We start from the raw sequence: 56,728 nt of genomic DNA, 5'->3' as shown, positions 1-56,728 counted from the left end.
CCAAAGGTCTCGAACTCGGTGCCCAGCAGAATGATGAAGGCAGTAATCGTACACACCACCAGGGTGTCGAAGTACACGCCGAGGGTCTGCACAAGGCCCTGCTTCACGGGGTGGGAGACCGTCGCCGTTGCTGCCGCGTTCGGCGCCGAACCTTCGCCGGCCTCGTTGGAGAACAGGCCGCGCTGGATGCCCTTCAGCATGGCCATGCCCAGTGTCGCGCCAGCAGCCTCACGGAAGCCGAAGGCAGAGCCGACGATGGAGACAAACATGTCCGGCACCTTGTCAAAGTTAAGGACCACCACGATGAAGCCCATGATGAGGTAGGCACCGGCCATAAACGGCACGATGAACTGAGTCATCGAGGCGATGCGCTGAACACCACCGATAATGATGAGGCCAGCTACGGCAACGACGGCAATACCCACGCCCGCCTTGAAGGCACCGGAATCCTGTCCGAAGGAGGCCGCCAAGGAATCAGAGATAGCGTTGGTCTGGAAAGCGTTGTAGAACCAACCAAAAGTAATGGCGATGGCGACGGAGAAAATGGTTGCCAAGGGCTTCCAGCCCAGACCGCGGGACATGTAGTAGGCCGGGCCGCCGCGGTAGGTATCCCCCTCGCGGACCTTCCACAACTGGGCCAGCGTGGACTCCACGAACGCAGTTGCGCCACCCAGGATGGCGATGAGCCACATCCAGAACACAGCGCCGGGCCCGCCCACAGAAATTGCTACGGCCACACCCGCGACGTTGCCGGTGCCCACACGCGACGCCGCCGAGATGGTGAACGCCTTGAAGGCAGAAATACCGCCGTAATCGGCGTCCTCATCGACGCCGACCCCCTTGGGCTTTTCGACGACCGCTTTGAACATATCCGGCACCATGCGGACCTGCACCAAAGCGGTGCGGATACCGAAGTAAAGGCCAGCAGCGATAAGCAGCCATGGCAGGACATAGGACCACAGGCTGTCGTTAATGACACCGATCACGGTGCTGAAGATTTCTTGCATACGTTACACACTAGTGACAACCCCCGCCATCGGCCTAGTTGGAGCCTAACTACTTCCCCACCCCACGGCGCTGACAGGACGGGCAATAGTGGGTACCGCGCCCGCCCAACACGGTTTTCACGATGTCCTCGCCGCAGCGATCACAGGGCTGCCCGCCACGCCCATAGGCATGCAAGGAACGGTCAAAATACCCGGATTCGCCGTTGACGTTGACGTACAGCGCGTCAAAGCTGGTCCCGCCAACCTCAAGGGCGGAGCGCATAACGTCGGTGGCCGCGGAAATCACCGCGACGGCATCGCGCTGCCGCAGGGCGCTGGCCTTCTTCAACGGAGAAATCTGAGCCGCCCACAGCGCCTCATCCGCATAGATATTGCCCACTCCGCTGAGCACAGTTTGATCCAGCAGGGCAACTTTCACCGCCGTACGTTTTGCGCGCAGGCGCCTCCCCGCCGCGGTGAGGTCAAAGTCTGCTTCGAGGGGATCGGGCGCGATATGCGCCATGGTGAGCCACGGGCCGAGATGCCAATAGCCAAAAGTACGCTGGTCGACGAAGCTGATGCGGGTGGCGTCGTCAAGCACGGCGGCGATGCGCACGTGGGGTGAATCCACCTCACCGATCCGCACCTGCCCCGACATTCCGAGGTGGATAAAGAGCACATCGCGGGCAGGATCAGTGCGGTCCTCATCGGCAAACTCCAGCCACATGAACTTGCCGCGGCGCGCCACCGCGGCGATCCTCCTGCCCACGAGCAGCGCGGACAGCGGTGCCTCCTGCTTGCGATTGGCGCGCGGGTGGAGGACATCGACCGCCGCGAAGGAACGCCCCACGACGTAGGGCTCGAGCCCGCGGCGGACGGACTCAACCTCAGGCAGCTCTGGCATCGAGTCCTCGTGGGCTAGTTCTCTTTGCCGGCGGTGCCCTGCACCAGCAACGGAGTCTCACGCAGCGCCTGGCAAGCTTCTTCCGCCGCCTGCTGCTCCGCAAGCTTCTTGTTGTGTCCCGTTCCCCTACCCACGGTCAGACCGGCCACCGTGGCAACGGCATTAAAGGTCTGATCGTGCTCGGGGCCAGTCGAGGTGGCCGAATACACCGGCATGGCGGCCTTCAGCTCGGCGCACAGCTCCTGCAAGGTCGTCTTCCAGTCCATGTGGCGGCCGGATACCACGGCGTTCTCAACCTTGGCGGCAAACAGCCGCAGCACCACCCCGCGGGCGACCTCGAAACCATGCTGGCGGTAGATGGCCCCCAAGATGGCCTCGGTGGTATCGGCCAAGATGGAGTCCTTGTCACGGCCGCCGGTAGATTGCTCACCCTTGCCCAACAGGACGTGTTGACCCACCCCGATTTCACGGGCTACGTCAGACAAGCCGTAGCGCGAAACAATGGATGCGCGCATCTTAGAGATGTCGGATTCGGGGCGCGATGGGAACTTTTCGTAGAGCTTGGCCGCGATGGACAAGCCTAAGACCGCGTCCCCGAGGAACTCCAGACGCTCATTGTTGGGCAGGTGACCGTTCTCGTTGGCAAAGGAACGGTGCGTCAGCGCCAAACACAGCAGCTCATCGTTGAGCTCCACGCCGAGCGCCTTGAGCAGCGGACCGTGGTCCACCTCCGCGAATGCTGCGGCAAGTGCCTGCTCGCCGGTGAGTTTCTTCTTCTTGCTCATAGGAATTTCTCCAGTCCGGACCAGCGCGGATCGACGCGCTCTTCTTCCCCGGAGACCCCCGTGGTCACGCCTTCGGGAACATCTACTTCGCAACCATCCTCACACGTCGGCGCGAAAGGAAGCACCAAACCTGCCTCATCAATCACGGTCTGCAGGAGGTCAAGGACACCGTCCTCAATTTCGGGGATTTCATCGCCGGAACCGCGATCCTCTTCCTCTGTTTCATCCCCGCTGATGAAGGACTCATCCGCGGAGAAAACCTGGGATACGTGGAGATCTAGTGCTGGATGTAGCTCAGCTAAGCAGCGTGCGCATTCGCCGCTGAGGGTGCCGGTGATATCAGCGTCCACCAACACGCCGGAGCCCAACGGCGTCAAGGTGGCGTCCACCTTAACCTCAGCACCTTCCGGGATGCCGATCATTTCCACGCCGATGCGCTCGGGGGCGGGTCCGGTTTGCACGCGGTGCTCAGGCAGCGCTTCAGCCCCTTGGCTGCGGAGCAATTCCGTCACGTCGAACTTCAATGGTGATTTCATAACGCCCACCAGCTTACCCTGTGCTGACCCACGCGCCCTAGACTGGCAAGCGCCTGAATGTTGGGTCATAGCCGCTTAAGCGCTTGCCCACAAGGCTCGATTCTTTCGCCTGTGGCTTTTAGCCTAAAACTCCATGAGCTACACCGCGACCGACACGGCGTCTCTGGGCGCCACGGCACGTGAACTCGCGCTCAGCTTTCCCTTGCAGTGCCTTGTCCCCGCCGTAGTCCTGGCCGTCGTGGGAGTGACCTGCCGCCGCCTCATCACGCGAGTCCGCCCTAGCATTTTCGGCGATGCCGGCCTCTCCCTGCACCGCGCGGCCCTCGCCAGTGCCCTTGCGGGATTGGCCGTGGGCGCGGTGTCCTTTCTTCCCCTGCATTTTGGGCCTATCGTCATACTCTCATCGGCGCTGTTCTCGCTGTGTGCCGCGCTCATCGCGTGGAGCGCGCGCGAGTCTTTTTCTGCCGCCGGCATGGGAATTGGTGTGATGATGCTGACCGTCGGTGCGGTCGATGTGGTGCTGTTGCTTGTCGACGCCGCCTGGGGCCCTATCTCCGAGCCCCACACCACGGGCACGGACTTCGGCATTATGTGGGTGCTTTATGCACTGCCGGGCCTCGTCGCCGCGGGATTGGCCGCAGCCTTAAGCACCATGCCGGCCAAGGAAGCCGCCCGAATTCGGCGCGCGGAACAGGCGCGCGCTGCGGCACAGGACTCTTCCTCGCTTCGGCAGAGCCGAAGCGTCACCGCTAGATAGTTGCCCGCGCCTTAATTCAACAATTCGACTTAGTAATCACGGGGCGCACGCGGCGCACGGCGCACAGGCTCCCGGGTCTCGCGCACAGCGCTTCGTCCCTCACCATGTGATTCACCGCGGGAACGCACGCCGGCGCCCCGCCGCAGCGCGGAGCGATCGTTGTTGACGGTACGCAAGAGGTCAGACAAGGTGGTCTCGAACTCCCCGAGCTTGGCGTCAACGAATTCATCGCACTCGGTGCGCAGGCGGTTGGACTCAGAGTGCGCGGTCTCCACAATGCGGTGTGCCTCATCGTCGGCGCGGCGCACAACCTCGGATTCGGAGACCAAGCGGTCCTGCTCGGCTTGGCCTGCTGCGACGGCGCGCTGGTACTCCTCATCCGCCTGGGCGCGGGTGCGCTCGGCGTCGGAACGCGCGTTATCCACGAGGTTGGCGGCCTCGTCTTCCGCCTGGGCTACCAAGGTGGTGGCGCGGTGTTGGGCGTCGGCAAGCATGGCGTCTGAGTCCTCACGCGCACGGGCAACGGTGTCATCGGCCTCGGCGTTGGCCTCAGAAATAATCTGCTCCGCGCGCTCCTCGGCACCCTGGAGGATCTCGTCCTGCTTGTCTAGGACGTCCTGGGCGTCATCCATTTCAACGGGGAGGGCGTTACGGAGATCGTCGAGAAGCGCCAGCATTTCGTGGCGCGGAACCATGCAGTTGGAGGTCATGGGAACGGCATAGGCCTGTTCCAGATTGCGAACAAGTTCATCGAGGGACTCAAATACGCGGTACATGGCACCAGCCTATCCAAGCGCACGCGCACTGCGACGTATCCCACGCGGGAAGAAATGGCGAAAACCTCCCCGGCAAGCGAGGAGGTTAAGCGCGGATACAGAGATAAGGAAACGGCTAGATTACGCCTTGGGCCAGCATGGCGTCGGCCACCTTCTTGAAGCCGGCAATGTTGGCGCCCGCCACGTAGTCACCTTCCAGGCCGTATTCCTTGGAGGTCTTGTCGATGTTGCGGAAGATATTGGACATGATCTCATGCAGGCGTTGGTCGGTGTACTCGAAGGACCAGGAGTCACGGGATGCGTTCTGCTGCATCTCCAGCGCGGAGGTTGCCACACCGCCCGCATTCGCGGCCTTGCCCGGCGCGAAGGCGATTCCGCTCTCCCCGAAGTAGTGCGCGGCTTCCGGGGTACACGGCATGTTTGCACCCTCAGCAACGTAGCGGATGTGGTTCTTTACCAGGAGCTTGGCGTCATCGCCGTCGAGCTCGTTCTGGGTCGCACACGGCAGGGCAACGTCGGCGCTGACCTCCCATACGTTGCCGCCCTCGTGGTACTCCACGCCCGCGCCAGCCTCGCCGGCGTAGGTAGAGATGCGCTCGCGGCGTACTTCCTTGATGTCTTTGAGCAGCTCCAAGTCCACGCCGTTCGGCGTCGTGATGTAGCCGGAGGAATCGGACATCGCCACGACGGTTCCGCCGAGCTGCTGAACCTTCTCGGCGGCGTAGATAGCAACGTTGCCGGAGCCGGAAACAATGACCTTGGCGCCGTCGAAGGACTCGCCGTGGGTCTTCATCATCTCCGAAGTCAGATACACCAGGCCGTAACCGGTGGCCTCAGTGCGCACGAGGGAGCCACCCCAGGTCAGCCCCTTGCCCGTGAGGACCCCGGACTCGTGCTTGTTTTCTAAGCGGCGGTACTGGCCAAACAGGAATCCAATTTCGCGGCCACCCACGCCGATATCGCCGGCCGGCACATCGCGGTACTCGCCGATGTGGTTGTGTAGCTCCGTCATGAAGGACTGGCAAAAGCGCATGACCTCGGCTTCGGACTTGCCCTTCGGGTCGAAGTCAGAACCGCCTTTGCCGCCGCCGATGGGCAGGCCGGTCAGCGAGTTCTTAAAAATCTGCTCGAAGCCAAGGAACTTGATGATGCCCAGGTTCACGCTCGGGTGGAAGCGCAGGCCGCCCTTGTACGGGCCGAGGGCCGAGTTGAATTGCACGCGGAAGCCGCGGTTGACCTGAATCTGGCCGTTGTCATCCACCCACGGGACACGGAAGATGAGCTGGCGCTCGGGTTCGCACAGCCGCTCGACCAAGCCATAATCAGCGTAGTGAGGGTCCTTGTTGAGGACGATCTTGAGGGAATCCAGGACCTCAGCGAGCGCCTGGTGGAATTCCGGTTCACCAGCATTGCGCTTGAGAAGCTTGCTGTAATAGTCGGAGATTTGCTGGTCGATGGACATGGCAATCCTTTCATTCGGCACCGTGTTTAGCTGCTGGTGCGTCCTCCGTTGAACAACCGCTAGTTTTCTATCAATCGACCTAAATTGCAAGACGAGCGTACGGGGAAATTTATTAAAGGCAGGTCAGAGGGCGAAAATTTTTTCCCGTTTCCGCTTCCATATACTCATGCGCATGCGCATACTTGTTGCCCCCGACTCTTTTAAAGGCACCGCCACTGCCACCGAAGCCGCTGCCGCCATTGCTTTGGGCGCGCGCCGCGCCCTCGGGTCCTCCCCGCACGCCGCTACGGCACAGGTAACCACTCTCCCTATGGCCGATGGTGGCGAGGGCACCGCGGAGGTACTCGCCAGCGCTGCCGTTCACCGCGACGGTACGGCGGGCCAGACCATTACGCTGCCCACCACCGATGCCATCGGGCGCCTCACCGAGGCCAGCTACCAGCTCGTGGGTGACACGGCCTTCATCGACGTCGCGGCGGCCACCGGCCTGCCCGCTGTCTCCGACGCCCTCGATCCGCTCCACGCGGATTCCTATGGCACGGGAGTGCTGCTTGCCGACGCCGAATCGCGCGGCGCCAAGCACATCGTCTTGGGGCTTGGCGGCAGCGCCAGCATCGACGGCGGGCTCGGCATCCTCGCCGCGCTCGGCGCCGCCGCCCACGATTCCCGCGGCTACGCCCTGCCCAAAGGCGGCGCCCCGCTGGTCAACCTCGATCACATTGACACCGCACAGCTCAACATGAAGGCGGCCATGCTGGACTACACCTTGGTCACCGACACGCGCGCCGTTCCCATCCAGGCCGCGACGATGTACGGCCCTCAAAAGGGCGCCGAGGGCGAACAGGTGGCGCTGCTCGCCGGCGCGATGCTGAAGCTATGCGAGGTCACGGATACCGACCTGCAAGCGGAGTTCTTGGGTGCCGCCGGCGGCATCCCCATCGCCTTAAGCTGGCTCTCACGCACACTGTGGGGCACGGCGGAGCACTGCCGCATCGTTCCCGGCGGGCGCTATGTGGCCGAGGCGCTCGACCTGCCCGCGCGCATCGCCGAGGCTGATCTCGTCCTCACCGGTGAGGGGCGCTTCGACGATCAATCGCTCACCGGAAAAGTCGTGGGCACGCTGGCGGAGATGACCGGGCCGCCGACGCTGGGCATCATCGCTGGCTCCGCTACGGCACCGGCGCCGCAAGGCGCACTCCTAGAGGAGCTCGGCGGGGAGGGACGCGGGGAGGGACGCGGGGACGTCGCCCAGCGCTTGAGCGCCGCAGCCGAACGCCTCGTCCACAGCTTTCTGCAGAACTAAAACTCTCTACAGCCCTCTGCAGGGGCTAAGGGGTTACCTGCACCGCCCACGGGAAGATGGCCGGGCGCTCGTGGGCGAGCTCATCCTCCAGCAACACATGATCCTTCGGCAGGACCGAATGCGGAGTTAACAGGCGCGCGAGGACCATGGTCAGCTGGTTAACAGACCCCTTCACGCCATCGACGTCGATGGCGTAGCGGTAAACATTTGCGTCTTCGAGGTCACGTTCTTCGTGCTCCTCCCGGTAGGTCTGGCGCAGCTGCTCTTCCAGCCCCTCCGGGAGTGCGGGCTCGTGCACGCGAGTAACCTCAGCAGAGGCCAGTGAGTTATTGTCCACCAGCTTGTGGGTGGCAGTACTAAAGATTTCGGCCACACGCTCGGCTTGGGCATCCGGCACCAGAACATCAAAGTGAATCAATGGCATGTAGGTAACCCTACCCAAACTTGGAGGACAGTAACTATGGCAGATCCCACACTTTCTCGTCTGACCGAGCTCTTAGTGAACGATTCCGTCGATCTCAGCTGGCAACGGGCCTTCTACGAGGATCTGCATGCCCATCCTGAGCTCTCCCATGAAGAGGAACGCACCGCCGGGCGGATTCTGGAACAACTAGAAAACTACGATTGTGAACTCGTCACCGGCATCGGCGGACACGGTATCGTCGCTATCTTCCGCAATGGGGATGGCCCCACCGCGCTGATGCGGGCGGATTTCGATGCTCTCCCTGTAGCCGAGGAAACCGGCGTCCTCTTCGCCTCCACCAACGGCGCGATGCATGCCTGCGGGCACGATGTGCACGCCACTGCGTTGCTCGGCGCGTGCGCGATTCTCGACGCCCACCGCAACGCCTGGCGCGGCACCTTCCTAGCACTGTTCCAGCCCGCCGAAGAATCGTCCATGGGTGCCAAATACATGATCGCCGACGGGCTCACCGAGCGCGTTCCCGCACCGGATGTGTGCTTCGGCCAGCACGTCATGCCGGGCCCCGCTGGGCAAATCCAATCCACCGCCGGCCCCATCCTGGCCGGCTGCGACTCCCTTCGCATTCGCATCACGGGGCGCTCGGCGCACGCCTCCATGCCGCACGAGGCCATCGACCCCTCCTATGTGGCCGCCATGGTGGTCACGCGTCTGCAGGCCATCGTCGGCCGCGAAGTTCCTCCCCATGACTTCTTCGTCATCTCGGTGGGCGAGCTACATTCGGGTGATAAGAACAACATCATTCCAGGCGGCGCCGAGCTAGTGCTCAACACGCGTTATTACAAACCGGAATTGGCCGAGCGCGTCTACGCCTCCCTCGAGCGCATGGTGCGCGCCGAATGCGAGGCGTCCGGGTGCCCGGCAGCACCGACCTTCGAATACTTCGCTCACGGCGAGGTCACCGATAACGACGCTGCCACCCACCAGGCTGTTCGCGCCTCCTTCGATGAGGTCTTCGGCGAGCTCTCCGTCACCGCCGCGCCCTCCACCGTCTCCGAGGACTTTTGCTATCTCCCGCAGGCCTGGGGCGTGCCTTATTACTTCTGGTTCATCGGCTCCACACCGGAAAACCTCCTCGACAACCCGCCCGTTAACCACCAGGCCACCTTCCTACCGGACTATGAGCCCACGATGCGCTCGGCCACTCGCGCCGGGGCCGCCGCCGTTCTGTCTTTCCTTGGACGCTAAGCCTCTGTGCCCAACGCCACTCGGCATCACGGTCTGCGTGAAACGTTGGTCAGTGTCCTGGTCTGCAGGCGCATACAGAACTGGTTAAGCTTGGGAGTTGGTATTTTTCCGCATTTATATGCCTCAAGTGAAGGGATTCTCATGAGCCAACCCCAGCACTCCGATTTCCAATCCGCAGTTCCTGGACACGTTCGCGCCGCAGCCGGCGTCTCCCCCTCTCGTGCGACCGACCGCAAGTTTTGGTCCGGTCTGTCCTCCTCGGTGATGGAGCAGATTGCAGACAATTGGGAGGCCACCCGCAGCGCCTACGCCGCCACTCGTCAGCAGCACTACTTCTCCGCTGAGTTCCTGCAGGGTCGTGCCCTGCTCAACAACCTCACCAACGTCGGTCTCGTCGATGAGGCCCGCGCCGCTACTAAGGCTGCGGGCCACGAGTTGGCTGATGTCCTCGAAGCCGAGCACGATGCCGCACTCGGCAACGGCGGCTTGGGCCGCCTCGCCGCCTGCTTCCTCGACTCCGCTGTCACCCAGGACTACCCGGTGACCGGCTATGGCCTCTTGTACCGCTATGGCTTGTTCCGCCAGTCCTTCGACAACGGGTTCCAACGCGAGGAGCCGGATGCATGGATGGAAAACGGCTACGACTTCATCATTCGCCGCGCTTCCGAACAGCGCTTGGTCCACTTCGACGACATGGACGTGCGCGCCATCCCCTATGACATGCCGATTACCGGCTATGGCACCGATAACGTGGGCACCCTGCGCCTGTGGAAGTCCGAACCCATCGATGAATTCGATTACGATGCCTTCAACTCGCAGCGCTTCACCGAGGCCATCGTCGAGCGCGAGCGCGTCATGGATATCTGCCGCGTGCTCTACCCCAACGACACCACCTACGAGGGCAAGGTCCTGCGCGTTCGCCAGCAGTACTTCTTCGTATCGGCTTCGCTGCAGCAGATGATCGATAACTACATCGAGCACCACGGCGAAGACCTCACCGGCTTCGCTGAGTACAACTGCATCCAGCTCAATGACACCCACCCGGTGCTGGCCATCCCGGAATTGCTCCGCCTGCTTCTCGACGAACACGGGATGGGCTGGGATGAAGCCTGGAAGGTCGTCACCGAGACCTTCGCCTACACCAACCACACGGTGCTAGCTGAGGCCCTGGAGAGCTGGGAAGTGTCCATCTTCCAGAAGCTGTTCTGGCGCATCTGGGAACTGGTGGAGGAGATCGACCGCCGCTTCCGCGAGGACATGGCCCAACGCGGCCTGGATCAGGGCCGCATCGACTACATGGCCCCGGTATCCGACGGCCACGTGCACATGGCGTGGATCGCCTGCTATGCCGCGTACTCCATCAACGGCGTCGCCGCCCTACACACCGAAATCATCAAGGCGGACACGCTCTCCGAGTGGCACGAGCTGTGGCCGGAGAAGTTCAACAACAAGACCAACGGTGTGACCCCGCGCCGCTGGCTGCGCATGTGCAACCCGCGCCTGTCCGACCTGCTCACAGAACAAGCTGGCTCCGATGCCTGGGTCACCGATCTGACCGAGCTGGCGAAGCTGGCTCCTTTGGCTGAGGATGAGAAGGTACTGCGCCAACTCATCAATATCAAGCGCGCCAACAAGCAGGATTTCGCCGCCTGGATTGACGCGCACCAAGGCGCATCCGTAGACCCGGATTCCATCTTCGACGTCCAGATTAAGCGCCTGCACGAGTACAAGCGCCAGCTGATGAACGCACTCTACATCCTGGACCTGTACTTCCGCATCAAGGTCGACGGAGAGACCGTCCCGAAGCGCACCTTCATCTTCGGTGCGAAGGCCGCCCCGGGCTATGTCCGCGCCAAGGCCATCATCAAGCTCATCAACGCCATCGGTGACGTGGTCAACAACGACCCAGCCACCAAGGACGTACTCAACGTGGTCTTCGTTGAGAACTACAACGTCTCCCCCGCCGAGCACATCATCCCGGCCGCTGACGTCTCCGAGCAGATTTCCGTCGCTGGCAAGGAAGCCTCCGGTACCTCCAACATGAAGTTCATGATGAACGGTGCCCTGACCTTGGGCACCATGGACGGCGCCAACGTGGAGATCGTCGAGGCAGTGGGCGAAGAAAACGCCTACATCTTCGGTGCCCGCAACGAGGAGATCCCGCAGCTGCGCGCCGAGTACAACCCGGGTGAGCTCTACAACACGGTTCCGGGCTTGGCACGCGTCCTCGACGCCTTCACCGATGGCACGCTGGGCTCTGAAAATGCGGGCATGTTTGGAGATCTTCGCTCCTCCTTGCTCGATGGATTTGGCGAGCACGCCCAGGACACCTACTACGTTCTTGGGGACTTTGCCGACTACCGCGAGACCCGCGACCGCATGGCAGCCGACTATGACGCTGATGAGCTGGCATGGGCCAAGAAGGCATGGCTTAATATCTGCTACTCCGGCCGCTTCTCCTCCGACCGCACAATCGCCGACTACGCCAACGAGGTGTGGAAGCTGGCCCCGACTCCCATCGCCAACGTCTAGGTAGACGGGGTTAATAGGCGCGCTAGTGCCTATTAACCCTTAGATGGGTAGTCCTTCAAGACAAAACGCCGCCTCACTCAATCACCCCCTTCCGCCCTTGCGGGGAAGGAGGCCGAGTGAGGCGGCGTTGCCTTACTGCGCGAGAGCCCTACTTATCGCGCAGCGTCTGACCCAGCTCGTGGACCTGAATCATGTTGGTGTTACCAGAGATTCCAGGAGGCGTACCGGCGATGACGACGATCATGTCGCCTTCCTTGTACTTATCCATCCCCAGCAGCGCCTCATCGATGGCTTCCATCATGTTATCGGTGGACTCCACCGATTCACTCAGGAAGGTCTCGGCGCCCCAGGTCAAGGCCAGCTGCGAGCGCACAGCCGGGTGCGGGGTAAAGGCAAGCAGCGGCAGCGGCGAGTGCAAACGAGCCACGCGCTTTGCGGTATCACCGGAGGTGGTGAACGCTACGATTGCCTTCGCGTTAAGGCGCTCAGCGATATCACGTGCGGAGTAGGACACGACACCGCGCTTGGTGCGCGGAACGTGCGTCAGCGGAGGAACACGGCCACCCTGCTCGGCATTCGCGACGATCTTGGACATGGTGCGCACGACATTCTGCGGGTCGATGCCCACGGACGTCTCACCGGAGAGCATGACTGCATCGGCGCCGTCGAGCACCGCGTTGGCAACGTCGGACGCCTCCGCGCGGGTCGGCCGCAGATTGGAAATCATGGAATCGAGCATCTGCGTTGCCACGATTACCGGCTTGGCGTTCTCACGCGCAATCTGGATGGCGCGCTTCTGGAACAGCGGAACCTGCTCCAGCGGCACCTCGACGCCGAGGTCACCGCGGGCAATCATGATAGCATCGAATGCCAGCACGATGGACTCGAGGGCATCGACAGCTTCCGGCTTCTCCAGCTTGGCGATGACCGGAACGCGGCGGCCTTCCTCATCCATAATCTCGTGGACCTTGTCCACGTCGGCCGGGGAACGCACGAAGGACAGAGCAATCAAGTCCACGCCAAGCTTCAAGGCGAAGCGGAGATCTGCGATGTCTTTTTCCGACAGAGCCGGGACGGAAATGTCCATACCCGGCAGGGACACGCCCTTGTTGTTCGAGACCGGTCCGCCTTCGGTGACCTCACAGACGACGTCGTTGCCGTCGACTTCCTTGCACACGACGGCGACCTTGCCATCGTCGATAAGCAGGCGGTCACCCGGCTTCGCGTCCTTCGCCAGGTTCTTGTACGTGGTGGACACGCGGTCGTGCGTGCCTTCCACGTCCTCAACAGTGATGCGGACGATCTCTCCGTCCTTCCACATCTCTTCACCGTTGATGAAGCGACCCAGACGGATCTTCGGACCCTGCAAGTCCGCCAACACACCGACGGCGTGGCCGGTCTCATCGGTAGCCTCGCGGACCCAGCGATAGTTCGCTTCATGATCCGCGTGCTCGCCGTGAGACATGTTCAGACGCGCCACGTCCATGCCCGCTTCAACGAGGCCAAGGATTCCTTCCTTGCTTGCTACCGCGGGACCCAACGTACAAACGATTTTGGTTCTTCTATCCAACATGGAATGCCTTACTCACATCGGGAGCTTCTAACGGTTCCCAAACTACCCCGGTTTACTGGTCTCGGCCACTACGAATGACGCTCGTAGCGCGTTTTCAAGCCTCATCCCGAGTGCTCTCCAGGGCTGAGCAAAGCCCCAAATATTCGGCAACAAACGGGAATAACCGGGCACATCTGGGCATTTCGTACTCATCATTCGGAACCACAGGCTTCCGAATAAGAGCTCAAAACACCGTGTGTGATCCCGGCTACTTTTTCTGTTTTCAGCGCCTAAAACAGGCAGACGCTACGAAAGCTGTACCTAATTAAAGCCTGCGGAGCCACCATTCTTCTCAACTTCCGCGGCACGAGCGGGATCCACTTCCTCCGGTGACTCCTGCCCACGTGGCAACCGGAAGTACACGATGAGCGCAACAACGAAGCAGACCACCGAAACGATGACGTTGACACGCAACCCGAAGATGTGTGTGGCCTCATCAGCGCGCATGTTTTCTACAACGAAGCGCCCCGCCGTGTATCCGGCAACGTACAGCGCGAACACACGCCCATGGCCGAGTTTGAACGCCTTGTGCGCCCACAGCAGGAACACACACACCGCCACATTCCACAACAGTTCATAGAGGAAGGTCGGATGCACTGAGGTCACTACTTCCCCGGTCGAGCGTCCGCTGATTGGTGCGTACGCGCCGCTGTCATTTACTCGGTAGTAGATGTCCAAGGCCCACGGAACCGTGGTTTCACGGCCGTAGAGCTCCTGATTGAACCAATTACCCAAGCGCCCGATAGCTTGGGCCAAGACAAGTCCGGGCGCGACGGCGTCCGCAAATGGCCCCAATGGGATGCCTTTAACCTTGAACATGATCCACACTGCTATTGTGCCTAGCGCCACTGCGCCCCAAATGCCGAGGCCGCCGTTGGTAATCTTCAGCGCATCAACTGGATTGCACGTGGAACAGAAGTACTTTTCGTTATCCGTAATCACGTGGTAGAGGCGCCCACCAATAATTCCGGCCGGTATCACCACCAAGGCCGCATCCCACACCACATCCGGGTTTCCACCGCGGGCGGTATAGCGGCGCAGCGTCATCCACATCGCAACGAGGATGCCGACGATGATGCACATGGCATAAGCGCGAATTGGGACCGGACCTAGATGCCACACGCCTTGCGGCGGAGAGGGAATGTTGGCGAGATTGTAAATTTGCACGGGAAACAGTGTGCCTGAAAATGACGCCCGCTACAACGCGTCTAGCTCCTGCGCGAAGGGCACGCCGGATGCTGGCCGGTAGCCACCAAAGAACGCGCCAAGGCCATGGGGTCTTGGGCAGCCATGATGGACTCACCAACCAAGATTGCATCAGCGCCCTGAGAAGCATAGGACAACACGTTTCGTGGGCTGTTGACCCCGCCCACCGCGATGCGCGTCATGCTCTCAGGAAGACCCGGCGAAATAGTAGAAAAGGCCTCCCGATTAATAGCATCGGAGGCCAAAGACCACGCGTTGATCGCCACGACAGTTCCCCCTGCCTTAATGACGCGATCCACCTCAGCGCACGTACGAACCTCCAGGATGGCGGTCATGCCGAGGGATTCCACGCGGTCTAGGAGAGACTCGAGGCGAGCCTGGTCGAGCAGCTCCACTTGCAGGGGAATCGCATCCGCCCCATAGCACCGCGCCTCATGGATCTGATAGGGGTCGACGATGGTGTCGCGGCATAGCATCGGTATGTCAACGGCGGACCGGGCCGCCCGCATGTCTTCGAGGGAACCGTGGAAGCGGCGGCGATCCGTTTGGCACGCCATCACATGCACTCCGGCTTCCTCCAGGCTATGCGCCAACGCTGCCACGGACTGCGGGCTCTCCAAGTGCGCAATTTCACCGCCATAAGGTACGGCGCGCTTGATTTCGGTAATGATAGAGCATCCCGGACGCAGCAAAGCCTGTGCAGCATCGCGCGGGGCATCCATGTCTCGGGAACGCGCCTTTACTTCCTTGAAGGGAACGCGGGCCTCCCGCGCGGCGACATCAGCTAGTACGCCGGCCACGAGGTGATCGACGGCAATCGGGGTAGGCATGGAGCACCTCCCTTCCCCGAAGGAAACTCAATGAAAGAAACAGGATGGAGTTCGAGATCACACTTAGGCTAGCGCGCTCTTACCTCCAACCAGAAATCCGGGGTCCCCTTCTATCAGCGCAACACCCCGTGGTGGAGATGAGACGAGCCGGTGGCTCGTGCCGCCGCCTCCCCTAGGTGGTGCGAGGATCCGTGGGGTCGATATCGGCGTCCAAAGCGTCCCACATCACGCGGCCAGAATCCTGGGAGGTTTCTAGATCTTCCTGCAGGCGCTCCTGCCGTACAGCTGGTGTCTCATATTTGGCGGAGCGGGGCTTATCGCCTCCCGGATTGCTGGCCACCATGACCGCACCAAAGAGCGCGAGTGCAGCGCCGACGAGGGCGAGGACAGGGCCGGCAGTCGAGGCATCCGCGGAGAGCACCGTGGCCCAGTCAGAAATGGTTGTGGACTCCACGGAGGTATCATTCGTGCCTCCCTGCAGCAGTTCCTCGGCGCGCTGCGCCTCCGGGCCGGCGGTCAGCAACGCAACAGGGCGCCATCCCGCAGCCGCCGCGGCAAGTGCTGTGAGGCCAGATACGATTCGGCGGCCGGTGCGCCGTAGCGCGAAGGCCGCAACACCGCCAGCGAGGACCACAACGCTCAACGCGATGAGCTCGAGGGACCACAAGGAACCCGATAGCTCCGCAACGCTGGAGCCGGCCTTATCATCCTCAACCGCAGCCTTTACCCACGTCATGCGGGAAGACAACCACAATAGGATGGCACCGACAAACATCAACAAGGGCCCAATGCGCTTAGCCATCATTCTCCTCCCCTATGAGATCACGTGCATCGAAACAGGTCCGGTCACCGGTATGGCATGCCCCGCCGCGCTGACGAACGGTGAGCAGGATGGTGTCACCATCGCAATCCAAGCGCGCGCCGACCACTTCTTGGGTGTTGCCGGATGTTAGGCCTTTGATCCAATACTCGCGGCGGGAACGTGAATAGTAGGTTCCGCGGCGCGTCGCCAACGTGTAGGCCAAGGCATGGTCATCCATCCACGCCAACATGAGCACCTCACCGCGCTCAGACTGCACAATGGCTGGAACAAGCCCCGCCTCGTTGCGCTTAAGTTGCTGAGCAATCTCATCACTCAGCTCATAAGCCCCGACAGCCGTTGGGTCGGTGGTGGGGTTGTCACTGTTCCTCGTCACTGTCGCACCTCCTTGCCTGCCGCGGCTAGCGCCTGCTTGACCTCAGAGATCTCTACTTCTCCGAAGTGGAAAATGCTGGCGGCCAGCACCGCATCTGCCCCAGCGTCGACAGCCGGTGGGAAGTGCTCGGCCTTTCCCGCACCGCCGGAGGCGATGATCGGAACGGAAACTTTCTCGCGCACTGCCTCGATCAATTCGATATCGAAGCCCGCCTTGGTTCCGTCGCCGTCCATGGAGTTCAGCAAGATTTCGCCGACGCCCAATTCCTCACCGCGCTTGGCCCATTCCACGGCATCGAGACCCGCAGAACGCGTTCCGCCATGCGTGGTGACCTCGAATCCGCTGGGGAAATCTGCAGCACGGCGCGCATCCACCGACAACACAATGCACTGCGAGCCAAACACATCCGCGAGCTCGCGCAGCAGCTCCGGGCGCGCGATGGCAGAGGAGTTGACGGAGACCTTATCGGCGCCGGCACGCAGCAGTTCGCGGACGTCGTCGACAGACCGCACCCCACCGCCAACGGTCAGCGGGATAAAGACCTGATCGGCGGTGCGGCGTACGACGTCAAGCATGGTACCGCGGCCGTCCTTCGACGCTGACACGTCGAGAAAAGTCAGCTCATCAGCACCCACGCGGTCGTAATGGGCGGCCAACTCGACTGGGTCGCCGGCATCACGCAGGTTTTCAAAGTTAATGCCTTTGACCACGCGGCCATTATCAACGTCAAGGCACGGGATCACTCGCACGGCAAGAGCCATGGTGACAATCCTCCTAAAGCTCAAAGCGAAATGAAAGGCAGCTCGAATCGAACTGCCGATTGGTGAAATTCAAGTCCGGTATGCGGCGCCAGCGACCAGCGCTAGCGTCCTAGGCAAGCCAAACGCGTATCAACGGCTTCCGCGGGGGTTTCGGGCGATGGCATCCAAGATCGTGGCATGCACCTGCGGGGTACCGCCCACGAATCCCTGTGAATGCGCGGTCCACTCGTTGCCTTCTGGATCACTCACGCGGCCACCGGCAGCCTTGATCATGAGAGCACCCGCCGCGTTATCCCACGGGTGCGGCGAGAAATTCACCGCGCCGTCAAACACGCCTTGAGCCACAAATGCATTATCCAGACCCACGGACCCGGTCATGCGGGGACGCAGCCCGGTCTCCCGGAGATCATTGAACAGGCCCGTCGGCAGGTGCGAGGAGCAGCCCACGTGGCCACGAGCCTCGTCGAATCCCTGGGCTTCTTCGCCACCACCGAAACCAGTGGAGGGGCCGCCGCTGGTTCGCAGCTGCATGCCCTGCGCCGCAACGACGCGGCGGTGTAGCAGGGGGAAATCCGCTACTGCAACAACCGGCTTTGCTTCGTGGATAAGCGTGACAAGAATGCCGCAGCATGGATTCCCGGCTGAGTAGTTCGCGGTTCCATCCACGGGATCCACAACCCACACCGTATCTTCAAGGCTGCCGCCTGATTCTTCACCGAGTACCGGGATACCGGTGAGCTGGTTCAGCGTCAGTCGCAGCTGCTGTTCAATCAGCAAATCCACCTCGGTGGCAAAGTCCCCTTCGCCCTTGAAACGCGCGGGCGCTGCACCGAGGCCCCGGCGGAAGAGATCATCAACCTGGTCCACCGCTGCTTCTGCAAAGGCCACGAGTTCGCGCGGATCCGACGCGGAGGTTCCTGACATCGGGGCCATTGGCCTACCTCTCCTCGATCGGGTCAATGTATTCTTCGCCCGGCAACGGAGTAACTTCCGCAACCGCCGCGAGCGCCTCCTCCAGTGTGAAGCGCTCCTCATAGAGAGCCTTGCCGATGATGGCGGAATCAATTCCCTCATTTTCGTAGAGGGCCAATTCACGCAGATCATCAAGGGTGGAAATCCCACCGGAGGCTGTTACCTTTGCCTCCGTGGCGGCCGCAACCTCACGCAGCAGTTCGATATTGGGACCTTGCAGCGTCCCGTCCTTGGACACGTCCGTCACCACGAAGCGAGTGCAACCAACGGCGTCAAGGCGCTCGAGGACCTCCCAGAGGTCGCCACCATCGGAAACCCAGCCGTTACCGCGCGTGCGCCACTCGCCGTCCACCATCCGCACTGCGAGATCGACCGCGATGCGGTCACCATGCTCTGCCAAGACCTTGGCAATCCATTCGGGGTTCTCCAAAGCCGCGGTACCAATATTGACGCGGCGGGCTCCGGTGGCGAGTGCACGGGCCAAGGAGTCATCATCCCGGATACCTCCGGTCAACTCCACGTTAAGGTCCACGCTCGTGGTGATCTCAGCGAGCAGCTCGTGGTTGGAGCCGCGGCCAAAGGCTGCGTCCAGATCTACTGCGTGCAGCCACTGCGCGCCTTGGGCCTGCCACTTAAGGGCGGCCTCACGCGGCGAGCCATAGGGCTTTTCAGTTCCGGCCTCTCCCTGATCAAGGCGAACCGCCTGACCGTCGACGACATCAACCGCGGGCAACAGTGTAAAGCTCATGGTGGGTAGTCTACCTTTCGAGTGGGCTCTTTAAAGCGTTCCAATCCAGTTCTTTAGCAGCTGCGAGCCGACGTCACCCGACTTCTCCGGATGAAATTGCGTGGCCCATAGCGCACCGTTTTCTACCGCGGCGACAAAACGGTCACCGCCATATTCGGACCACGCTACCTTCGGCGGCTCAGTGATTTCAGTCTCGAGCTCCCAGCTCCGCGCGGCATAGGAGTGCACGAAGTAGAAGCGATCCTGCGCGCTCACGCCATGGAACATAAGGCTATCGTCGGGAAGCTCGACGGTGTTCCAGCCCATATGGGGCAGAACCGGCGACTGCAAGCGGGTCACCTCCCCCGGCCACTCACCACAGCCTTCCGTAAAAACGCCGTGTTCTGTACCGGACTCAAAGAGAATCTGCATACCTACGCAGATACCGAGAACCGGGCGGCCGCCAGCTAGGCGTTGGCCAATGATCCGTGGGCCCTGGGCCGCACGCAGGCCTTCCATACAGGCAGCGAAGGCGCCTACGCCGGGCACCAACAAGCCATCGGCTTCCACCGCCAGCTTCGGGTCTGCGGTTACCGTCACGGTGGCACCGACCCGTTCCAGTGCGCGCACAGCCGAGCGGACGTTGCCGGCACCATAATCAAGGACAACTACGTCGTGTGAGCTCATCGTGGCTCCTTTCCGGGCCTCCTCGGCCTTCTAATCCTGCGCAAGCGCGTTTGGATGTCATTGAGTTCGCTCACGCGGGTCTTACCCAAAGCTAGATCAGCAGCAGTCATGAGCAAGCCCACCGCAATGATGGCGGCACCTGCGGCAAAAGCGCCTTTGTATCCTGACATCGCCACGACGGCGCCAAGAACCGTCGAACCAAGGCCAGTACCACCGTCGTAGAAGATGTTCCACACCGCAGAACCCTCGGAGAGCCGCTCGCGTGGGAGGCGGTCAAACATCGACAACAGCGCCTCGTTTTGAACGATGCCGAAGCCAGCACCGTAAATGACCGTACCGAACACGAGCAGCCATACCGACCACTCTTGCCACAGCACGGCGGCGATGAGTCCCACACCCACAACCGAGGAAGCCTGGGCCGGAATCATGAGTGTGCCAGGCTTGCCCACTCGGTCCGCCACGACACCGGCGACGTAGCGCGCAATCATGCCCGCGCCACCAATCACGGATAGCATGAAGCCGCCCAAAACCGCGCCGCGTTCAGGATCCAATTCGCGCACGGCCGGCGAAATGAAATTCGAGGCCACGCCGTAGCTCACGGAGAAGCTCATCAACGCCAGTGCCGGCACGAGCACAAGCTTCCACATTGGAGCACGCGGAGTGGTATCCGATGGGTCCGGCACTCCCACCGGGGCAGCCTTGATCTGCGGTACCAGGATGCAGGTAAAGAAACCCAGAAGGCCGAGGCCGGCGGCCAAGAGGTACACCACGTTATAGTTGTACGCTGCGGCGACGGCAAGGCCGACGGGCAGGAAGGCCATCTGTGCCGCGCCGATAAAAAGGCCGAAGATTCCAGTGGCCTTGCCCAACAAGCGCCGCGGCGTGATTTCCGCGATGAGCGCGTTTTCTGACACCGTCAGGGCACCAAAGCCAATACCGCGCAGTGCGGAAAAGCCTAGGGCGATTGGGGCGGCGTCGCCCAGCATGTGGCCCAACGCCGGCACGCCCAAGAGCAGCGCCGACGCCGCCATGATCGGCCGGTAGCCAAAGATGCGCAGCAGCATCGGAGTCGCCATTTGGGTGAGCACGGTGGCCAGCATGAATACGCCGGTTGTGGCGCCAGCCAGCGTGGCCGATCCGCCGGAATCCAACACAGCCAACGGCACCACGGGTAGCAAGACTGACCACGCACCGAAGGCGGAAACCACCGCGATCATGGTTTCCTTGAAGCCGGCAACCTTCCACACACTCTGAGGGGCGTTATCTGTCACTTTGCCGCCAATCCTGCCGAAAAGATGTCGAGGAACCAGACCAACGCGGCGGCCACGGCGACCGCCGCGAGCGCGCCCGCGACCACAGTCAGCAATACTGAACCGTTCTGATACGCCGCCCACGCGCCACCGACGAGCAGACCGGCGACAAGAAAGAGAATGAGAACCATGACATTCATAGCGTCTTAGAGTGCTCCCTTCGTCGAAGGAACTCCGGTTACTCGCGGATCCCGCTCGGTAGCCTGGCGCAGGGCGCGGGCCACTGCCTTGTACTCGGCTTCCGTGATGTGGTGCGGATCGCGCCCATAGCGCACGTTGACGTGCAGAGTCGTCGCCGAGTGTGTGGCAAAGGTTTCGAAGAAGTGCCGGTTGATCACCGTGGCGTAGTGCCCGCCAATAACCTGCCACTCCAAGTTCTCCGGCTCGCCATTCATGACAAAGTAGGGCCGCCCAGAGATGTCAACGACGGCCTCCACCAGCGTTTCATCCATGGGCAGAAGCTGGGAACCGAAACGGCGGATGCCGGACTTATCCCCCAGTGCTTCGAGGAAAGCGCGGCCAAGAACAATCGCGGTGTCCTCCACCGTGTGGTGGGCATCGATATCGATATCGCCCTCGGCATGGACCTTAAGATCGAAGGAGCCGTGGGTACACACAGCGTTGAGCATGTGGTCAAAGAACGGCAGCCCCGTCGAAATATCCGCCTGGCCGGTGCCATCGAGGTTGATTTCAACGGAGATCTTTGTCTCCCCAGTCACGCGCTCTGCGCGGCCAATGCGGTCGCCTAAGTCGTGGCGTGTAGCTTCACCAGCGCTCATTGTCCCACGCTCCTTCTTTTCATCATGAGCCTTTTCCTGGGCTCAAGTTTCAGTTCTCAGTTAGTCATCTCTACTGTATCTGCCAAGTCCGCCGCGGCCGAAAGGAAGGCGTCATTCTCTTCGGGCAGCCCAATCGTGGCGCGCAGGAGACCCGGCACGCCGTTGTCTCGGATCAGCACATCGCGGTCGAGGAATCCCTGCCACACCGCGTGTTGGTCGGCAAAGCGTCCAAAGGAGACGAAGTTGGATTCGCTCGGCACCACGTAATAGCCAAGCTCCTGAAGGCGGGCGACAACCCGATCCCGCTCCGCCGAAAGCTTCGCCACGGTACCCAAGGTCTCCTCCTTGTGAGCAAGAGCCACGATGGCCGCGATCTGGGATAGCACGGAGAGGTGGTACGGCAAGCGGACGAGCATCACGGCTTCCACGAAAGCGGGATCCGCCACGAAGTAGCCCAAGCGCCCGCCGGCGAAATCGAATGCCTTGGACATCGTGCGCGAGACCACGAGCTTGGTCGGGTACTTCGCCAGCAGTGTTGTAGCTGACGGCGAGGGCGAGAATTCCATGTAGGCCTCGTCCACGATGACGATGCCCGGCGCGGCCTGCACGATCTTCTCCACCAGTTCGATCGGGGTGACGTCACCGGTGGGGTTGTTCGGGGTGGTGATGAAGACGACGTCGGGGCTGTGCTTGGCGACGGCCCCCAGAGCCGCCTCCTCATCGATGCGGAAGTCCTCATCGCGCGGGCAGGAAATGAATTCGGTCTGCGTACCTGCGCACAGGATCGGATGCATGGAGTAGCTCGGCGTAAATCCCAGCGCGCTGCGGCCCGGCCCACCGAAGGCCTGCAGCAGCTGCTGGAGCACCTCGTTGGAGCCGTTGGCTGCCCACACGTTCTCCACGCCCACGGTGACACCGGTCTGCTCGCTGACGTATTCCGCCAGCGCCGTGCGCAGCTCGACGGCATCACGCTCTGGGTAGCGGTTGAGTTGGCGTGCGTGCTTCTCGACGGCCTCCATCATGTCCTTCACCAGCGCCTCCGACGGCGGATAAGGATTCTCGTTGGTATTGAGTTGGTTGGTTACCGTCAGCTGCGGGGCACCATAAGCGCTGGAACCACGCAATTCTTCACGCAGGGGAAGATCCTTCAGCTCAGCCATGGTTTAAGCCTCTCCTTTCTGGGCATCTGTGTCTTCGGCGAATCGTGCGGCGATTGCTTCACCGTGGGCGGGCAGCGCCTCCGCGGTGGCGAAGGCGATAACGTTCTCCGCTACCTCGCCGAGTGCCGCGCGGTCATACTCGATGAGGTTTACTGGGCGAAGGAAGGTGTGCGTCGACAAGCCTGCGCTAAACCGCGCGGTTCCAGAGGTTGGCAAAACGTGGTTGGAACCCGCGGTGTAATCACCAAGAGGTACGGGCGAATAGTCGCCAACGAAGATGGCACCGGCGTGGCGAATGCGCTCCGCAACTGCCCGGGCGTTTATCGTGTGCACCTCCAAGTGCTCGGCGGCATAGGCATCCGCGACGGCGATTCCCGCCTCAAGGTCCTCAACCACGACAATGCCCGACTGCTCACCGCGCAGCGCCTCGGCGGCGCGTTCGGCATTGGCGGTGGCGGTATAACGCTGCGCTACCTCCGCGTTCACGGCGGCGGCGAACTCCTCTGAATCAGTAATGAGCACGGAAGCAGCCATGGGATCATGCTCTGCCTGGGAGATGAGGTCATAGGCCACGTAGACGGGGTTAGCGCTATCGTCTGCCAAAATGGCGATCTCCGTTGGCCCTGCCTCCGCATCAATGCCCACCACGCCCTGCACTGCGCGTTTAGCGGCGGCAACAAACACGTTGCCTGGGCCGGTAATGATATCGACAGGCTCCAGTGCTTTTTCACCGGTAACCGGTTCATCATCGCCATAGGCCAGAAGGGCAATGGCTTGCCCGCCGCCTACTGCCCACACCTCGTCCACGCCGAGCATGTGGCACGTGGCCAGCACCGTCGGGTGCGGCAATCCGCCAAATTCCTTTTGTGGCGGGGAGGCCACGACCATCGCCTCAGCGCCTGCTTCCTGGGCGGGGACGGCGTTCATAATGACGGAAGATGGATACACCGCCTTGCCGCCTGGGACATACAGCCCCACCCGCTCGATGGCGTGAAAGACCTCGGTGACCGTTGCCCCCGGCGCCAGGGTGGTCGTGTGCGAATCCGGCCTCTGGTCAGCATGGACAGCACGCACGCGCGCGATGGATTCCTCGATGGCTGCCCGCACTTTCGGGTCCAGCTCATCGGCTGCTTTCTTCAGCTCCTCCTGAGGAACACGCACCGCGGCCGGGCGAATGCCGTCAAATTTTTCGCCGAAGTCGAGGGCGGCCGCCGCTCCGCCGTCACGGACCTTCTCCACCATGGGGATAACAGTGCCCATCACCGAGGACACGTCCGTGCCCCCTCGCGGCAATACTCGGCGCAAACGGGAGGTAGTAAGTTCCTCTCCTCGCAGGTCGATGGTTCGTAGCATGCTGGGACCTCTTTTTATAATATGCAGTGGTTTCTATACCTTCCCATTACTATACCCGGACCGAAAAGCCAGCGAACCGGCAGGTGCGGGTTATAGAATGTGCCACTAGTAACACATTCCGGCATCCCGAATCGGTAGAGGGAGGTGACGAAATGAGCAACGGCGCCGACGGCCTGGACCGCCAGACCCCGTCAGACTTGCTTGCCCGCGTCGAACGCCTCACGCACCGGGAAAGCCTTGACTGCATCCGGGTGTCCGCACACGAACTCCTCTTCCCGCACTCGCCGCTCGGGGAAACCCGCGCTTTCATGGACACTGAGGGCGAGCCGATCCTACGCTTCTACACCACCCACCATGGCATTCTTGGTTTCGGCGATATCCCCAGTCTCAGCGAGTTCGTCAACGACTGGAACCACGACTGCCTCTCGCCGCACCTCGTGCTCAACTATTCCTCCCCTACCGAAGTCGAAGTGTGGGGCCACTCCTTCCTCGTGGTGCACCAGAAACCCACGACAGCCCAACTCTCCGCTTCGGTAGTGCCAGCGCTCCACAACGCCGCGGCCTGCCTCGAAGAACTGGCTAAACACTTCCCCGTTCTCACGCTTCCCCGCCCGGCAGTCCCGGAAGAACAGACAGAACTCGACGGCCCCGTCGCCAGCGTAGATACGGCCCGCCTCGAAGCCCTCTTACCCGCCCTGGGAATTTCGCGCTTCCAATCAGATGGCGATGAAGCAGTTTATGCCTGGATCAATGACGTCCTCTTTGCCTTCGCCATTGACTCCGGCCCGAGCCTCATCATCAAAGGCCATTGGGACCCGAACCTACAGGGCAGCGAGTTCTCCAAGATCTTCCTCATTTGCAATGATTGGAACCGGAACAATCACTCGGCCTCGGCCTTCTGCCACTCCAACGTTGACGGGCTGCAGGTGCGCATTGATTACGCGGTCATGACGGGCGCTGGGCTTTCCGACGCCCAACTGATAACCGCCCTCGGCCGCGGCATCAAGCACGTCCTCCACGGCATCGATGACATTTCACGCGATGCCGTGGGCTCCTCCCCCGTCGCCTGGCCCTAGCGCACGTCGACCGCTGCCTCGTTTTCTTCCGTTTCACTTTCGAGCGCCACGCTGGGCGGCTCAAAGAACAGCGCGGACCAGTAGACAAACATGGCCATAAATGGTCCCACAAGCCACGCGATGCCGGGCGAAAACTTCGGCACGAACTCCACGAATTCCCCAGGGTTCTCCGGAACATCAGTGGCCGTCGCCCCGCCGAAGACATAGAAGGACGCCGCACCGGCCAAAGCCGCCAGCGCCACCCACAGCAGCACACCGACGCCACGGTAGCGCTCTCCCCAACGGTGGGCGATTGCCCCCAAGGCCATACCGAGGACTCCGGTGATCAGCACGAAGGTGATATAAGAATCGAATTGCACGTCGGCAACGTTGCGCAGGACATAGCCGCCATCCTCCATGCGATGGCCCTCCAGAGTAGGCCGCCACAGCCCCCAGACAGCGCCAACAGCGGAGAAACCAAGGAGCGCTAACGCGAGCAACCCCGCGCCGAATCCAATGGCGCGGGGTATATGAAAGCTAGGTGCACGCAGTGCAGGCACGATAATCTCTAGCCGCAGAAGGTCCAGTTACCGTTCTCGCGCTTGAAGCGCATGGTGGAGCTATCCATGCCCTGGCTGGTATTGACGTTCACGGTCGCAGAGGCGTCATCGCCGTTAACCACGACATCGTTGATGGACTCAACGCCGGTCTTGGACCAGTCGAAGCCCTCCATCTGGGAGGTGTCCTGGCCGGCTGCGGCCATCATGTCCTTGAGCTGGTTCATCGGCACATCCGGGACCTGGTTGTAGTCCACCTGGTCGAGGCCGGAGTTCGGATCATTACGCACGGCCGCGCAGGTGTGCTCCGGAAGGTACTTCACAAAGGAGCGCATGGTCTGCTGCTCATACATGCCACGTACCAGGGTGTTGATACCGTCGATATCCTCCTGGCTTGCGGCCTCGCCCTGAACCGGTTCAACCTTTGGCATGTTCTGGAACGGGTCAGCGCCCTCTTCGAAGGGGTTGGCCACGGCTTGGTCGCCGCCCTCAGGATTCTCTCCCTCCGGCTTCGGAGCAGCACTCTCACCGTCCTTATTCTCTTCCCCCTCCTTCTTATCCTCAGAAGTCTTCTCTTCCGTCTTCTTCTCAGACGTCTTTTCCTTGGACTTCGTCGTCGTGGTGGTCTTTGCCGCAGAGGAAGCGGTGTCGCCTGCGTTCTCATCATCGGAACCACAAGCAGCCAAGGAAAGCGGTGCAACGAGTGCAACAGCGATGAGGGACTTCTTGGCAGGTGTCAAAAAGGACAAGGGATAACTCCTCAAATTAAATAGAGAGCGATAGGTGAATCCACGCTAGGCGTGGTGGTTGCCCTTGGGCATCTCCGACAACCCTAACAAGGGCTGTTTGAAGAAATCATATTTTACACCTTGAAGCTTCCTGTGAGCCCCACTAGGGGTTTCTTGCGCCGCGTAGAGTTGGTCGTGTGCATCTATCTCGCGACGCTATCGTTTCCACCGCCCTCGAACTCTTGACCCGCTACGGGCTTGCCGACGTCACCATGCGCCGCGTCGCCACCAACCTCGACGTGGCTCCCGGCGCCTTGTACTGGCATGTAGCTAACAAGCAATCGCTCATCGCCGCCATGACCGCTGAGATCCTCTCCCCCGTCGCGGGTGAAACCACGGCGGAGTTGGTCAGCTCGCTGCACCGGGAGCTGCGCCGCTGGCGCGATGGAGCTGAGGTAGCCATCGCTGGCGCCGCTTTCCCAGAGTCTTCAGCCAGCACTGACTTAGAAGAGCTATTCACAACTACGCTGCAGAAAGAAGCCCCCGATGCGTCACCGGAGGATATCGCCGTCGCCGCTCGTACGCTGATCCACTACACACTCGGGGCTACGTTCATGGAGCAATCCCGCGAGCAGCTCAGTGGGGCGTCGCCCAGCGGGACGTCGCCAAGCACGGCCTCTCCCTCTCCGGGCACCGCGCCCGTGGACGCCACCTCTGTGCGCGCCGCGGAACTCATGGTTGCCGGTTTAAAGTCACTGCGAACCGATCGCCGCGAATAGAATTGACTAAGCTGAGCCTCATGACTGAGACCCGTGCTGATCTAACGCCATCTCGCCAGGTGTGGCCTGGTTCCCCCTCCCCGCTCGGCTCCACCTTCGATGGAGCCGGAACTAATTTTGCTATCTTTTCCGAAATCGCGGAAAAGGTTGAGCTCTGCCTCATCGACCACGATGGCAGCGAAGAGCGCATTGAGTTGACTGAAGTCACTGCACATGTCTGGCACGCCTACCTCCCCAACGTCAGCCCCGGACAGCGCTACGGTTACCGCATCCACGGCCCTTATGAACCGGAGCACGGCCTGCGCTGCGATCCCTCGAAGCTGCTTGTCGATCCTTATGCCCGCGCCTTCGACGGTGATTTTGACGGCGATGCCTCGCTGTACTCCTACGATATCTTCGCTGAAGAGCCTGGCACCGGGCGCAACGAGGATGATTCCTTGGGCCACACGATGCTGTCGGTGGTCATCAACCCCTTCTTCGAGTGGCACGGCGACAACCGGCCGCATACCCCGGATAACGAGACCATCATCTACGAAGCCCACGTCAAGGGCATGACGATGACGCACCCGGATGTGCCAGAGGAGCTGCGCGGCACCTACGCCGGCATGGCGCACCCGGCGATCATCAACTACTTCAAGGACTTGGGTGTGACGGCCGTCGAGCTGCTGCCGGTCCACCAGTTCCTCCAGGATGACCGTCTGCGCCAGCTGGACCTGCGCAACTACTGGGGCTATAACACCTTCGGCTTCTTCGCTCCGCATGCGGACTACGCCTACGCCAAGAAGCCTGGTGAGGCGGTGGCTGAGTTCAAGGCTATGGTTCGCGCTTACCACGAGGCAGGGATTGAGATCATCCTCGATGTGGTCTACAACCACACCGCCGAAGGCAACCACATGGGGCCAACCATTGCCTTCCGCGGTATTGATAACCATGCCTACTACCGCTTGGTCGATGACAATCCCGAGCACTACATGGACTACACCGGCACCGGTAACTCCCTCAATGTCCGCCACCCGCACTCCCTCCAGCTGATTATGGATTCGCTGCGTTATTGGGTGACGGAGATGCGCGTGGATGGCTTCCGTTTCGATCTCGCGTCTACTCTGGCGCGCGAGCTGGATGACGTCGACAAGCTCGCCACCTTCTTCGATCTGGTGCAGCAGGACCCGGTGGTCTCCAAGGTCAAGCTCATCGCCGAGCCCTGGGACGTGGGCCATAACGGCTACCAGGTTGGTAACTTCCCGCCCATTTGGAGCGAATGGAACGGTAAGTACCGCGATACCGTCCGTGATTTCTGGCGCGGGGAACCGTCGAAGATGGGTGAGTTTGCCTCACGCTTGACCGGCTCTTCCGACTTGTATGCCAACAACGGCCGCCGCCCCACCGCATCCATTAACTTCATCACCGCTCACGACGGCTTCACGCTGCGTGATTTGGTGTCCTACAACGAAAAGCACAACGCGGACAACGGGGAGGACAACCGCGACGGTGAATCCCACAACCGCTCGTGGAACCACGGCGTGGAGGGCCCGACTGACGACGAAGAAATTAAGAAGCTCCGCCGCCGCCAGGTCCGCAACTTCCTCACCACTCTTCTGCTCTCCCAGGGCACCCCGATGCTGTGCCACGGCGATGAACTAGGCCGCACCCAGGGCGGCAACAACAACGTGTACTGCCAGGACAACGAGATTTCCTGGATCGATTGGTCGATGTTGGAGCAGGAAAAGAACATCGCCATGCACGGTTTTACTAAGCGCCTGATTAACATCCGCAAGAACCATCCGGTGTTCCGTCGCCAGCGTTTCTTGGCCGGTGGCCCCTTTGGTTCTGAGGTGAAAGACCGCGATATTGCATGGCTCGTGCCCTCCGGCAAGCTGATGACTCCGGAGGACTGGGATTTTGAATTCGGCAAGGCCCTCATGGTCTACCTCAATGGCAACGCCATCACGGAAACGACGGCCCGCGGCGAACGCATCACGGATGATTCCTTCATCATGATTTTCAACGCCCACCACGAGGACATTGAGTTCACCCTGCCGAAGAAGGACTTGGGCGCTAGCTGGCGGCTCATCGTCGATACTTCTGATTCCGGCGGATACCCGGACGAGGAAAAGCTGATCGCTGCCGAAGGAACCATCATGGTGCAGCCGCGCTCCACGCTGATTTTGCGCCAGACCGAGCCCCCGGTCTTCGACGACAACGACGAACCTGCATAATCGGTTGCTTCGGCAAGAAGCAGCTGAAGCTTTGGCTGCTTCTTCACCGCTTGCTCTCCACCACCAACACCATGCTTTGAAAGGAATCCGTGTCCTACACTGCCCACGGTGCCGTCATTGATGTCACCGCCGAAGCCATTGTTTTCCGCCGCTCTTTGCTTGCTTCTTCCCTCGGCGCACCAGCCCACGAGAGTCTCTCCCTCGCTGGAGCCACGAGCGTGGAATGCACGGAGCCGACGGCAACGGGTTTTGGGCAGGTCATCGTTCACGGCACTAGCGGTGCCGAAGGTGGTGCCGGTGACACGGTCATCCGTTTTGCACCCGGCCAGGATGCCGCGGCTTTCGCGCAGGCGGTCGAGGCCGCCCTGCGCGGCGAAGCACCGGCCGCCAGCACTCGTGTTCAGGGATTGAACTTCACCGCCGTCGATGTGGAAACGGCAAATGGCAACTGGGGTTCGGTGTGCCAGATCGGCGCGGTCCGCTTCCGCGATGGCGAAGAGACCGAGTCCCGTACGTGGTTGTGCACTCCCCCGCCGGGCCTAGAGCACTTCGACGACGTCAACATCAGTATCCACGGCATCACGCCAGATGACGTCGCTGATGCTTCGCCCTTTGCGGATGCTGCTGCCGAGCTCTTCGACTTCCTCGGCTCTGACACGATGGTGGCCCACAACGCACAGTTCGATTCCACGGCCTTGCGCAGCGGCCTTATGAAATCTGCGGCGCCGGTTCCGGAGATTCGCTTGGCGTGCTCGCTGGCCCTGGCTCGCGATGCCTCCCGCGCCGGTGTCATCGACGTGGCCAACCATAAGCTTCCGACCGTCGCATCCTGCATCGGGGCCGAGGACTTCCACCACCACGAAGCCACAGCGGATGCCCGGGCAGCCGGCGAAATTGTTAGCGCTCTGGCCCAGCGCTTTGGTCACTCTGGTTCCATCGAGGACTTGTTCACCACCCGGGACTTTGCCCTGGGCACCTTGAGCGAGGAGTCCGTCATCCCAGTTCTGCGCGCCAACACTGCTCCGTTGTCTGCAGCGGACTTAGGCGCCGGCACGGATTTCCGCGACAAGACGCGCATGGCGGGGACGACCTCGGGTGCGAAAAAGAAGAGCTCCGGGTCCGCACAGCGCCGCGGGCCGGCCCCATGGCAGTCCGTATCCACGCCAGACACCATCCCGGATCCGAACCCCGACGCCGATCCAGAAGGCGCATTGTTTGGCCAGAATGTCACCCTCACTGGTGACTTCGAACCTTTTGATAAAGGTCTGTTGTGGTCCAAGATTGCTGAGCGCGGTGGAAAGGTGGGCAAGAACGTCACGAAGAAAACCACCATCCTCGTCGTGGGCCAGTGGGCCACCAAGACGTCGAAGGAAAAGCGCGCCGAAGAGCTACAAGGCAAGGGCCAGAATATTGAGATCTGGCAGACAGACAAGCTCCTCGAGGAGCTTCAACTCGATGAAGCACCTCCGTTTTAACCCGCGATTGGCCTCAAGGCACCCGCGATAAGCCCCATTACAAAGGAATTCTCCTCTTCGCTGGGAACCGGTGGGCGTGGAGCGCAGTCCAATAAGCATAAGGAATCTGCACCTGCCCAACCGTTACGGAGATAAATCCTTATGACCATCGCGCTGTCCACTTCCCTCCACGTCGATCGCCTTCTCCCCTCGCTCTGCCCGAGCGAAGAGCTGACCGGAATTAAGCTGTGTGATGATGGTTTTGGGGACTCACCTGCTAGCCTCCAGCTATCGCGCACGCTATCGATGTCCATAGTGCGCGGCACGGGTACGGAGGCCAAGCGTGTGAGCCAGCGCGCTCTGGATGATATGGGCTTGACCGTACGCCAGGCATGGGATTCCGCAGCGCTGAATCTGCAGCGGCGAGCGTTGACGGAGCAGGGACTGCGATTCTTCACCCGCCCTGCCGAACTCGGCTTCATGGGGTCCGAGGCAGGCCTCGAGGTGCGTGCTCATCGCTGCACGATCTCGTCCTGGTTGGCCCATCCGCAGGCTTTCGTTATCCTAGACAATCATCTTCAGAGGCTCAGCCAGGCTCGAAGCATCACGTACCTCGTGCCTGATGCGCACACTCTTTATGCGTTGTTCAACGTATCCCCGCATCGCGCCACGGAGTTAGCGTGGCGCGCTGCTGAATTGCGTCCGCGCCATCGAGCCCCGCTCAGCATGCAACCGCTAGTATTAGCTAACGGCTTCCCGTTGGAGGTGTAGACGCACCCCCGCACTTTTCCGCCGTGGCCGAAAGGAGTCACGTTTCACGATGGCTGAATCATCCATGTCCCGCTTGAGCAACCAGTATCATTCCTGGGTGCACGCGCATCCCACTGCGGCGCAGGACTTCCGCGATGCCATCGAGGACTTGCTTAACGACGCCGGAATTATCTTCGACCGCGTAGCTACCCGCGTGAAGCAATGGCCGTCCCTGAAGGCCAAGGCAAAGAAGCGTCGCGGCAACGGCGAGCTGATGTACCCCACTCCGTGGGAGGATATCCACGATGTCTTGGGCGTGCGGATTACCGTCTTCCACTCCACAGTTATTCCGGAGGCCCTCGAAGTTCTGGGGGAAACCTTCACAGTGCTTCGCTCGGTGGACAAGGCAGCAGAAACGCGGATTTCCGGCGGCTTTGGCTATGGCTCACACCACCTAGTGCTCAAGGTTTCTGAAGATAGTGCCGCTGCCCTTGAGGAACTTGAAGCCTATGTTGGCTGGACCTTTGAGATTCAAATCCGCACTGTGCTGCAGCACGCCTGGGCGGAATTTGAGCACGATATCCGGTACAAGCAGGGACCAAACCCGCCATCCCCACAGGTGGATCGCCTTTTCACGCTCGCTGCGGGCCTCATTGAGTTGGCGGACCAGCAGTTCGATGAGATCGCAGCGCTCAAGGCCCCCAGCTCCGAGGCGGACGATGACGTGGAAATCACGGCAGAGACCCTCCCCGGCGTCCTCGCCATCATTCTGGGTAACCGCTTTCCGCGTTCACGCTCGGAGCACTATCGCTTCCTAGCGGAGCTTTTAGAAAACAACGGCATCAATCGTCTAAGCCAGCTCAAGCAGCTCCTCGATGAAGACGCCATCGCCCACGTGCATGACGCCATGCGCTACCGCTTCCGCCCGGGCCAGGTCAGGCTTATCGACGATTTGCTGCTCAACAAGTTCGGTGCCCAGCACATCGAGGCCACCGCCCAAGCCGGCGACCGCAAGGATCGCAAGCGTCGCCTGAACGCGCGCCTGAAGGCCTTAAAAAACTTCCGGAATAATTAGCGGAATCCGCCGCGGAACTTGTCGATCTGCCGGCGCTCCTTCTTCGTGGGGCGGCCGGCACCGCGCGGGCGAACCGGAACCGAGGGTAAAAACTCCTTCGGCGGTGGCGGCGGTGCGTGGTCGATGTAGCAGGTCCGCGCGATGGGAGCGCCCACGCGCTTGGACACGGTGGCGAGCACCTCGAGATCATGTTCGTGGTGGTTGCGCCACACGCGCACGCGGTCGCCGGGGACAACCTGCTGTGCGGGCTTGGTGGCGTTGCCGTTGAGCTTGACGTGCCCGGCGCGCACCGCTGCGGCAGCTTCTGACCGGGTCTTGAACATGCGCACGGACCAGACCCAGGCGTCAATGCGGACGGGCCGCCCGTCGGGCTGATTCACCATAGGCGCTTAAAGGTTGTGGTTTTCGTTGACGATCTTCTGGATCTTTATCCAGTTGTAGGCGCCGCCGACCACGGCGACGATGAGGCCAATGGCCATACAGGTCCAGAAACCAGTCAATGCCCAACCCAGGAGGATGCCGCCGGCGACGCCTCCCACGACACACACTGCGCCGTTGCGTGCGTGGGTACGTACGGCTTGTTTGCGTTGCTCAATGGGATTGTTGGGGCGTCGCTGCATAGTCATGGGGCTTATTTTACATAGCCAGAAGCCCGCAACATTAAAGCTCCACCCAGGCTGTTCCGGCTTCCTTCGGCTCTACCCCACCCTGAGTCAGTGCCGCGAGCGTTGCAGCGAGTTTCTCCTCACCGCCGGGCTCAACGGACACGGTGAAAGTCACCGCCTGGCCATAAGCGGTATCCACCATGTCGACGCCGCGGTTGCGCAACTCCGCTTCCAGCCGGCCGGCCTCCGCGTGGGAAACCTCGACGGTATAGAGCTCGCGCAAGGCGCGCGTGACATGCTCAACCTGCTCCATCGTCTCGCTCACGGCGCCGCCATAAGCGTGAACGAGCCCGCCCGCGCCCAGCTTGATGCCGCCAAAGTAGCGCACGACCACTGCACAGATATCAAGCAGCCCCGAGCCTTTCAAAACATCAAGCATCGGTTTACCGGCGGTGCCGGAAGGCTCGCCATCATCGGAGGAGCGCTCCACCGGATTCGAGCCATCGACGTGATAGATATACGCCGAGCAGTGGTGGCGGGCGTCGGGAAAGCGGTCGCGGGCGGCGTCGATAAGCGCGCGTGCTTCCGCCTCGTTCGTGGCGCGGCCGATGAGGGTGATAAACCGCGAGCGTTTGATCTCAATCTCGTGCTCGACGACGTCTCCTGCGACCGGGCGCTGATAGCTCTCCAGCATTATGCGACGAGGAAATCGTACTCAGGGGTGCCCGGCTGAAGCTGCTGGCAATTCAGCTTCGACTTCTCCATGCGCTCCAGCAGGCCATCGATGCCCGCTGCGCTGCCCAGTTCGATGCCTACCAGTGCCGCGCCGGTCTCGCGGTTATTGCGCTTGAGGTACTCGAACAACGTGATGTCATCCTCAGGGCCGAGAACATCCTGCAGGAAGTGGCGCAACTGGCCTGGCTCCTGTGGGAAGTTCACCAAGAAGTAGTGCTTGAGGCCGCGGTGCACTAGGGAACGCTCCATGATTTCGGCGTAGCGCAGCACGTCATTGTTGCCGCCGGAAATAACGCAGACGACTGTCGAACCCGGCTGCAGGTTAAGCGTGCGCAGACCGGTCACGCTCAGCGCGCCGGCGGGCTCGGCGATGATGCCTTCGTTCTGGTACAGCGCCAACTGCTCAGTGCACACGGCGCCTTCGGAGACGACATCCCAGTGCAAGCGTCCTTGATTGGCCTCCAGGATTTTGAAGGGCAGCTCACCGATGCGCTTGACTGCAGCTCCATCGACGAAAGGATCGACGGTGTCGAGCGTTACCGGCTCGCCGGCAGCGAACGCAGCGCTGAGCGACGCCGCCCCGGCCGGCTCAATGCCAACTACCGCGGTGCGGGGGGCCATGTCAGCGAGGTAGGAGGTGATGCCGGAGATCAGGCCGCCGCCGCCCACGGGGACAACCACGGTGTCGAGGGATTTACCAATGGACGAGAGTTGGGACACGATTTCCGCGGCGACGGTTCCCTGGCCGGTAACGGTATCGCGTGCGTCGAAAGGCTCGATAAAGAAGGCACCGCGCTCCGCAGCATCCGCGTGTGCGGCGGCTGCTGCTTCATCGAAATTGGCGCCGGTGACCACGAGTTCCACGACGTCACCGCCATGGACCAGGATGCGGTCGCGCTTTTGCTTCGGGGTCGGCTCCGGCACGAAGATCTTGCCGTGGATCCCCATGGTGCGGCAGGCATAAGCCACGCCTTGGGCGTGATTGCCGGCAGAGGCGGTGACAATCCCCTGCTTCCGCTGCTCTTGGCTTAAGTTCGACATGCCGTACAGAGCGCCGCGAATCTTGTAGGAGCGCACGTCCTGCAGATCTTCGCGCTTTAAGTACACCTCATAGCTGGTTTCTTGGGACAGGCGCGGGCAATACTGCAGCGGAGTCGGGGCAATCTCCGAGCTAATTCGCGATTGTGCCAGTTGGATATCAGAGGCGTGGATTGGCTCGAAGTCTTGCGGGGTGCTTGTCATGGTGGCTCATTTTAGCGCCCCAGCTTTCTCCCGTCGCACATTACCTAGCATTCGACCGATTCACCCAACGTTTACCTAGATATCGATTGTTTGCAACGCTGCGTTCCCCAAAAGCACCATGGACGCAACGTACGGTGGTTCGGAAACTTTTTCGTTCCGCTTCAAGGAGTCTTTCTCAATGTCTCGCTCTTTCTCCCGCCGCGCTCTCGCGGTGTGTGCTGCGACCGCGACTAGCCTTAGCCTTGCCGTTCCGGCATCCTCGGCCGCGATTGTGGACAACGTCATCGAGCACTCCGCCGCAGACGCCAACCTCAAGGTGACGCCGATCGGCACCTATGAGTCCGGCGTGTACGCAGAATCAGCCGCGGAAATCGTGGCCTTCCACCCAGCCTCCAAGCGCATCCTTACGGTTAACGCGCACGCGGGCCAGATCGACGTCCTCGACGCCGCCGACCCGGCCAAGCCCACCTTGATCGGCTCCATTTCTGCCGGTGAAGGCAAAGAGATCAACTCCGTAGCCGTACGCCCTGATGGCCTGGCTGTGGCCGCCGTCCAGCAGGCGGACAAGACCGAGAACGGCGAGGCGCTCTTCTTCAACGCTGCGGCCGAGGACCTGGCCGCCGCCGAGCTGGGGCGCGTGGCGGTGGGGGCTTTGCCGGATAACGTCCACCTCACCGCGGACGGAAGCTACGCTCTCGTGGCCAACGAGGGCGAGCCGTCGAACGAGCTCAACGCCGAGGGCACCGATTACGTCGCCGACCCAGAAGGTTCCGTCTCCGTTATCAAGCTGCCGGCGGGAGTTGCGGCGCCGGCTCAGGCGGATGCCCGCATCGCTGATTTCACGGCTTTCGACGGCAAGCCACTGCCTGAGGGGGTGCGCGTCTTTGGTCCCTCCGGGCACGAGGCGAAGCCCTCCATTGACTTCGAACCGGAGTACATCTCCTCCCAGGCGGGCAAGGCATACGTGACACTGCAGGAGGCCAATGCCATTGGGGTCATCGATATTGAATCCGCCACCGTGGAGAAGATCCTGCCGGCTCACATTGCGGATCACTCGCAGGTGCCGCTCGACTCCTCCAACAAGGATGATTCGGCTGAGCTGCGCACCATCCCGGTCAAGGGGCTGTCCATGCCGGATTCCATCGGCGCTTTCACCGCCGGTGGCCAGACCTACTTTGCTACCGCGAACGAAGGCGATGCCCGCGAGTGGGGTGTCAAGGAAAAGGACGGTGGTTCCGGCGTCTACACCGATGAAGTCGAGCTCAAGGACCTCATCGAGGACGGCAAGGTGTGCGAGGGCGCGCTGGGCGACGTCTCTGCGGAAGACCTCGCCGATAAGAAACAGGCCGGCAACCTGAAGCTGAGTACTGCTTCCGGCTGGAATGAAGAGAAGGGCTGCTTCGATGAACTCTATGCCTACGGCTCCCGGTCTTTTAGCATCTACGATGCCAACGGCACGGTCGTCTTCGACTCCGGTAGCGATTTTGAAAAGATCACCGCTGAGCTGAATGAACCGGGAGTGTTCCACCACAACGCCGACAACGAAGCGGCCGAGTTTGATGACCGATCTGACAACAAGGGCCCTGAACCGGAGGCCCTGACAATCGGCAAGGTTGGGGATCGCACCTATGCTTTCGTTGGCGCCGAGCGCGTCGGCGGCGTTTTCGTCTATGACGTCACCGACCCGGCCAATGCCTCCTTCGTCACCTACGTCAACAACCGCGACTTCTCCACCGATGAGTTCGCCGCTGCCGGTGACTTGGGCCCGGAGGGCTTCGCCTTCGTCGATAAAGCCGACTCCCCCAACGGCGAGCACCTGCTCATCGTGGGCAACGAAGTCTCCGGAACCACCACTGTCTACTCTGTTGAAGATTTGCTTGACGACGAGGACTCTACCGGTGACAAGGACGACGAGGACAAGAATACCCACAGCTCTCACTCATCCACCGCGGGCATCATCGCCGGTTCTGTCATCGGTGTCATCGCTGCGGTGGCTGCCGCAGTCGGCCTGCTGAACGCTCCGGGTGTCCGCGAAACAGTCCTCAGCCTTGCCCCGGCACCGCTGCGCGAGCATCTGGAGAAGTTCCTGTAATCCCTACTTTCCCTCGGGGCGGACTGCTACATTGAAGTGGGCTTAGGACAAGCTAGCCCCTTTTTTCTCGCACCCCCTTCGCACCTTCTTTCAAGGAGAATTCCTGATTATGCGCCTTTCCACCTCCCTTATCGCAGTGTGCGCGACGACGATGGCCCTGGTCACTCCGTTGGCCACAGCCGCAGAATCCGCTGAGAGCAGCCAGTCCTCCGCTTCCTCCCAGAGCCAAAGCTCTAGTGGCGGAAGCTCTCAGGGCCCCAACGGTGGAAGCTCGATGAACGTCGGTCACATCGACACCTCCGATCTCTCCAAGGAATGTGCGGACGCTGTGCACAAGGCGCGTGAGGAGCACGAGCAGGCGGTGGCTGATGGCACCGCAGGTTCTTCCTTCATGGGGCCGCAGGAGCTGGGGCTCGGCATCCTTAACGGTTATGGTTCCTCTGGCATGCCAGCAGAGCCAGACTGCGTCCAAGCGGAAAAGGACGCCGAGTTGGAGAAGGAATGGGACGAGATGCCCGAATGGGTACAGTCCGCCCGCCCCAATGACACAGCCGAAGAGGTCTTTGCGTGGGTCGGCGGCATTATCGCTCTGGTCGCCGTCGCTATTAATGCGCTGACCGTGGTCGCACAATTCGACCCATCCGTTCTCGATGGTCTGCGCGCCTTCCTCAAGAGCCACGGCTTCTACTGGGATAACTCCCAGAAGAAGGAAGGCGAGAAAGCTGCTGCGAAGTAACCGCCTCCCCACCAAAAATTAAACGCGCGAACCTGCTCGGTTCGCGCGTTTATTTAGTTTGCTCGCTGGTTCAAGGCCGCTCGCTGCTTAGAACAGCTCCTCGGTGGCAATCTGCGCACCCTCCACGAGGGATTCCAGCTTGGCCCACGCGATCTGGTGGTGCAGACGGCCGCCGAGACCACAGTCCGTCGATGCAATCACGTTTTCTGGGCCGACCAGTTCAGCGAACTGGATGATACGGTCTGCTACCAAGCGTGGGTGCTCCACAGCATTGGTGGAGTGAGAAACCACACCCGGGTAAATGACGGTGCCCTCCGGCAACTTGTGGTCCTTCCACAAGCGCCACTCGTGGGCGTGACGCGGCGAGGCACCCTCGAAGGAGAATCCGCCGACCTTGGCCTGCAGGATCTCCTCAATGATGTCCTCGAACGGAATATCCGTCACGTGCGGGCCATGCCAGGAACCCCAGCAGATGTGCAGACGAGTCTGCTCACGCGGGATGTCCTTGATGGACTCGTTGAGCACATCGATTCGCTCACGTAGGAAGGCCTGGAAGTCCTCAACCGTCGGCTCCGGGACCACGGAGTCCCAGGCTTCAGCCAGGTCCGGGGCGTCGAACTGCACGGTCAAGCCAGCATCCGTGATGGCCTTGTACTCCACCTTGAGCGCTTCACCGCAGGCACGCACGAGATCGGTCTCATCCTCGTAGTACTTGTTAGGCAAGCGCGCCGCAGCACCCGGGGACAGGGCGGCGACGAAACCTTCGGTGCCCTCTGGCAGGGCGTCGGCAAGCAGCTTCACGTCTGCCTCGACTTGTTCCTGGCCAATGTAGGTAACCGGGCCGGTGAACTCCGGGTTGGCCACCTTCTTGCGGCCGGTAAAGATTCCCGAATCCGGGTCGTTGTAGGCCTCGGCGAAAAGGGCGCGGTCGCGGCGATCCTTCATCGACGAAAGGCGAATCTTGCCCGGCTCGGAACGAATCTTGTCACCGATTTCCCAGCGGTCCTTGTCCGTCATGGTCAGACCACCCAGGCGGGTAAAGGAATAGTTCCACCACGCGCCGTAGTCCACGGCGCCGGAGGTGATGTGGCCGTACTCGCCCTCGTTAATGATGTCGATGCCGAGATCGACTTGGCGCTTAACGACGTCTGCGACCGAGCGTTCCAGAATCACGTGGAACTTCTCATCGGAGATGGTGCCTGCGGAGCGCTCGAGGTTTGCCTCCAGCAGCTCCTTGGTGCGCGGCAGCGAGCCAACGTGGGTGGTGCGAATCTTATTGACCATGGGAAACGGGGTTCCTTTCTTCTAGACTGTGCTGTCTAGCCTAGCTGTCAAGGCCCGTCTACCCATAGCGAAAGCGAAGATAAATTCACCCGAGGATGCCGGCGCCCATCGTCGCCTTGAGATCACCCATGAGATTACTGGAGCGCTCCACACGCAAATGCTCACCAAGGACCATCATGGTGGACTCTTCGCCGTCGACAAGCGTGAGGTACACATCCGACTCGCCCTTGTTGTTGACCAGGACCTGCTTGAGGCGCGCAATGTTGTCCATCGTGCACTGATCCGTGCGCATGGTCAGGCGCAGCGGCAGGCCGGCACCGTTGCCGGGGCCAAGATCGGGGATGCGGATATCAGAGCAGAACAGGGACATGCGCTCATCGCGGATCTTCACCTGCACCTTGGCCAGGATGATGTTATCTTCCGCGATCTGCGCGGCCACCAACGAATACACCTGGTTAAACACGAGGATGTCTACCTGTGCACCATTGTGATCCTCCATGCTGACGATAGCCCAGGGCGAGCCATCACGCTTGGAAAAGCGCCTGTCAACACCCGAGATGATTCCGCCAATCACCAGCTCTTGGCCATTGCCCACCTCACCGTTGAGGATCTTCGTAATCGGGGTATCGGTCTGCGCGTTGAGGGCTTCTTCGAATCCGTCGAGCGGGTGGCCGGAGACATACAGGCCCAGCATTTCCCTCTCCAGTGCCAACTCGTGCTTGCGGTCCCAGTTCTCGTCCGGAATATCGATGGCGAAGGCGGAGACGGACTCGCCTTGTCCTTCCTCCCCGCCAAAGCCGGCGAAGAGATCGAATTGGCCCTTGTCGGCCGCCTTCTTCGTCGTCTGCACCGAATCCACGGCATCTTCGTGGATGAGCATGAGTCCCTTGCGCGGATGCCCCAAAGAATCGAAGGCACCGGCCTTGATGAGGGATTCGGTGACGCGCTTCGAACAGGCCGCCAGCTCAATCTTGTCCAGGTAATCGGAGAAGGACGTATAGGCACCTTTCTCCCGCCTGGTCTTCACGATGGAATCCACCACGTCCCCACCGACGTTGCGGATAGCGCCCATGCCAAAGCGGATATCATCGCCCACGGCCTGGAAAGTCTCCACCGATTCATTGACATCCGGGGAGAGCACGCGGATGCCCAGGTGGCGGCAGTCGGCCAGGTAGATGGCGGACTTATCCTTTTTGTCACCCACCGAGGTCAACAGCGCAGCCATGTACTCCGGCGCATAATAGGCCTTGAGGTAGGCCGTCCAGAAGGACACCAAGCCGTAGCCTGCGGCGTGCGACTTGTTAAACGCGTAGGAGGCGAAGGGCTCGATGGTGCCCCACAAAGCGTCCATCGCTTCCTTGGAGTAGCCGTTGTCCTTCATGCCGCCCCAGAACTTGTCGTACTGCTGCGCCAAGACTTCGGGCTTCTTCTTACCCATGGCCTTGCGGAAGCCGTCTGCCTCGCCGGCGGTGTAGTTCGCCACCTTCTGCGAGATACGCATGATCTGCTCCTGGTACACGATGAGACCGTACGTCTCATCGAGGATTTCCTTGAGCGGCTCCTCCAGTTCAGGGTGGATCGGAGTAATTTCCTTGCGCCCATTCTTGCGGTCCGCGTAATCCCAGTGCGCGTTCACGCCCATCGGGCCCGGGCGATAGAGCGCCAGCGAGGCCACAATATCTTTGAAGCCCGTCGGTTTCATGCGTTTGAGCAGCTCCTGCATGCCGCCGGAGTCCAGCTGGAACACGCCCAGGGTATCGCCGCGCGAGAGCAGGTCATAGACCTTTGAGGCATTCGGGTCATCGGCGTGGAGGTCTTCGAGGTGGACTTCCTCGCCACGGTTTTTCTTGATGTTCTCCAGGCAGTCACCGATCACGGTGAGGTTGCGCAGGCCCAGGAAGTCCATCTTCAGCAGGCCGATGGCCTCGCAGGCCGGGTAATCCCAGCCAGTGATGTAGGCGCCGTCGGCGGGGCGCTTCCACATCGGAATGTGGTCCATGAGGCGCACCGAAGCCATAATCACGGCACACGCATGCACGCCGGCTTGGCGGACCACGCCCTCAAGACCACGGGCGGTCTCGTAGATCTTCTTGACGTCCGGGTCGGTCTCAATCATCTGCCGGACCTCGGCCGCCTCCGAATAGCGCTCGTGCTCTGGGTCCATGATGCCGGCGAGCGGGATGTCCTTGGCCATGATGGCCGGTGGCAGAGCGCCGTTAATGCGGTCGGCCATCTGGAAGCCGGGCTGGCCAAAGTGGACCTTCGCGGAGTCCTTAATAGCCTGCTTCGTCTTCACGGTGCCGAAGGTGATCACCTGCGCCACCTTGTCCTCGCCCCACCTCTCGGCGGCGTAGGTAATCATCTCGCCGCGGCGGCGATCATCGAAGTCGATATCGATATCCGGCGCGGAGGGGCGCTCCGGGTTCAGGAATCGCTCGAAGAGGAGATCGTGCTCGATCGGGTCAATATTGGTAATCGTCAGCGCGTAGGCCACGAGCGCACCGGCCGCCGAACCACGGCCCGGACCAACGCGAATGCCGATGGACCGCGCGTGCTTAATAAGCTCGGCCACGATAAGGAAGTAGGACGGGTAGCCCTTCATATCGATGACGCTGATCTCGTACTCAGCACGGTCGATGTACTCCTGCGGCACATCCCCACCGGGGAAGCGATCCTTCAGTCCCTCCATTACCTCATGGGTCAGCCAGGAGGTTGGGGTGTGGCCTTCGGGGACGTCGGCAATCGGCATGCGGTCGTGGGTATGTTCCTCCCAGATCTTGCCGTAGTCTTGCACGCGCTCCGCAATCCACAGAGTGTTATCGCAGGCTTCCGGGACCATATGGTCCCACAGCTCACGCATCTGCGCGGCGGACTTGATGTAGTAGCCGGTGCCGTCGAACTTGAAACGGTCCGGGTCCATAAACGTCTTGCCGGTCTGCACACAGAGCATCGCCTCGTGCGCGGGGGCTTGGGTTTCCAGCACGTAGTGGCAGTCATTGGTCACCAGCGGCGGCAGGTCCAGCTTCCGGCCGATTTCCAACAGGCCATCGCGCGTGCGCTTCTCGATGTCCAGCCCATGGTCCATGAGCTCCAAGAAGAAGTTGTCCTTGCCATAGATGTCTTGCCACATAGCGGCGGCCTCTAACGCCTCATTGAACTGGCCCAGGCGCAGGCGGGTCTGCACGTCACCCGACGGACAGCCGGTGGTGGCGATGATGCCCTCGGCATGCTCGGCAATCAATTCCGCGTCCATGCGCGGCCACTTGCCCAATTGGCCTTCATAGGAGGCCAGGGAGGACAGCGTGAACAGGTTGCGCAGGCCGGTCTCATTTTCCGCCAGCATGGTCTGGTGCAGGTAGGCACCGGAAGCGGAGACGTCATCGCGCTTCTGGTCCGGGGTTCCCCACAGCACGCGCTTCTTGTTGAAGCGTGACTCGGGCGCAAGATAGGCCTCGATGCCGATGATGGGCTTCACGCCAGCGCTCGTCATCCTTTGGTAGAAGGCATTGGAGCCATACATGTTGCCGTGGTCTGTCATGCCGACGGCAGGCATTCCTTGGCGAACCACCTCATCCGCCAACATATCCACCTTGGCCATGCCATCCAGCATGGAGAACTCGGTGTGGTTGTGCAGGTGGACGAAGGAGGAGTTTTTGGCCATGCGGCTCATCTTAGCGGGGCCGTCAAACTTCGCCCGTAGGTCCTCGCTGAGGTACATTTTCTTAAATGTTCTACACTATTGCTGCCTATCTCATGTGGGGCTTCTTCCCGGCGTTTTTCCCGCTGCTGCGCCCCGCCAGCCCTTTCGAGATCTTGGCCCACCGCATCGTGTGGACCGCGGTTCTTGTCACCGCAATGCTCTTGGTAACCGGCGGCTGGCGCGAGTTACGCGCGTTCAGCTTGCGCACCTGGGGGTGGATGCTCGCCTGCGGCGTGGCCATCACCATCAACTGGGGAACCTACGTCATCGCCATCAACAGCGACCACGTGGCCGATGCCGCACTTGGCTACTTCATCAACCCGCTTGTCTCCGTGGCCCTAGGAATCATCTTCCTCAAGGAAAAGCTGACGAAGGCGCAGGTGGCGTCGGTCAGCATCGCCTTCATCGCCGTGTTGTGGCTGACCTTCATGACCGGTCAGGCCCCCTACTACTCACTGGCCCTAGCCTTCAGCTTCGGTATCTACGGCCTGCTTAAAAAGCGCATCACGGTCTCCTCCATGGGGTCGGTGGCCGCGGAAACGATTGTCATGCTCCCCTTCGCGCTCATCTATCTGGGCTACCTCCAGGCACAGGGCGAATCCACCTTTGCTACCGAAGGCCCCGGGCATGTCGCACTGCTGATTACCTCCGGCCTCGTCACCGCCCTACCGCTGCTGTGTTTCGCGCAGGGTGCTAAGCACCTGCGCCTGTCTACCCTCGGCATGCTGCAGTACATGACCCCCATCATGCAGATGCTGTGGGCGCTGTTCGTGACCCAGGAGCACATGTCCACCGAACGCTGGATTGGCTTTGCCATCATCTGGGTTGCGGTGATCATCTACCTTGCAGACTTGGTGCGCATGGGCCGCGCTTCTCGACGCCGCGCCCGCCTCCACCCCGCCGACGCATCACGCGCCACCGCAGAGGACTAGCGGCGCTTCAGCTCCTCGCGCGCTTGCTTAGCCTGGGCGCGCCGGGCGGATTCCTCGCGTGCGTTCAGCGCCCACCGCGGCATGAGGATGGCCATGGCGATGCAGTAGATGGCCACCACGACGAGAATGCCGAAGGTGAGCTTGTCCGCACCCCAGATCCCTTGCGCGATGGCAGCTCCGGAGGCGATGAAAGCGCCCGCCCACATCAAGAGGTAGGCAAAGCGGTAGTTCGGCGGCCACGTAGAGGTGTTCGGAAACAAGCGCATGTCTTCTCCTTGACTGTTGCAGCGGTTCTCGTTCTGTCCGACGTTAGCGGGCGGGCGCACGCCGAAGGATCCCCAGGCGGCATCGTCGGGGGCAACCTCCACGGTATCGACCCGCGGGTCGGAGGCGAGTGCGCGCAACTGACTCCCTTCGGAATAGACCACGACGGCGTCGACCTCCGTCGGCGCCTCCTCCCCCATGCCACCGGCTTGCTCATCCACGCGCGCCAACACCGCCTCGATGACGTCGGCGCGCTCGGCTCCTGAGACGGGTTCGGGAACAGCGATAGGAGCGGCCAGCCCAATCACGATGGCATCCATCCGCTGGATTGGTTGCAGAGCCTCAGAGACGTCGTGCGGACTCAGCGGCTTAGTAAAACCCACCAGCGCATAGGCTGGCTTATCCGCCTGCGCTAGCGAGGCCTCCGCGCGCTCGCGGTACTCGGAGGCAGTCTCGGTTCCATCCGGGCCCAGCTGGTCTCCCTGCAACGCCGAGCGAGGCTGCGTGCCAAGGAGTCCGAACAGGACAATCACCACCAGCGCCAGCACGGCCAGCAGCACCAACGCCGCGGCACGGCGGCGCCGGTAGATGCGCTGGCGCGTGCTCCGCTGCGGGCTCATCCGCGCAATACCTCCACGGCGTGCTTCAGATCGTCCGGGTAGGGTGCGGTGCATTCAAACCACTTGCCAGTTCCGGGGTGGGTAAAACCGAGCTCGACCGCGTGCAACCACTGGCGGTTAAGCCCCACGCGCTTCGCCAGGTTCGGATCACAGCCATACATCGGGTCGCCCACGCAGGGATGCCCCGTGGCGGACATGTGCACGCGGATCTGGTGGGTGCGGCCGGTCTCCAGGTGGACTTCAAGGAGGCTGGCCTCGCGGAAGGCCTCGAGCAGCGTGTAGTGCGTCACCGCCGGCTTGCCGTCATCAATGACCCCAAACTTCCAGCCCGCGGAAGGATGACGCCCGATAGGCGCATCAATGGTGCCGACGATGGGATCGGGCAGGCCCTGGACCACGGCGTGATAGGTCTTTTTCACGGTGCGCTCGCGGAAGGCGTTCTTGAGCTGCGAGTAGGCCCGCTCACTAGCTGCGACCACCATGACGCCTGAGGTTCCCACGTCGAGGCGGTGGACGATGCCCTTGCGTTCGGTAGGGCCGGCGTCGGCAAGCGCATAGCCCGCCGCCCGCAGCCCGCCGATGACGGTGGGCCCATCCCAGCCCAAAGTCGGGTGCGCGGCCACCCCCACGGGCTTGAACACGCAGATGACATCCTCGTCCGCGTAGAGGACATCCATGCCCTCCACCAGCTCCTCCTTGGGGATGAGCGGCTCCTCGGGCGCTGGCATCATGACGTCGATCCAGCCACCGGCGCTTAAGCGCTCGGACTTGCCCACGGCCGCACCGTCGATTTCCACGTCACCCGCCGTGCACAGCTGGGCCACGCGGGCGCGGGAAATGCCCAGGAGCTTGGCCAAGGCGGCATCCACGCGCATGCCATCGAGCCCTTCGGGCACCGGCAACCTACGGCTTTCGCGCATTACTCTCCCCCCGTTTCCTTTTCTTCAGCTTTCTCGTGCATCTCCGCCCAGAACATCGCAATGATGAAGACCACGACTCCACAGGTAATGGCCGCATCCGCGATATTGAAAACAGCGAAGCTGCCCACGGAGATGTAATCCACCACGTGGCCGAACCAAAACCCTGGCTCGCGCACGAGGCGGTCGATGAGGTTGCCCAGAGCGCCGCCGGCGATCATCGCCAGCCCGATGGCCTGCCACTTGTCATGAATGCGCGGGGCGGCGATTGCTACACCAACAACGAAGGCGAGTTGGATAGTGGTAAACAGCCACGTCGAGCCTTCCCCTCCCATGGAGAAGGCCGCGCCGGGGTTAAAAAGAAGGTAGAAGCGGAACCAGTCACCGATTACCGGTAGGGCTTCGCCTTCCGTGAGGATGGACAGCATCAGTGCCTTCACGGCTTGGTCGACGGCGGCCACACCGAGCACCACCGCAACCATCACTCCGATATAACTCCTTGCTTTCACTCGTTCCATTCTAAACAGGCTCATCCGGTAATTTGGAATGCGTGTTTCGTGTGAGAGCTCTAGCAGTCCTGTCCGCCACCGTCTTGGGAGTCAGCGGCGCGCTCGCCGGCTGTTCCTATTCCCAGCCGGCCAAGCCAGTAGAGGAGCCAGTGGGCTTAGCCCTCGATGCCCCGCGCGTCACCCTCCTAGAACCCGGTGACGACGCAAGCCGCGTTGTGGCTTATAAGGATCTCGATGCCACTCAGGAGCTGACCTATGAGGTCGCCACGGGTTTTGACCAGCAATTGCGCAAGGACGGCAGCTCGGCTCCTGCACCAGCGTCCAAGGACAAGGTCACCCTTCCGCTACAGGCCTCGGTGGAGGCTGCCACCGAGAATGTTGAGGGCCAGTTGCCGGCCAGCCGCAACGCCTTCGTTACCGTGGGCAAGCCTGCGGCCGAAGGCGCGGACGTCTCCTCCGCCGAGGGTTTCCAGTTTGGGTGGCGCGGCACGGATAGCGGGCAAATGAACTCGCTGCGCCTTGCCGCCCCGCAGGCCGCAACCGACGAGGCCCGCAGCACTGTGGAGCGCGCCATCACCAGCCTGACCTCGCTGCCCATCGTCTTCCCGGATGAGGAAATTGGCTCCGGCGCTCAGTGGGTCGTGGAATCGCGCGTTACCGGCGAGTCCACGCTGCTGCAAACCACGACCTATACCTTGGACAAGCTCGACGGGGATATCGCCACGCTCAACGTCGAGGTTGAGCAGCGGCCGTCCCTGGGCGCGCTCTCCTTCGACGGCGCTGACGCCCCCGAGGAGCTGCGGGGCAAAGAGCTCAAGGTCATGGACACCACGTCGACGTCGAAGGGCACGGTCACCGTTGATCTGACCAAACCGCTTCCCACCGCCGGCGATGTCTCCGTGACTACTGCCATTTCTTATGGTGCGGACAGCTCCGATCTTCGCGTGGTGCAAACCAGCGCCACCGATATGACGTTCACCACCGACTAGTCCGCTGCGCGCCGAGCCTGCCCCGCATCAGGCAACCGCGCGCCGACCTTCGGACAGCGCAGCGCCCGCCACCCACTGGCTCTCAATCCAGTGTGGTGGCGGGCGCTGAAGCTTGAATCCCAGTCTTACTGAGCCGGGGCGTCGGCCGGGGCCTCTGCGCCTTCTGCCGGAGCGTCGGCAGGAGCTTCGGCACCTTCTGCCGGGGCGTCGGCAGGCGCCTCTGCGCCTTCCGGTACGGAATCAGCACACATCTCCGGCACCTCTTCCGGCGGGACGATGTTGGTGACCAGGACACAGGCCCACGTCTTGGACAGCTTCCACGTGCCGCCCTCGTTGATGAACTCCACCTGGTCGGCGGTCTGCTGCTGGCCGTCCGGGGTGTTGATGTGGACGGTCGCCAGCGCGGAATCCGGCACGAGGCCCGGGATGACCGGGGCCACGACCTCGAAGGTGGCGCCGGACTCGGCCTGGGACTGCGACATGACGTCGAAAAGCTCCGGCGCCGTCTCACTACCCTGGACCAGCTGGACCTTCTCTTCCTGTGGAAGGTTCGGGTCGGCGGCCTTGGTCAGGATCTCATTGAGCTGCTCCACGGTCGGCATCTCGGTGGAGGCCACCTGCGATGCGGAGGTTTCGCCCGAAGGCTTAGCGGCGGTGCTGTTCTCGGTGTCTGCATCCTCGGAAGACGAGCAGGCAGCCAGGGCAGTCGCGGCGCCCAGGGCCACAACGGCGGCGCTCAGCTTGAAGGATTTCACAAATACTCCTCACGTAGGGGATCGTGGTTTATCCCTTTTACTTTAGCGTCCACGACCGCCGCCCTGGGGTTCCCGCGCAGGTGCGTGCCTGTAGTAGCCTGCTGTCATGACTTTCGCCCTCATCGCCACCGGTGGCACCATCGCCTGCACGACGGTCCGTGACGGATCCCTGGTCCCCACCGTCAGTGGGCAACAGCTAGCCCAATTCCTCGACGCTGAAGTCGGAACACACGACATTGAGGTGGTGGAATTCCGCGCGCTGGATTCCAGCTCGATTACTTTGGCAGACCTCGATGAGCTACTGCTGTGTGTGCGCCAGCACCTTGCGCGCCCAGAGATTGATGGCGTCCTCATCACGCACGGCACCGATTCCATGGAGGAAACCGCGCTGGCGTTATCCCTCTTCGACCTCGGCGAGGGGCCCATCGTGCTCACTGGTGCGCAGCGCGCCTTCGACCACCCGGCTGGTGATGGCCCGCGCAATCTGCGCGATTCCTATGAGCTCCTGTGTTCCGGAAAGGCCGGCGTGTGGGTGCAATTCGGCGGCAAGACCATTCCCGGACGCGGCGCGCGCAAGTGGCATACTTCGCAGCTCAACGGCTTTGAGGAGCTACCGGTGGGTGACTCCGCTCTGGCGCCGTTGCCGCTCTCCCCCATGGCGCAACACCCCGTTGAAATCATCGCCGCCTACCCGGGTGCCGGCGCCGCGCTTGTCGACGCCTCCCTCAACCACGCCCATGGCCTCGTCATCGAAGCCATGGGCTCGGGGAACATGGGTGAAGAGATGGGCGCCGGGGTTGCCCGCGCGCTGCAAGCGGGTGTGCCCGTGGTGATTAGCACCCGCACGCCCTACGGAGCTACCAAGCTGGCCTATGGCGGCGCAGGTGGCGGTGCCACCTTGGGCGAGATGGGCGCGGTGGCCTCCGGCGGATTCCGAGCCGGCCAAGCCCGCATTATGCTCGCCGCGGCACTCGCTACCGACACACCGGTGGCAGAGATGTTTAGCACTGCCCCCTCCGCCACTGCTTATACCGCGGGCTAGCTATCCTCGCGTGGCGGTTCCTCCCCAGCGGTGTCAGTCACAGGGTCATCGGCCTCGGTGGCGTCGCCTGGCAGCGCCCCCTCCCACGCCAGTGAGTCCAATGGATCGGCCGGGTGGAGATCTTCATCCTCAGCCGCGAAAGAGCGCACAAACCCCGGGCCCGTAGCGCGAGTTTCAAAGCGCACGCTGACCACCCCGTGGCCGGCGCCTTGAATCCAACCGTGGCCAAACTCAGGGTGAAAAACGTCCTGGGTGGCGCGCCACCTAGGACGAAGCGATTCTTCGGAGGCCGCCGTGGGGGGAACGTCCGTCGGGGCGGACGATGTTCCTGGAAGGTAATCGCTGACGCCGGTCTCATAGTCCGTGTCGGGTTGTTTGCGCACGACCTCCCGGTCGAGCTCAGGAAACAGCACGTCCTGGCGGGCTTCTTCCAAGCCCGAGTAGCTCACCCCCACCAGCCTGATGGGCCCGAGCTCCTCCGGGTAGCGCGCCAGGCTTAGCGCCTTGGCCTCGAGAACCTTCAGATCGTCGGTCGCGTACGGCAAGGTGGCCGAGCGGGATTCGATGTGGAAATCCGCCATCCGCAGCTTCACCGTCACCGTGCGCGCACCGCGGCCGTCCTTGAGCAGGCGGGAATGCGCGCCCTGCGCCGCGCGGATTAGTGCCGCATCCACCTCCGCCGCCGTGCGCAGGTCCGTGGGGTAGGTGAACTCAGTGGAGATTTGTTTGGCAATCGCGCGCGGGGCAACCGGGCGCTCATCAATCCCTTGGGCGAGCTCCCACAGCTGCACGCCCACCACGTTCCCCAGTGAGATCTCGACTTCCTTGCGGCTCATCGCCGCCAGCTGGCCGATAGTCTCCACGCCGATAGCTGCGAGCTTCTGCTGGGTGACTGGGCCCGCTCCCCAAAGCTTGCCCACCGGCAGCGGGTGGATGAGCTCATCGAAGCGCTCCTGGGGCACGATAAAAGTCCCGTCCGGTTTGGCCTCCCCTGACGCAATCTTCGCGCTTTGCTTTCCTGCACCGGCGCCAATGGAGCTGGGAAGGCCCGTCTCGGCTCGAATCACTCGGCGCAGATTCTCCGACCACTCACGGACTTCGGTGGGCGTGGCTCCGGCGAGTGCGGCCGGTTCCATGAAGGCCTCGTCGATGGAGAGCTGTTCGATGACCCCCGCATGCTGCGCAATAATTCCAAATACCCGGCGCGAGGCCGCCACATACACCGCCCGGCGCGGCTGCACCACCACGGCTTTATAGCCCACGAGCTGCTGCGCGCGGAACATGGGCATTGCGGAATGAGCTCCATATGCGCGGGCTTCATAAGAGGCACCGGCGACGACGCCGCGTCCGCTCGTTCCACCCACCAACACAGGCCGGCCGCGCAAGGTAGGGCGGGTGAGCTGCTCCACCGACGCAAAGAACGCGTCCATGTCGATGTGAAGAACCCAGCGTTGCATGCCTTCAAGTCTAAAACACACATTCGCATCAGCAAGGCACCCCAACCGTGCCGTGAGAGAACTAGCTCTCACTTGCCCACCGCGTGATCAATGTCTCACGAATTGGCGTTTGCGCTAGACCGAGAGCACCGCATGCATGCATCATGTATACATGCAAAAAGACAAGGTACCCGCCGCGGAACGGGCCTACGATCACCTCAAGCGCCGCATCATCGATGACGACATCGATGACTCGGAGATGCTCTCCGAAGCCGCCCTTGCCGCCGAGCTGGGAATGAGTAGAACCCCGGTGCGCGAGGCTTTCCTCCGTTTGGAGGTGGAGGGCTTCTTGAAGCTCTACCCCAAGCGCGGTGCGCTGGTCGTACCGATTAGCCCCCGCGAAATCCGTGAGGTCTACGAGGCGCGCCTCCTCGTGGATGAGAACTCTGCCCGCCATATTTGCGGACTGTCCGCAGAGGAGCGCAGTCTCATCGCCGATGTCCTCGTCGCCACCATCGATGAGCAAAAGGCCGCCCTAGACGCTGGCGATCTGGGCACCTATACCCAACTGGATGCGAAGTTCCACCAAACCATCATGGACAACGGCGGCAACCGCCTCCTCGCCCACCTCGGCCACACCTTGCGCGAGCGCCAACACCGCTTTACCGCAACTGCCATCGGCCGCAGCGTCGAGAAGGCACGCGGCTTCGTGGCCCAGCACGCCTTGCTTGCCGACGCCCTCCGCACCGGCGACATCGACACCTACCTGACCGAACTCCATTCCCACCTCAACTCCTCAAGGAAGCAACTGTGACTGTCTCCGCGCATTCGAATCCTGCTGTCGAGGCGCCCGCTCCCCAACCCGACGCCCCCACAGACGCCGACACCACCGAAAGCACTGAAAGCGCTGCCTCTCCAGGCTTGCCTAGCCGCTCCGCCGAAGCGCCGCTGCCTAAGCACGCGTGGTTCCCCGTCGCCGGTTCGATGATCGCCGTGGCGTGGGGAGGAAACGAGTTCACCCCGCTGCTGGTGATGTACCGCGAGACCTCGAATTTCTCGCAGGTTACGGTCAATGGTCTCCTCGCCGCCTACGTGGTTGGCATCATCCCCGCGCTCCTTATCGGCGGCCCACTGTCCGATCTGCTCGGCCGCCGCCCCTTGTTGCTCCCCGCGGCACCACTGTCCTTGGTGGGATCTTTCTTGCTCTCCATCGCCCCCAACGAACCACTCATCATCGCGTTGGGACGCGTCTTGTGCGGTATGGCATTAGGCCTAGTCATGGCGGTGGGTTCAACGTGGATTACGGAGCTCATCACGAGCGCCGGCGGCGACCCAGCGTCCGGCGCTCGTAAGGCTTCGTTGTGTTTGACCGCCGGCTTCCTCGTCGGCGCGGGTATCGCTTCGGTGCTGGCCCAGTGGGGGCCATGGCCGACTCACACGGCCTATATCCTCCACATGCTGCTCACGCTGTTGACTGCCGTGTGGATCCTGCATACGCCTGAGACCCGCCAGCCCAGCCGAGGCGATGTCAAGACCACCATCCTAGAGCTCAGGGTGCGTGACATGCTAGAGATGCTCCACATCCCCGCCGCTGCGCACAAGCGTTTCCTGCGTGTCGTCGTGCCCGTGGCCCCCTGGGTCTTTGGCTGCGCGGGAGCGGCCTATGCGCTCCTTCCACAGCTGCTATCCGAATCCGCTGGGAACGCCCCCATCGCTTTCTCCGGTCTGATGACCGTCATCACCCTGGGCTGCGGCGTGGCCGTCCAGATGCTGGGCCGCCTGGTTGATACCCACAAGTCCGCGCGAGCCTCGGCCCTGTCGATGTTCGTCATCACCGTCGGCGCAATCCTCGGAGCGTTTGCCGCTCACTCACTGTCCCTGCCGCTCGGCATCGCGGCCGCCGCCACGATGGGCGCGGGATACGGTTTGGCGCTGGTGGCTGGATTATCCGAGGTCCAGCGCATCGCGGGCGAGCGAGAGCTCGCCGGCTTGACCGCCGTGTACTACTCCATTTCTTACACTGGCTTCTTCATCCCGATGGCCTTTAGCGCGCTTGCGCCCTACATCGGCTTCACGGCGTTGTTCAGCGTCGGCAGCTTCTTGGCGCTGGTGTGCCTCATCAACGTCATCCTTGCGTGGCGCGCACACCTGCCCGGCACCCGCCGCTAGCGCACACGCCCCGTCATCGCGGCCCCTCCGGGCCGCCCTGCGCCACCAGTGCGCAAATGCTCAAAGCTCCGCCTCCCACTCGAGGGAAGCGGAGCTTTTCGCTGCGGATTTAGGCCTTGGCCACGGTAGCCGTCACGCCCTTGAGGACATCATGGATGTTCTGTCCATCGCTTGGCTCGAGAGCCTGGGTCGTCACAGTGAAGTCGACAGCAAGCACCTCCGCCGCGATGTGCTCGCTGTGGCGATGAGCCCACTCTTCCTTCTCCGCCGGGACGGAGAGAACCACGGTGATGCGGTCAGTCACCACGAAATCCTCGGCCTTACGCGCATCCTGCAAACCGCGGATGACGTCCGCAGCCCAGCCCTCTGCCTCGAGCTCCTCCGTCACCTCGGTATCCACGGCGACAAGGCCATCGAGCCCTTCCACACGAGCCGTCGACTTCGCATTCGCCGCCTTGAGGCGCTCGGTGTACTCGTCCGGGGATAGGCGGATATCGCCGTCGACCACGACGTCCTCGCCCTCGCGCACGTAGTTGCCCGCCTTGAGGTTCTTGATGGCTCGCTGAACATCCTTGCCCAAGCGCGGACCGGCTACCTTGGCATTGCACACGACCTCGAAGGTGCCTACCGCGTCGACATCGTCGGTAAGCTCAACGTCCTTAACGTTGACCTCATCCCGGATGATGTCCTTGAAATCCGCCAGGCGCGCCGAATCCTTCATCGCCACCGTCAGCTTCGGCAGCGGCAGACGGTTGCGCAGCTTGTTGGACTTGCGCACCGAGGACGCCGCGGAGGCCACCGCACGGGTGGCATCCATGGCGGCCACGAGGGCATCGTCAGCCGGGTAATCCTCGGCCTTCGGGTAGGAAGCCAAATGCACGGAGCGCTCACCGGTCAGGCCACGGTAGATGACCTCAGCCACGTGCGGCAGCAGCGGCGCGACCACGCGGGAGACCGTCTCCAGGACCGTGTAGAGCGTGTTGAAGGCCTCCGGATGGGCTTCCTCGCCCTCCCAGAAACGGTCACGGGAGCGGCGCACGTACCAGTTGGTCAGCGCGTCCGCGAAGAGGCGGACCTCCTCCGTTGCCGAAGCAATATCGGTATTCGCCAGCGCGTCGTTGGTGTTCTTCACCAAGTCATGGGTCTTGGCCAAGATGTAGCGGTCCAGCACGTTGGTGGAGCTGACATCGAACTTTGCGTCCTGGGAGGCGTAGAGCTGCAGGAAGGTGTACGAGTTCCAGATCGGCAGGATGGCCTGGCGCACGCCCTCACGGATGCCCTGCTCCGTAACGATGAGGTTGCCGCCGCGCAAGATCGGCGAAGACATGAGGAACCAGCGCATCGCATCCGAGCCATCGCGGTCGAAGACCTCATTCACATTCGGATAGTTGCCCTTGGACTTCGACATCTTCAGGCCATCATTGCCCAACACGATGCCGTGGGCGACAACCTTCTTGAACGCCGGGCGGTCGAACAGGGCGGTGGACAACACGTGCAGGAGGTAGAACCAGCCGCGCGTTTGGCCGGAATACTCCACGATGAAGTCCGCCGGGGAATGCGTCTCAAACCATTCCTTGTTCTCAAACGGGTAGTGCTTCTGCGCGAACGGCATCGAGCCCGACTCAAACCAGCAATCCAGCACGTCCGGCACGCGGCGCATCGTGGACTTGCCCGTCGGATCATCCGGGTTCGGACGAGTCAGCTCATCGATGTACGGGCGGTGCAGGCTCGTCGGACGCACTCCGAAGTCACGCTCCAGCTCATCCAGCGAGCCATAGACATCGACGCGCGGGTACTCCGGGTTATCGGAGATCCACGCCGGGATCGGAGCGCCCCAGTAGCGGGTGCGGGAGATGTTCCAGTCGCGAGCGCCCTCCAGCCACTTGCCGAACTGACCGTCGCGGATGTGCTCCGGCAGCCACTCGATCTCATTGTGGTTGAGCTCGACCATGCGGTCACGGAACTCCGTCACCTTGACGAACCATGCAGGCAGCGCCATGTAGATGAGCGGCTCGCCGGAGCGCCAGGAGTGCGGGTAGGAGTGCTCGATGGTCACGTGGCGCACCACGCGGCCAGCGGCCTTGAGATCCTTGATGATGGCCTTGTTGGCGTCGAAGACGAGCTGGCCCTCATACGGCGGTACCTGGGAGGTGAACTTGCCGTCCTCATCCACCGGGATGACCAGGCCCACGCCGTACTTCTGGCAGGTGAGCATATCGTCCTCACCGAAGGCCGGGGCCTGGTGGACCACGCCCGTGCCGTCCTCAGTGGTGACGTAATCAGCCAGCAACACCTGGTACGCATTCTCCACGTCCGGGAAGAAATCGAAGATGGGCTCGTACTTGAAGCCCTCCAGCTCCGCGCCCTTGAACGTCTTGAGGACTTCCACCTCACCCAGCTCCTTCGCCAGGGTGCCGGTCAGTGCTTCAGCCATCACGAAGGTACGGCCAGCAAAGTCGCCCTCGGTGGCCTTGAACAGGACGTAATCAACCTCCGGGTGGACCGCCAGAGCCAGGTTGGACGGCAGGGTCCACGGGGTGGTGGTCCAGGCGAGGAAGGAGGCGTCGGCAAGCTCGGCGTTCTCCGCCAACGTCTTCTCCGCCGCACTTCCCTCCACGGCACCAGCCACCGGGAACGTCACCGTCAGGGTCGGGTCCTGACGCATCTTGTAGGAGTCATCCAGGCGGGTCTCCTGGTTCGACAGGGAGGTGTGCTCCGCCCAGGAATACGGCAAAACCCTAAAGCCCTGGTAGATCAGGCCTTTGTCATAGAGCTCCTTGAACGCCCACATGACGGACTCCATGTACTCCAAGTCCATGGTCTTGTAGCCGTTCTCGAAATCCACCCAACGAGCCTGGCGGTTGACATACTCTTCCCACTCATCGGTGTACTCGAGGACGGACTTGGCGCAGTACTCGTTGAACTTCTCCAGGCCCATCTCCTCGATCTGGCCCTTGTCCGTGATGCCGAGCTGCTTCTCTGCCTCCAGCTCCGCCGGCAGTCCGTGGGTATCCCAACCGAAGACGCGCGGGACGTGGTTGCCGGCCATGGTGCGGTAGCGCGGGACGATGTCCTTGACGTAACCGGTCAGCAGGTGGCCGTAGTGCGGCAGACCGTTGGCAAAGGGAGGGCCATCATAAAAGACATACTCGGGGCAGCCCTCTGTCTGCTTGAGGCTGGCTTTAAAGGTGTCGTCGGCCTTCCAGTACTTCTGGACTTCCTGCTCCATATCGGGGAAACGGGAAGACCCAGCAGTCATATCGACTTTGGGATAAACACTGCCGACGTTCGCGGGGTTATTACTCATCTAAAAATTCCTTCACTCGTTCGCTGTGACGGGGACGCGCCGTACGGCTCGCGGTACCACCCCGCTTGGGCGCCGAGGCGCCCCGCTTCGTTGATGTGAAGGAGATGACGGTCCCTACCCGCCCGGTTCTAATGATGCGACGCTCACGCGCCTCACGTTCTTCCGGAATGCTCCCCGGTGATAGCCGGCTCACTGCATATAGCTCCAAAGTATAACCGAGGGGTCAAGTTTTCACAGGCGCAGGTTCCCGTGAACCCCAAAATAGAAACGACAGTGCACAAAAGAGGTGTCTGAGAAACGGTTTTCCACAGGAACATTTTTCTAATGCGCGCAGCTCAGAAGGTGTTTTATGCTCCACAGATATGAACGCGCTACAGACTTTCCTCAACGCACTCGGGGCCGGCATCGATGTCATCGCCGAGTGCGAAGGCATGTCTGAAGCAGACCTCATCGCCGCCGGTTCCCCAGACAAAACTG

53 protein-coding genes (2 of these 53 only partly in view) are annotated in these 56,728 nt (G+C 61.8%); 18 read left to right on the top strand and 35 right to left on the bottom strand.

Annotation, left to right across the window (positions count from 1 at the left end; all coding sequences use genetic code 11):
• The 4 genes in view from HMPREF2760_RS06230 to HMPREF2760_RS06215 are tightly spaced (at most 49 nt apart) and all read right to left on the bottom strand, a layout consistent with a single transcriptional unit that may run on beyond the window.
• Positions 1 to 1,007, bottom strand: the 5' portion of a protein-coding gene (locus HMPREF2760_RS06230; protein ID WP_070533234.1) for an alanine/glycine:cation symporter family protein. 520 nt of this gene lie to the left of the window's left edge; the window shows 1,007 of its 1,527 coding nt (coding positions 1–1,007); its start codon is at positions 1,005 to 1,007; its stop codon lies off the left edge, out of view.
• Positions 1,008 to 1,056: 49 nt separating this feature from the next.
• Positions 1,057 to 1,890, bottom strand: coding sequence for a bifunctional DNA-formamidopyrimidine glycosylase/DNA-(apurinic or apyrimidinic site) lyase (gene mutM, locus HMPREF2760_RS06225; protein ID WP_070533235.1), 834 nt, complete (start codon positions 1,888 to 1,890; stop codon positions 1,057 to 1,059).
• A 14-nt stretch (positions 1,891 to 1,904) separates the two neighbouring features.
• Positions 1,905 to 2,675 carry a ribonuclease III gene (gene rnc, locus HMPREF2760_RS06220; RefSeq protein WP_070596874.1) on the bottom strand — a complete coding sequence of 257 codons (771 nt, stop codon included), beginning with the start codon at positions 2,673 to 2,675 and terminating at the stop codon, positions 1,905 to 1,907.
• Entirely contained in the window at positions 2,672 to 3,211 is a 540-nt protein-coding gene (locus tag HMPREF2760_RS06215; RefSeq protein WP_070519975.1) for a YceD family protein, read from the bottom strand. Before HMPREF2760_RS06215 ends, rnc begins: the two co-directional genes overlap by 4 nt.
• Positions 3,212 to 3,344: 133 nt before the next feature.
• Between HMPREF2760_RS06215 and HMPREF2760_RS06210 the strand changes: the two genes are divergently transcribed.
• A complete protein-coding gene (locus HMPREF2760_RS06210; RefSeq protein ID WP_246823634.1) occupies positions 3,345 to 3,968 on the top strand; it encodes a hypothetical protein in 624 nt (207 codons plus the stop codon).
• 29 nt (positions 3,969 to 3,997) lie between these two features.
• On the opposite strand, the gene HMPREF2760_RS06205 is transcribed toward HMPREF2760_RS06210, so the two are convergent.
• The gene (locus tag HMPREF2760_RS06205) at positions 3,998 to 4,744 is read right to left on the bottom strand and encodes a DivIVA domain-containing protein (protein ID WP_070596873.1); all 747 of its coding nucleotides are present in this window, start codon (positions 4,742 to 4,744) and stop codon (positions 3,998 to 4,000) included.
• Between the two features lie 115 nt (positions 4,745 to 4,859).
• Positions 4,860 to 6,206: an NADP-specific glutamate dehydrogenase gene (gene gdhA, locus HMPREF2760_RS06200; protein ID WP_070533237.1), complete on the bottom strand. Its 1,347-nt coding sequence runs from the start codon at positions 6,204 to 6,206 to the stop codon at positions 4,860 to 4,862.
• Positions 6,207 to 6,378: 172 nt separating this feature from the next.
• Here gdhA and HMPREF2760_RS06195 point away from each other — a divergent pair, with 172 nt between their 5' ends.
• Positions 6,379 to 7,509 carry a glycerate kinase gene (locus HMPREF2760_RS06195; RefSeq protein WP_168164090.1) on the top strand — a complete coding sequence of 377 codons (1,131 nt, stop codon included), beginning with the start codon at positions 6,379 to 6,381 and terminating at the stop codon, positions 7,507 to 7,509.
• 25 nt (positions 7,510 to 7,534) lie between these two features.
• Here HMPREF2760_RS06195 and HMPREF2760_RS06190 read toward each other — a convergent pair whose 3' ends face one another.
• Entirely contained in the window at positions 7,535 to 7,933 is a 399-nt protein-coding gene (locus HMPREF2760_RS06190) for a hypothetical protein (RefSeq protein WP_070596871.1), read from the bottom strand.
• A gap of 36 nt (positions 7,934 to 7,969) precedes the next feature.
• Between HMPREF2760_RS06190 and HMPREF2760_RS06185 the strand changes: the two genes are divergently transcribed.
• Together HMPREF2760_RS06185 and HMPREF2760_RS06180 are read left to right on the top strand one after the other, a co-directional pair.
• Positions 7,970 to 9,178: an amidohydrolase gene (locus HMPREF2760_RS06185; protein ID WP_070596870.1), complete on the top strand. Its 1,209-nt coding sequence runs from the start codon at positions 7,970 to 7,972 to the stop codon at positions 9,176 to 9,178.
• A gap of 141 nt (positions 9,179 to 9,319) precedes the next feature.
• Complete coding sequence (locus tag HMPREF2760_RS06180) at positions 9,320 to 11,710, top strand: glycogen/starch/alpha-glucan phosphorylase (protein WP_070596869.1); 2,391 nt, start codon at positions 9,320 to 9,322, stop codon at positions 11,708 to 11,710.
• 148 nt (positions 11,711 to 11,858) lie between these two features.
• Here HMPREF2760_RS06180 and pyk read toward each other — a convergent pair whose 3' ends face one another.
• From pyk to hisD, 14 genes are all read right to left on the bottom strand, one after another.
• Positions 11,859 to 13,280 carry a pyruvate kinase gene (pyk, locus tag HMPREF2760_RS06175; protein WP_070520168.1) on the bottom strand — a complete coding sequence of 474 codons (1,422 nt, stop codon included), beginning with the start codon at positions 13,278 to 13,280 and terminating at the stop codon, positions 11,859 to 11,861.
• Positions 13,281 to 13,583: 303 nt separating this feature from the next.
• Complete coding sequence (lgt, locus tag HMPREF2760_RS06170; protein ID WP_070562730.1) at positions 13,584 to 14,489, bottom strand: prolipoprotein diacylglyceryl transferase; 906 nt, start codon at positions 14,487 to 14,489, stop codon at positions 13,584 to 13,586.
• A 41-nt stretch (positions 14,490 to 14,530) separates the two neighbouring features.
• Entirely contained in the window at positions 14,531 to 15,358 is an 828-nt protein-coding gene (locus HMPREF2760_RS06165; RefSeq protein WP_070596868.1) for an indole-3-glycerol phosphate synthase TrpC, read from the bottom strand.
• A 172-nt stretch (positions 15,359 to 15,530) separates the two neighbouring features.
• Complete coding sequence (locus tag HMPREF2760_RS06160) at positions 15,531 to 16,160, bottom strand: TIGR02234 family membrane protein (RefSeq protein ID WP_185963337.1); 630 nt, start codon at positions 16,158 to 16,160, stop codon at positions 15,531 to 15,533.
• Entirely contained in the window at positions 16,153 to 16,497 is a 345-nt protein-coding gene (hisI, locus tag HMPREF2760_RS06155) for a phosphoribosyl-AMP cyclohydrolase (protein ID WP_227486122.1), read from the bottom strand. Before hisI ends, HMPREF2760_RS06160 begins: the two co-directional genes overlap by 8 nt.
• A 53-nt stretch (positions 16,498 to 16,550) precedes the next feature.
• A complete protein-coding gene (hisF, locus tag HMPREF2760_RS06150) occupies positions 16,551 to 17,315 on the bottom strand; it encodes an imidazole glycerol phosphate synthase subunit HisF (protein WP_070596865.1) in 765 nt (254 codons plus the stop codon).
• Between the two features lie 129 nt (positions 17,316 to 17,444).
• On the bottom strand, positions 17,445 to 18,248 hold the full coding sequence (locus HMPREF2760_RS06145) for an inositol monophosphatase family protein (RefSeq protein ID WP_070596864.1): 804 nt from the start codon (positions 18,246 to 18,248) through the stop codon (positions 17,445 to 17,447).
• Between the two features lie 4 nt (positions 18,249 to 18,252).
• Complete coding sequence (priA, locus tag HMPREF2760_RS06140) at positions 18,253 to 19,035, bottom strand: bifunctional 1-(5-phosphoribosyl)-5-((5-phosphoribosylamino)methylideneamino)imidazole-4-carboxamide isomerase/phosphoribosylanthranilate isomerase PriA (RefSeq protein WP_070596863.1); 783 nt, start codon at positions 19,033 to 19,035, stop codon at positions 18,253 to 18,255.
• A gap of 30 nt (positions 19,036 to 19,065) precedes the next feature.
• Positions 19,066 to 19,701: an imidazole glycerol phosphate synthase subunit HisH gene (gene hisH, locus HMPREF2760_RS06135; RefSeq protein WP_070596862.1), complete on the bottom strand. Its 636-nt coding sequence runs from the start codon at positions 19,699 to 19,701 to the stop codon at positions 19,066 to 19,068.
• Positions 19,698 to 20,918 carry an MFS transporter gene (locus tag HMPREF2760_RS06130; RefSeq protein WP_070596922.1) on the bottom strand — a complete coding sequence of 407 codons (1,221 nt, stop codon included), beginning with the start codon at positions 20,916 to 20,918 and terminating at the stop codon, positions 19,698 to 19,700. Before HMPREF2760_RS06130 ends, hisH begins: the two co-directional genes overlap by 4 nt.
• 50 nt (positions 20,919 to 20,968) lie before the next feature.
• The gene (locus tag HMPREF2760_RS06125) at positions 20,969 to 21,151 is read right to left on the bottom strand and encodes a hypothetical protein (RefSeq protein WP_070519941.1); all 183 of its coding nucleotides are present in this window, start codon (positions 21,149 to 21,151) and stop codon (positions 20,969 to 20,971) included.
• A gap of 6 nt (positions 21,152 to 21,157) precedes the next feature.
• Positions 21,158 to 21,790 (bottom strand): imidazoleglycerol-phosphate dehydratase HisB, encoded by a 633-nt coding sequence (gene hisB / locus HMPREF2760_RS06120; RefSeq protein ID WP_070519938.1) that lies wholly within the window; start codon positions 21,788 to 21,790, stop codon positions 21,158 to 21,160.
• A 56-nt stretch (positions 21,791 to 21,846) separates the two neighbouring features.
• The gene (locus HMPREF2760_RS06115; protein WP_070596861.1) at positions 21,847 to 22,950 is read right to left on the bottom strand and encodes a histidinol-phosphate transaminase; all 1,104 of its coding nucleotides are present in this window, start codon (positions 22,948 to 22,950) and stop codon (positions 21,847 to 21,849) included.
• Between the two features lie 3 nt (positions 22,951 to 22,953).
• Positions 22,954 to 24,303, bottom strand: a complete 1,350-nt coding sequence (hisD, locus tag HMPREF2760_RS06110) for a histidinol dehydrogenase (RefSeq protein ID WP_070596860.1) — start codon at positions 24,301 to 24,303, stop codon at positions 22,954 to 22,956.
• A gap of 152 nt (positions 24,304 to 24,455) precedes the next feature.
• On the opposite strand from hisD, the gene HMPREF2760_RS06105 reads away from it, so the two are divergent.
• A complete protein-coding gene (locus HMPREF2760_RS06105) occupies positions 24,456 to 25,379 on the top strand; it encodes a YbjN domain-containing protein (protein ID WP_070596859.1) in 924 nt (307 codons plus the stop codon).
• On the opposite strand, the gene HMPREF2760_RS06100 is transcribed toward HMPREF2760_RS06105, so the two are convergent.
• Entirely contained in the window at positions 25,376 to 25,777 is a 402-nt protein-coding gene (locus tag HMPREF2760_RS06100; protein WP_227485693.1) for a hypothetical protein, read from the bottom strand. The genes HMPREF2760_RS06105 and HMPREF2760_RS06100 overlap by 4 nt on opposite strands.
• Positions 25,778 to 25,926: 149 nt before the next feature.
• Positions 25,927 to 26,664 carry a hypothetical protein gene (locus HMPREF2760_RS06095; RefSeq protein ID WP_070519931.1) on the bottom strand — a complete coding sequence of 246 codons (738 nt, stop codon included), beginning with the start codon at positions 26,662 to 26,664 and terminating at the stop codon, positions 25,927 to 25,929.
• A 176-nt stretch (positions 26,665 to 26,840) separates the two neighbouring features.
• Between HMPREF2760_RS06095 and HMPREF2760_RS06090 the strand changes: the two genes are divergently transcribed.
• The 5 genes from HMPREF2760_RS06090 (at position 26,841) to HMPREF2760_RS06070 (ending at position 32,917) form a co-directional block, all read left to right on the top strand.
• Positions 26,841 to 27,422: a TetR family transcriptional regulator gene (locus HMPREF2760_RS06090; RefSeq protein WP_070596858.1), complete on the top strand. Its 582-nt coding sequence runs from the start codon at positions 26,841 to 26,843 to the stop codon at positions 27,420 to 27,422.
• A gap of 20 nt (positions 27,423 to 27,442) precedes the next feature.
• A complete protein-coding gene (gene glgX, locus HMPREF2760_RS06085; RefSeq protein ID WP_070596857.1) occupies positions 27,443 to 29,638 on the top strand; it encodes a glycogen debranching protein GlgX in 2,196 nt (731 codons plus the stop codon).
• A gap of 89 nt (positions 29,639 to 29,727) precedes the next feature.
• Positions 29,728 to 31,113, top strand: coding sequence for a 3'-5' exonuclease (locus tag HMPREF2760_RS06080; protein ID WP_070596856.1), 1,386 nt, complete (start codon positions 29,728 to 29,730; stop codon positions 31,111 to 31,113).
• Positions 31,114 to 31,254: 141 nt separating this feature from the next.
• A complete protein-coding gene (locus tag HMPREF2760_RS06075; protein ID WP_070565496.1) occupies positions 31,255 to 31,863 on the top strand; it encodes a hypothetical protein in 609 nt (202 codons plus the stop codon).
• Positions 31,864 to 31,912: 49 nt separating this feature from the next.
• Complete coding sequence (locus HMPREF2760_RS06070; RefSeq protein ID WP_070533272.1) at positions 31,913 to 32,917, top strand: GTP pyrophosphokinase; 1,005 nt, start codon at positions 31,913 to 31,915, stop codon at positions 32,915 to 32,917.
• Here the strand turns inward: HMPREF2760_RS06070 and HMPREF2760_RS06065 are convergent.
• From HMPREF2760_RS06065 to ilvA, 4 genes are read right to left on the bottom strand one after another with little or no spacing between them, the layout of a single operon-like run.
• Positions 32,914 to 33,300, bottom strand: a complete 387-nt coding sequence (locus tag HMPREF2760_RS06065; protein ID WP_070596855.1) for an RNA-binding S4 domain-containing protein — start codon at positions 33,298 to 33,300, stop codon at positions 32,914 to 32,916. The two genes, HMPREF2760_RS06070 and HMPREF2760_RS06065, sit on opposite strands and share 4 nt — an antisense overlap.
• Positions 33,301 to 33,306: 6 nt before the next feature.
• The gene (locus tag HMPREF2760_RS06060; RefSeq protein ID WP_070596854.1) at positions 33,307 to 33,543 is read right to left on the bottom strand and encodes a hypothetical protein; all 237 of its coding nucleotides are present in this window, start codon (positions 33,541 to 33,543) and stop codon (positions 33,307 to 33,309) included.
• A 34-nt stretch (positions 33,544 to 33,577) separates the two neighbouring features.
• Entirely contained in the window at positions 33,578 to 34,216 is a 639-nt protein-coding gene (locus HMPREF2760_RS06055) for a YigZ family protein (RefSeq protein ID WP_070596853.1), read from the bottom strand.
• Positions 34,216 to 35,499: a threonine ammonia-lyase IlvA gene (gene ilvA, locus HMPREF2760_RS06050; protein ID WP_070596852.1), complete on the bottom strand. Its 1,284-nt coding sequence runs from the start codon at positions 35,497 to 35,499 to the stop codon at positions 34,216 to 34,218. Before ilvA ends, HMPREF2760_RS06055 begins: the two co-directional genes overlap by 1 nt.
• A 178-nt stretch (positions 35,500 to 35,677) precedes the next feature.
• On the opposite strand from ilvA, the gene HMPREF2760_RS06045 reads away from it, so the two are divergent.
• Entirely contained in the window at positions 35,678 to 37,591 is a 1,914-nt protein-coding gene (locus HMPREF2760_RS06045) for a choice-of-anchor I family protein (RefSeq protein WP_070596851.1), read from the top strand.
• 109 nt (positions 37,592 to 37,700) lie between these two features.
• Entirely contained in the window at positions 37,701 to 38,327 is a 627-nt protein-coding gene (locus tag HMPREF2760_RS06040; protein ID WP_070565486.1) for a hypothetical protein, read from the top strand.
• Between the two features lie 87 nt (positions 38,328 to 38,414).
• On the opposite strand, the gene HMPREF2760_RS06035 is transcribed toward HMPREF2760_RS06040, so the two are convergent.
• Both HMPREF2760_RS06035 and dnaE read right to left on the bottom strand, forming a co-directional pair.
• Entirely contained in the window at positions 38,415 to 39,611 is a 1,197-nt protein-coding gene (locus HMPREF2760_RS06035) for a cobalamin-independent methionine synthase II family protein (protein ID WP_070596850.1), read from the bottom strand.
• An 85-nt stretch (positions 39,612 to 39,696) separates the two neighbouring features.
• Entirely contained in the window at positions 39,697 to 43,272 is a 3,576-nt protein-coding gene (gene dnaE / locus HMPREF2760_RS06030; protein WP_070596921.1) for a DNA polymerase III subunit alpha, read from the bottom strand.
• Positions 43,273 to 43,337: 65 nt separating this feature from the next.
• On the opposite strand from dnaE, the gene rarD reads away from it, so the two are divergent.
• Positions 43,338 to 44,243: an EamA family transporter RarD gene (gene rarD, locus HMPREF2760_RS06025; RefSeq protein WP_070596849.1), complete on the top strand. Its 906-nt coding sequence runs from the start codon at positions 43,338 to 43,340 to the stop codon at positions 44,241 to 44,243.
• Here rarD and HMPREF2760_RS06015 read toward each other — a convergent pair.
• Genes HMPREF2760_RS06015 through lspA form a run of 3 tightly spaced genes read right to left on the bottom strand, consistent with a single transcriptional unit; the run spans position 44,240 to position 46,562 of the window.
• Entirely contained in the window at positions 44,240 to 45,127 is an 888-nt protein-coding gene (locus HMPREF2760_RS06015) for a type II secretion system protein (protein WP_246823633.1), read from the bottom strand. The genes rarD and HMPREF2760_RS06015 overlap by 4 nt on opposite strands.
• Entirely contained in the window at positions 45,124 to 46,047 is a 924-nt protein-coding gene (locus HMPREF2760_RS06010; RefSeq protein ID WP_046647986.1) for an RluA family pseudouridine synthase, read from the bottom strand. The genes HMPREF2760_RS06015 and HMPREF2760_RS06010 overlap by 4 nt, the downstream gene beginning before the upstream one ends.
• Positions 46,047 to 46,562, bottom strand: coding sequence for a signal peptidase II (gene lspA, locus HMPREF2760_RS06005; RefSeq protein WP_070533290.1), 516 nt, complete (start codon positions 46,560 to 46,562; stop codon positions 46,047 to 46,049). The genes HMPREF2760_RS06010 and lspA overlap by 1 nt, the downstream gene beginning before the upstream one ends.
• Before the next feature lie 32 nt (positions 46,563 to 46,594).
• On the opposite strand from lspA, the gene HMPREF2760_RS06000 reads away from it, so the two are divergent.
• Positions 46,595 to 47,542: a DUF6263 family protein gene (locus HMPREF2760_RS06000; protein WP_070596848.1), complete on the top strand. Its 948-nt coding sequence runs from the start codon at positions 46,595 to 46,597 to the stop codon at positions 47,540 to 47,542.
• Between the two features lie 125 nt (positions 47,543 to 47,667).
• Here HMPREF2760_RS06000 and HMPREF2760_RS05995 read toward each other — a convergent pair whose 3' ends face one another.
• Entirely contained in the window at positions 47,668 to 48,297 is a 630-nt protein-coding gene (locus HMPREF2760_RS05995; RefSeq protein WP_070519893.1) for a WKL family lipoprotein, read from the bottom strand.
• A gap of 106 nt (positions 48,298 to 48,403) precedes the next feature.
• On the opposite strand from HMPREF2760_RS05995, the gene HMPREF2760_RS05990 reads away from it, so the two are divergent.
• Positions 48,404 to 49,339: an asparaginase gene (locus HMPREF2760_RS05990; protein ID WP_070519891.1), complete on the top strand. Its 936-nt coding sequence runs from the start codon at positions 48,404 to 48,406 to the stop codon at positions 49,337 to 49,339.
• On the opposite strand, the gene HMPREF2760_RS05985 is transcribed toward HMPREF2760_RS05990, so the two are convergent.
• On the bottom strand, positions 49,336 to 50,796 hold the full coding sequence (locus HMPREF2760_RS05985; RefSeq protein WP_070596847.1) for a DNA polymerase IV: 1,461 nt from the start codon (positions 50,794 to 50,796) through the stop codon (positions 49,336 to 49,338). The genes HMPREF2760_RS05990 and HMPREF2760_RS05985 overlap by 4 nt on opposite strands.
• Positions 50,797 to 50,947: 151 nt before the next feature.
• On the opposite strand from HMPREF2760_RS05985, the gene HMPREF2760_RS05980 reads away from it, so the two are divergent.
• Together HMPREF2760_RS05980 and HMPREF2760_RS05975 are read left to right on the top strand one after the other, a co-directional pair.
• Entirely contained in the window at positions 50,948 to 51,589 is a 642-nt protein-coding gene (locus HMPREF2760_RS05980) for a GntR family transcriptional regulator (RefSeq protein ID WP_070533299.1), read from the top strand.
• A gap of 107 nt (positions 51,590 to 51,696) precedes the next feature.
• Positions 51,697 to 52,944, top strand: coding sequence for an MFS transporter (locus HMPREF2760_RS05975; RefSeq protein WP_210386345.1), 1,248 nt, complete (start codon positions 51,697 to 51,699; stop codon positions 52,942 to 52,944).
• A gap of 109 nt (positions 52,945 to 53,053) precedes the next feature.
• Here HMPREF2760_RS05975 and ileS read toward each other — a convergent pair whose 3' ends face one another.
• Complete coding sequence (gene ileS, locus HMPREF2760_RS05970) at positions 53,054 to 56,251, bottom strand: isoleucine--tRNA ligase (RefSeq protein WP_070596845.1); 3,198 nt, start codon at positions 56,249 to 56,251, stop codon at positions 53,054 to 53,056.
• A gap of 362 nt (positions 56,252 to 56,613) precedes the next feature.
• Here ileS and HMPREF2760_RS05965 point away from each other — a divergent pair, with 362 nt between their 5' ends.
• On the top strand, positions 56,614 to 56,728 hold the beginning of the coding sequence (locus tag HMPREF2760_RS05965) for an HNH endonuclease signature motif containing protein (protein ID WP_070519880.1). It continues 959 nt past the right edge of the window; only the first 115 of its 1,074 coding nucleotides appear in the window; it begins with the start codon at positions 56,614 to 56,616; its stop codon lies off the right edge, out of view.

It is taken from the genome of Corynebacterium sp. HMSC065D07 (assembly GCF_001810695.1).
Classification (GTDB): domain Bacteria; phylum Actinomycetota; class Actinomycetes; order Mycobacteriales; family Mycobacteriaceae; genus Corynebacterium; species Corynebacterium hesseae.
Note: the sequence above shows the minus strand (reverse complement) of the source record. Positions and strands in the feature narration are given on the sequence as shown.

Coding starts and splice junctions, on each gene's coding strand:
- mutM (WP_070533235.1), bottom strand. CDS start 1,890: ATGCCAGAGCTGCCTGAGGTTGAGTCCGTCCGCCGCGGGCTCGAGCCC.
- rnc (WP_070596874.1), bottom strand. CDS start 2,675: ATGAGCAAGAAGAAGAAACTCACCGGCGAGCAGGCACTTGCCGCAGCA.
- HMPREF2760_RS06215 (WP_070519975.1), bottom strand. CDS start 3,211: ATGAAATCACCATTGAAGTTCGACGTGACGGAATTGCTCCGCAGCCAA.
- HMPREF2760_RS06210 (WP_246823634.1), top strand. CDS start 3,345: ATGAGCTACACCGCGACCGACACGGCGTCTCTGGGCGCCACGGCACGT.
- HMPREF2760_RS06205 (WP_070596873.1), bottom strand. CDS start 4,744: ATGTACCGCGTATTTGAGTCCCTCGATGAACTTGTTCGCAATCTGGAA.
- gdhA (WP_070533237.1), bottom strand. CDS start 6,206: ATGTCCATCGACCAGCAAATCTCCGACTATTACAGCAAGCTTCTCAAG.
- HMPREF2760_RS06195 (WP_168164090.1), top strand. CDS start 6,379: ATGCGCATACTTGTTGCCCCCGACTCTTTTAAAGGCACCGCCACTGCC.
- HMPREF2760_RS06190 (WP_070596871.1), bottom strand. CDS start 7,933: ATGCCATTGATTCACTTTGATGTTCTGGTGCCGGATGCCCAAGCCGAG.
- HMPREF2760_RS06185 (WP_070596870.1), top strand. CDS start 7,970: ATGGCAGATCCCACACTTTCTCGTCTGACCGAGCTCTTAGTGAACGAT.
- HMPREF2760_RS06180 (WP_070596869.1), top strand. CDS start 9,320: ATGAGCCAACCCCAGCACTCCGATTTCCAATCCGCAGTTCCTGGACAC.
- HMPREF2760_RS06165 (WP_070596868.1), bottom strand. CDS start 15,358: ATGCCTACCCCGATTGCCGTCGATCACCTCGTGGCCGGCGTACTAGCT.
- HMPREF2760_RS06160 (WP_185963337.1), bottom strand. CDS start 16,160: ATGGCTAAGCGCATTGGGCCCTTGTTGATGTTTGTCGGTGCCATCCTA.
- hisF (WP_070596865.1), bottom strand. CDS start 17,315: ATGGCTCTTGCCGTGCGAGTGATCCCGTGCCTTGACGTTGATAATGGC.
- HMPREF2760_RS06145 (WP_070596864.1), bottom strand. CDS start 18,248: ATGGCCCCGATGTCAGGAACCTCCGCGTCGGATCCGCGCGAACTCGTG.
- priA (WP_070596863.1), bottom strand. CDS start 19,035: ATGAGCTTTACACTGTTGCCCGCGGTTGATGTCGTCGACGGTCAGGCG.
- hisH (WP_070596862.1), bottom strand. CDS start 19,701: ATGAGCTCACACGACGTAGTTGTCCTTGATTATGGTGCCGGCAACGTC.
- HMPREF2760_RS06130 (WP_070596922.1), bottom strand. CDS start 20,918: ATGATCGCGGTGGTTTCCGCCTTCGGTGCGTGGTCAGTCTTGCTACCC.
- HMPREF2760_RS06125 (WP_070519941.1), bottom strand. CDS start 21,151: ATGAATGTCATGGTTCTCATTCTCTTTCTTGTCGCCGGTCTGCTCGTC.
- hisB (WP_070519938.1), bottom strand. CDS start 21,790: ATGAGCGCTGGTGAAGCTACACGCCACGACTTAGGCGACCGCATTGGC.
- HMPREF2760_RS06115 (WP_070596861.1), bottom strand. CDS start 22,950: ATGGCTGAGCTGAAGGATCTTCCCCTGCGTGAAGAATTGCGTGGTTCC.
- hisD (WP_070596860.1), bottom strand. CDS start 24,303: ATGCTACGAACCATCGACCTGCGAGGAGAGGAACTTACTACCTCCCGT.
- HMPREF2760_RS06105 (WP_070596859.1), top strand. CDS start 24,456: ATGAGCAACGGCGCCGACGGCCTGGACCGCCAGACCCCGTCAGACTTG.
- HMPREF2760_RS06100 (WP_227485693.1), bottom strand. CDS start 25,777: ATGGAGGATGGCGGCTATGTCCTGCGCAACGTTGCCGACGTGCAATTC.
- glgX (WP_070596857.1), top strand. CDS start 27,443: ATGACTGAGACCCGTGCTGATCTAACGCCATCTCGCCAGGTGTGGCCT.
- HMPREF2760_RS06075 (WP_070565496.1), top strand. CDS start 31,255: ATGACCATCGCGCTGTCCACTTCCCTCCACGTCGATCGCCTTCTCCCC.
- HMPREF2760_RS06070 (WP_070533272.1), top strand. CDS start 31,913: ATGGCTGAATCATCCATGTCCCGCTTGAGCAACCAGTATCATTCCTGG.
- HMPREF2760_RS06065 (WP_070596855.1), bottom strand. CDS start 33,300: ATGGTGAATCAGCCCGACGGGCGGCCCGTCCGCATTGACGCCTGGGTC.
- HMPREF2760_RS06060 (WP_070596854.1), bottom strand. CDS start 33,543: ATGACTATGCAGCGACGCCCCAACAATCCCATTGAGCAACGCAAACAA.
- HMPREF2760_RS06055 (WP_070596853.1), bottom strand. CDS start 34,216: ATGCTGGAGAGCTATCAGCGCCCGGTCGCAGGAGACGTCGTCGAGCAC.
- ilvA (WP_070596852.1), bottom strand. CDS start 35,499: ATGACAAGCACCCCGCAAGACTTCGAGCCAATCCACGCCTCTGATATC.
- HMPREF2760_RS06045 (WP_070596851.1), top strand. CDS start 35,678: ATGTCTCGCTCTTTCTCCCGCCGCGCTCTCGCGGTGTGTGCTGCGACC.
- HMPREF2760_RS06040 (WP_070565486.1), top strand. CDS start 37,701: ATGCGCCTTTCCACCTCCCTTATCGCAGTGTGCGCGACGACGATGGCC.
- HMPREF2760_RS06035 (WP_070596850.1), bottom strand. CDS start 39,611: ATGGTCAATAAGATTCGCACCACCCACGTTGGCTCGCTGCCGCGCACC.
- dnaE (WP_070596921.1), bottom strand. CDS start 43,272: ATGGCCAAAAACTCCTCCTTCGTCCACCTGCACAACCACACCGAGTTC.
- rarD (WP_070596849.1), top strand. CDS start 43,338: ATGTTCTACACTATTGCTGCCTATCTCATGTGGGGCTTCTTCCCGGCG.
- HMPREF2760_RS06015 (WP_246823633.1), bottom strand. CDS start 45,127: ATGAGCCCGCAGCGGAGCACGCGCCAGCGCATCTACCGGCGCCGCCGT.
- HMPREF2760_RS06010 (WP_046647986.1), bottom strand. CDS start 46,047: ATGCGCGAAAGCCGTAGGTTGCCGGTGCCCGAAGGGCTCGATGGCATG.
- lspA (WP_070533290.1), bottom strand. CDS start 46,562: ATGGAACGAGTGAAAGCAAGGAGTTATATCGGAGTGATGGTTGCGGTG.
- HMPREF2760_RS05990 (WP_070519891.1), top strand. CDS start 48,404: ATGACTTTCGCCCTCATCGCCACCGGTGGCACCATCGCCTGCACGACG.
- HMPREF2760_RS05985 (WP_070596847.1), bottom strand. CDS start 50,796: ATGCAACGCTGGGTTCTTCACATCGACATGGACGCGTTCTTTGCGTCG.
- HMPREF2760_RS05980 (WP_070533299.1), top strand. CDS start 50,948: ATGCAAAAAGACAAGGTACCCGCCGCGGAACGGGCCTACGATCACCTC.
- ileS (WP_070596845.1), bottom strand. CDS start 56,251: ATGAGTAATAACCCCGCGAACGTCGGCAGTGTTTATCCCAAAGTCGAT.